At 38.3% G+C, this 57,671-nt stretch carries 62 protein-coding genes and 2 pseudogenes (1 of these 64 only partly in view); 12 read left to right on the top strand and 52 right to left on the bottom strand.

Translation table 11 applies throughout. The annotated features are described in order from the left end of the window. Window positions 1-195: 195 nt before the first annotated feature. The 16 genes from K9B36_RS11375 to K9B36_RS11300 form a co-directional block, all read right to left on the bottom strand. Window positions 196-1,407 (bottom strand): M14 family zinc carboxypeptidase, encoded by a 1,212-nt coding sequence (locus K9B36_RS11375; protein ID WP_223702181.1) that lies wholly within the window; start codon window positions 1,405-1,407, stop codon window positions 196-198. A 75-nt stretch (window positions 1,408-1,482) separates the two neighbouring features. Beyond that, window positions 1,483-2,541: a M14 family zinc carboxypeptidase gene (locus K9B36_RS11370; protein ID WP_223702180.1), complete on the bottom strand. Its 1,059-nt coding sequence runs from the start codon at window positions 2,539-2,541 to the stop codon at window positions 1,483-1,485. Between the two features lie 760 nt (window positions 2,542-3,301). Then, window positions 3,302-4,294: an L-glyceraldehyde 3-phosphate reductase gene (gene mgrA, locus K9B36_RS11365; protein ID WP_223702179.1), complete on the bottom strand. Its 993-nt coding sequence runs from the start codon at window positions 4,292-4,294 to the stop codon at window positions 3,302-3,304. A 112-nt stretch (window positions 4,295-4,406) separates the two neighbouring features. Next, complete coding sequence (locus K9B36_RS11360) at window positions 4,407-7,964, bottom strand: carbohydrate binding domain-containing protein (RefSeq protein WP_223702178.1); 3,558 nt, start codon at window positions 7,962-7,964, stop codon at window positions 4,407-4,409. 260 nt (window positions 7,965-8,224) lie between these two features. Next, a complete protein-coding gene (locus K9B36_RS11355; RefSeq protein ID WP_223702177.1) occupies window positions 8,225-8,521 on the bottom strand; it encodes a hypothetical protein in 297 nt (98 codons plus the stop codon). A gap of 426 nt (window positions 8,522-8,947) precedes the next feature. Next, on the bottom strand, window positions 8,948-9,580 hold the full coding sequence (locus K9B36_RS11350) for a type 1 glutamine amidotransferase family protein (RefSeq protein ID WP_223702176.1): 633 nt from the start codon (window positions 9,578-9,580) through the stop codon (window positions 8,948-8,950). Between the two features lie 74 nt (window positions 9,581-9,654). Then, window positions 9,655-10,617, bottom strand: a complete 963-nt coding sequence (locus K9B36_RS11345; protein WP_223702175.1) for a helix-turn-helix transcriptional regulator — start codon at window positions 10,615-10,617, stop codon at window positions 9,655-9,657. Window positions 10,618-10,709: 92 nt separating this feature from the next. After that, the gene (locus tag K9B36_RS11340) at window positions 10,710-11,186 is read right to left on the bottom strand and encodes a DUF4188 domain-containing protein (protein ID WP_223702174.1); all 477 of its coding nucleotides are present in this window, start codon (window positions 11,184-11,186) and stop codon (window positions 10,710-10,712) included. A gap of 5 nt (window positions 11,187-11,191) precedes the next feature. After that, on the bottom strand, window positions 11,192-11,743 hold the full coding sequence (locus K9B36_RS11335) for a PadR family transcriptional regulator (RefSeq protein ID WP_399201774.1): 552 nt from the start codon (window positions 11,741-11,743) through the stop codon (window positions 11,192-11,194). 329 nt (window positions 11,744-12,072) lie between these two features. Further along, a complete protein-coding gene (locus tag K9B36_RS11330; RefSeq protein ID WP_223702172.1) occupies window positions 12,073-12,714 on the bottom strand; it encodes a hypothetical protein in 642 nt (213 codons plus the stop codon). A 104-nt stretch (window positions 12,715-12,818) separates the two neighbouring features. Beyond that, the gene (gene lepB, locus K9B36_RS11325; RefSeq protein WP_223702171.1) at window positions 12,819-13,547 is read right to left on the bottom strand and encodes a signal peptidase I; all 729 of its coding nucleotides are present in this window, start codon (window positions 13,545-13,547) and stop codon (window positions 12,819-12,821) included. After that, window positions 13,538-14,086, bottom strand: a complete 549-nt coding sequence (locus tag K9B36_RS11320) for a sigma-70 family RNA polymerase sigma factor (RefSeq protein ID WP_223702170.1) — start codon at window positions 14,084-14,086, stop codon at window positions 13,538-13,540. The genes lepB and K9B36_RS11320 overlap by 10 nt, the downstream gene beginning before the upstream one ends. 378 nt (window positions 14,087-14,464) lie before the next feature. After that, window positions 14,465-14,701 carry a hypothetical protein gene (locus tag K9B36_RS11315; protein WP_223702169.1) on the bottom strand — a complete coding sequence of 79 codons (237 nt, stop codon included), beginning with the start codon at window positions 14,699-14,701 and terminating at the stop codon, window positions 14,465-14,467. Between the two features lie 69 nt (window positions 14,702-14,770). Further along, window positions 14,771-15,511: a DUF6946 family protein gene (locus K9B36_RS11310; protein WP_223702168.1), complete on the bottom strand. Its 741-nt coding sequence runs from the start codon at window positions 15,509-15,511 to the stop codon at window positions 14,771-14,773. Window positions 15,512-15,623: 112 nt separating this feature from the next. Further along, window positions 15,624-16,412 carry a YwqG family protein gene (locus tag K9B36_RS11305; RefSeq protein WP_223702167.1) on the bottom strand — a complete coding sequence of 263 codons (789 nt, stop codon included), beginning with the start codon at window positions 16,410-16,412 and terminating at the stop codon, window positions 15,624-15,626. A gap of 241 nt (window positions 16,413-16,653) precedes the next feature. Then, window positions 16,654-17,364: an aspartate/glutamate racemase family protein gene (locus K9B36_RS11300; protein ID WP_223702166.1), complete on the bottom strand. Its 711-nt coding sequence runs from the start codon at window positions 17,362-17,364 to the stop codon at window positions 16,654-16,656. A 109-nt stretch (window positions 17,365-17,473) separates the two neighbouring features. On the opposite strand from K9B36_RS11300, the gene pdxR reads away from it, so the two are divergent. Further along, entirely contained in the window at window positions 17,474-18,895 is a 1,422-nt protein-coding gene (gene pdxR / locus K9B36_RS11295; protein WP_223702236.1) for a MocR-like pyridoxine biosynthesis transcription factor PdxR, read from the top strand. Between the two features lie 204 nt (window positions 18,896-19,099). Here pdxR and K9B36_RS11290 read toward each other — a convergent pair whose 3' ends face one another. After that, on the bottom strand, window positions 19,100-19,612 hold the full coding sequence (locus K9B36_RS11290; RefSeq protein ID WP_223702165.1) for a GNAT family N-acetyltransferase: 513 nt from the start codon (window positions 19,610-19,612) through the stop codon (window positions 19,100-19,102). A gap of 25 nt (window positions 19,613-19,637) precedes the next feature. Then, window positions 19,638-20,090: a MarR family winged helix-turn-helix transcriptional regulator gene (locus K9B36_RS11285; RefSeq protein ID WP_223702164.1), complete on the bottom strand. Its 453-nt coding sequence runs from the start codon at window positions 20,088-20,090 to the stop codon at window positions 19,638-19,640. Window positions 20,091-20,152: 62 nt separating this feature from the next. Between K9B36_RS11285 and K9B36_RS17070 the strand changes: the two are divergent. Continuing rightward, window positions 20,153-20,312, top strand: a pseudogene (locus K9B36_RS17070) (GNAT family N-acetyltransferase); the annotation flags it as partial. Between the two features lie 22 nt (window positions 20,313-20,334). Beyond that, window positions 20,335-20,505 (top strand): hypothetical protein, encoded by a 171-nt coding sequence (locus K9B36_RS11275; RefSeq protein ID WP_223702238.1) that lies wholly within the window; start codon window positions 20,335-20,337, stop codon window positions 20,503-20,505. 31 nt (window positions 20,506-20,536) lie between these two features. Here the strand turns inward: K9B36_RS11275 and K9B36_RS11270 are convergent, their stop codons facing one another. The 4 genes from K9B36_RS11270 to K9B36_RS11255 form a co-directional block, all read right to left on the bottom strand. Then, window positions 20,537-20,776, bottom strand: coding sequence for a hypothetical protein (locus tag K9B36_RS11270; RefSeq protein WP_223702163.1), 240 nt, complete (start codon window positions 20,774-20,776; stop codon window positions 20,537-20,539). A gap of 5 nt (window positions 20,777-20,781) precedes the next feature. Continuing rightward, entirely contained in the window at window positions 20,782-21,438 is a 657-nt protein-coding gene (locus K9B36_RS11265) for a hypothetical protein (protein WP_223702162.1), read from the bottom strand. A 152-nt stretch (window positions 21,439-21,590) separates the two neighbouring features. Beyond that, a complete protein-coding gene (locus tag K9B36_RS11260) occupies window positions 21,591-22,688 on the bottom strand; it encodes a type I restriction endonuclease (RefSeq protein WP_223702161.1) in 1,098 nt (365 codons plus the stop codon). Window positions 22,689-23,014: 326 nt separating this feature from the next. Further along, window positions 23,015-23,494, bottom strand: a complete 480-nt coding sequence (locus tag K9B36_RS11255; RefSeq protein ID WP_223702160.1) for a hypothetical protein — start codon at window positions 23,492-23,494, stop codon at window positions 23,015-23,017. A 348-nt stretch (window positions 23,495-23,842) separates the two neighbouring features. On the opposite strand from K9B36_RS11255, the gene K9B36_RS11250 reads away from it, so the two are divergent. Continuing rightward, a complete protein-coding gene (locus tag K9B36_RS11250) occupies window positions 23,843-24,067 on the top strand; it encodes a DUF2188 domain-containing protein (RefSeq protein WP_223702159.1) in 225 nt (74 codons plus the stop codon). 444 nt (window positions 24,068-24,511) lie between these two features. Here the strand turns inward: K9B36_RS11250 and K9B36_RS11245 are convergent, their stop codons facing one another. From K9B36_RS11245 to K9B36_RS11180, 14 genes and pseudogenes are all read right to left on the bottom strand, one after another. Next, a complete protein-coding gene (locus K9B36_RS11245) occupies window positions 24,512-25,399 on the bottom strand; it encodes an AlbA family DNA-binding domain-containing protein (protein ID WP_223702235.1) in 888 nt (295 codons plus the stop codon). Window positions 25,400-25,524: 125 nt separating this feature from the next. After that, window positions 25,525-25,923 (bottom strand): hypothetical protein, encoded by a 399-nt coding sequence (locus K9B36_RS11240; protein ID WP_223702158.1) that lies wholly within the window; start codon window positions 25,921-25,923, stop codon window positions 25,525-25,527. A gap of 482 nt (window positions 25,924-26,405) precedes the next feature. After that, window positions 26,406-26,813 (bottom strand): DUF6508 domain-containing protein, encoded by a 408-nt coding sequence (locus K9B36_RS11235; protein ID WP_223702157.1) that lies wholly within the window; start codon window positions 26,811-26,813, stop codon window positions 26,406-26,408. Between the two features lie 244 nt (window positions 26,814-27,057). Beyond that, window positions 27,058-28,530: pseudogene (locus tag K9B36_RS11230) on the bottom strand (DNA/RNA helicase domain-containing protein); the annotation flags it as partial. A 42-nt stretch (window positions 28,531-28,572) separates the two neighbouring features. Then, on the bottom strand, window positions 28,573-29,430 hold the full coding sequence (locus tag K9B36_RS11225) for a hypothetical protein (RefSeq protein ID WP_223702156.1): 858 nt from the start codon (window positions 29,428-29,430) through the stop codon (window positions 28,573-28,575). A gap of 2 nt (window positions 29,431-29,432) precedes the next feature. Next, entirely contained in the window at window positions 29,433-30,494 is a 1,062-nt protein-coding gene (locus tag K9B36_RS11220; RefSeq protein ID WP_223702155.1) for an AAA family ATPase, read from the bottom strand. Further along, entirely contained in the window at window positions 30,472-31,632 is a 1,161-nt protein-coding gene (locus K9B36_RS11215) for a DUF262 domain-containing protein (protein ID WP_223702154.1), read from the bottom strand. The genes K9B36_RS11220 and K9B36_RS11215 overlap by 23 nt, the downstream gene beginning before the upstream one ends. Window positions 31,633-32,427: 795 nt before the next feature. Then, on the bottom strand, window positions 32,428-33,804 hold the full coding sequence (gene rlmD / locus K9B36_RS11210) for a 23S rRNA (uracil(1939)-C(5))-methyltransferase RlmD (protein ID WP_223702153.1): 1,377 nt from the start codon (window positions 33,802-33,804) through the stop codon (window positions 32,428-32,430). Between the two features lie 445 nt (window positions 33,805-34,249). Then, window positions 34,250-34,891, bottom strand: coding sequence for a 2OG-Fe(II) oxygenase (locus tag K9B36_RS11205; RefSeq protein WP_223702152.1), 642 nt, complete (start codon window positions 34,889-34,891; stop codon window positions 34,250-34,252). A 274-nt stretch (window positions 34,892-35,165) separates the two neighbouring features. Then, on the bottom strand, window positions 35,166-35,339 hold the full coding sequence (locus K9B36_RS11200) for a hypothetical protein (protein WP_223702151.1): 174 nt from the start codon (window positions 35,337-35,339) through the stop codon (window positions 35,166-35,168). Window positions 35,340-35,352: 13 nt separating this feature from the next. Further along, window positions 35,353-35,553 (bottom strand): hypothetical protein, encoded by a 201-nt coding sequence (locus K9B36_RS11195; RefSeq protein WP_223702150.1) that lies wholly within the window; start codon window positions 35,551-35,553, stop codon window positions 35,353-35,355. Between the two features lie 121 nt (window positions 35,554-35,674). Then, the gene (locus tag K9B36_RS11190; RefSeq protein WP_223702149.1) at window positions 35,675-36,538 is read right to left on the bottom strand and encodes a DUF2785 domain-containing protein; all 864 of its coding nucleotides are present in this window, start codon (window positions 36,536-36,538) and stop codon (window positions 35,675-35,677) included. Continuing rightward, window positions 36,528-37,085, bottom strand: a complete 558-nt coding sequence (locus K9B36_RS11185) for a GNAT family N-acetyltransferase (RefSeq protein WP_223702148.1) — start codon at window positions 37,083-37,085, stop codon at window positions 36,528-36,530. The genes K9B36_RS11190 and K9B36_RS11185 overlap by 11 nt, the downstream gene beginning before the upstream one ends. A gap of 52 nt (window positions 37,086-37,137) precedes the next feature. Next, window positions 37,138-37,584, bottom strand: coding sequence for a hypothetical protein (locus K9B36_RS11180; protein WP_223702147.1), 447 nt, complete (start codon window positions 37,582-37,584; stop codon window positions 37,138-37,140). A gap of 480 nt (window positions 37,585-38,064) precedes the next feature. Between K9B36_RS11180 and K9B36_RS11175 the strand changes: the two genes are divergently transcribed. The 3 genes from K9B36_RS11175 (at window position 38,065) to K9B36_RS11165 (ending at window position 39,169) form a co-directional block, all read left to right on the top strand. Beyond that, window positions 38,065-38,232, top strand: coding sequence for a hypothetical protein (locus K9B36_RS11175; RefSeq protein WP_223702146.1), 168 nt, complete (start codon window positions 38,065-38,067; stop codon window positions 38,230-38,232). A gap of 61 nt (window positions 38,233-38,293) precedes the next feature. Next, the gene (locus K9B36_RS11170) at window positions 38,294-38,548 is read left to right on the top strand and encodes a hypothetical protein (RefSeq protein WP_223702145.1); all 255 of its coding nucleotides are present in this window, start codon (window positions 38,294-38,296) and stop codon (window positions 38,546-38,548) included. 27 nt (window positions 38,549-38,575) lie between these two features. Next, a complete protein-coding gene (locus tag K9B36_RS11165; RefSeq protein ID WP_223702144.1) occupies window positions 38,576-39,169 on the top strand; it encodes a hypothetical protein in 594 nt (197 codons plus the stop codon). A 195-nt stretch (window positions 39,170-39,364) separates the two neighbouring features. On the opposite strand, the gene K9B36_RS11160 is transcribed toward K9B36_RS11165, so the two are convergent. The 8 genes from K9B36_RS11160 to K9B36_RS11125 form a co-directional block, all read right to left on the bottom strand. Beyond that, window positions 39,365-39,682, bottom strand: coding sequence for a hypothetical protein (locus K9B36_RS11160; RefSeq protein WP_223702143.1), 318 nt, complete (start codon window positions 39,680-39,682; stop codon window positions 39,365-39,367). A 125-nt stretch (window positions 39,683-39,807) separates the two neighbouring features. After that, complete coding sequence (locus K9B36_RS11155) at window positions 39,808-40,305, bottom strand: hypothetical protein (RefSeq protein ID WP_223702142.1); 498 nt, start codon at window positions 40,303-40,305, stop codon at window positions 39,808-39,810. Window positions 40,306-40,427: 122 nt separating this feature from the next. Further along, complete coding sequence (locus K9B36_RS11150; RefSeq protein WP_223702141.1) at window positions 40,428-41,054, bottom strand: lysozyme inhibitor LprI family protein; 627 nt, start codon at window positions 41,052-41,054, stop codon at window positions 40,428-40,430. Between the two features lie 861 nt (window positions 41,055-41,915). Continuing rightward, on the bottom strand, window positions 41,916-42,161 hold the full coding sequence (locus tag K9B36_RS11145; protein WP_223702140.1) for a cytoplasmic protein: 246 nt from the start codon (window positions 42,159-42,161) through the stop codon (window positions 41,916-41,918). A gap of 39 nt (window positions 42,162-42,200) precedes the next feature. Continuing rightward, the gene (locus K9B36_RS11140; RefSeq protein ID WP_223702139.1) at window positions 42,201-44,177 is read right to left on the bottom strand and encodes an FtsX-like permease family protein; all 1,977 of its coding nucleotides are present in this window, start codon (window positions 44,175-44,177) and stop codon (window positions 42,201-42,203) included. Continuing rightward, a complete protein-coding gene (locus K9B36_RS11135) occupies window positions 44,167-44,937 on the bottom strand; it encodes an ABC transporter ATP-binding protein (RefSeq protein WP_223702138.1) in 771 nt (256 codons plus the stop codon). The genes K9B36_RS11140 and K9B36_RS11135 overlap by 11 nt, the downstream gene beginning before the upstream one ends. Window positions 44,938-45,011: 74 nt before the next feature. Further along, window positions 45,012-46,025, bottom strand: coding sequence for a sensor histidine kinase (locus tag K9B36_RS11130; RefSeq protein WP_223702137.1), 1,014 nt, complete (start codon window positions 46,023-46,025; stop codon window positions 45,012-45,014). Further along, the gene (locus tag K9B36_RS11125) at window positions 46,018-46,716 is read right to left on the bottom strand and encodes a response regulator transcription factor (RefSeq protein ID WP_223702136.1); all 699 of its coding nucleotides are present in this window, start codon (window positions 46,714-46,716) and stop codon (window positions 46,018-46,020) included. Before K9B36_RS11125 ends, K9B36_RS11130 begins: the two co-directional genes overlap by 8 nt. Window positions 46,717-47,181: 465 nt before the next feature. On the opposite strand from K9B36_RS11125, the gene K9B36_RS11120 reads away from it, so the two are divergent. Beyond that, complete coding sequence (locus K9B36_RS11120) at window positions 47,182-47,694, top strand: GNAT family N-acetyltransferase (RefSeq protein WP_223702135.1); 513 nt, start codon at window positions 47,182-47,184, stop codon at window positions 47,692-47,694. A gap of 144 nt (window positions 47,695-47,838) precedes the next feature. Here the strand turns inward: K9B36_RS11120 and K9B36_RS11115 are convergent, their stop codons facing one another. Genes K9B36_RS11115 through K9B36_RS11100 form a run of 4 tightly spaced genes read right to left on the bottom strand, consistent with a single transcriptional unit; the run spans window position 47,839 to window position 50,575 of the window. Continuing rightward, window positions 47,839-48,405: a GNAT family N-acetyltransferase gene (locus tag K9B36_RS11115; RefSeq protein ID WP_223702134.1), complete on the bottom strand. Its 567-nt coding sequence runs from the start codon at window positions 48,403-48,405 to the stop codon at window positions 47,839-47,841. A 16-nt stretch (window positions 48,406-48,421) separates the two neighbouring features. Further along, window positions 48,422-48,805, bottom strand: coding sequence for a VOC family protein (locus K9B36_RS11110; protein WP_223702133.1), 384 nt, complete (start codon window positions 48,803-48,805; stop codon window positions 48,422-48,424). Beyond that, a complete protein-coding gene (locus tag K9B36_RS11105; protein WP_223702132.1) occupies window positions 48,802-50,022 on the bottom strand; it encodes an MFS transporter in 1,221 nt (406 codons plus the stop codon). Before K9B36_RS11105 ends, K9B36_RS11110 begins: the two co-directional genes overlap by 4 nt. A 22-nt stretch (window positions 50,023-50,044) precedes the next feature. After that, the gene (locus K9B36_RS11100; RefSeq protein WP_223702131.1) at window positions 50,045-50,575 is read right to left on the bottom strand and encodes a GNAT family N-acetyltransferase; all 531 of its coding nucleotides are present in this window, start codon (window positions 50,573-50,575) and stop codon (window positions 50,045-50,047) included. Between the two features lie 436 nt (window positions 50,576-51,011). On the opposite strand from K9B36_RS11100, the gene K9B36_RS11095 reads away from it, so the two are divergent. The 3 genes from K9B36_RS11095 to K9B36_RS11085 all read left to right on the top strand — a co-directional run bounded on the left by K9B36_RS11095 (window position 51,012) and on the right by K9B36_RS11085 (window position 53,757). After that, window positions 51,012-52,865, top strand: coding sequence for a M4 family metallopeptidase (locus K9B36_RS11095; protein WP_223702130.1), 1,854 nt, complete (start codon window positions 51,012-51,014; stop codon window positions 52,863-52,865). A 142-nt stretch (window positions 52,866-53,007) separates the two neighbouring features. Next, a complete protein-coding gene (locus K9B36_RS11090; RefSeq protein WP_223702129.1) occupies window positions 53,008-53,304 on the top strand; it encodes a hypothetical protein in 297 nt (98 codons plus the stop codon). A gap of 240 nt (window positions 53,305-53,544) precedes the next feature. Next, window positions 53,545-53,757 carry a zinc ribbon domain-containing protein gene (locus K9B36_RS11085; RefSeq protein ID WP_223702128.1) on the top strand — a complete coding sequence of 71 codons (213 nt, stop codon included), beginning with the start codon at window positions 53,545-53,547 and terminating at the stop codon, window positions 53,755-53,757. A gap of 58 nt (window positions 53,758-53,815) precedes the next feature. On the opposite strand, the gene K9B36_RS11080 is transcribed toward K9B36_RS11085, so the two are convergent. After that, a complete protein-coding gene (locus K9B36_RS11080) occupies window positions 53,816-54,469 on the bottom strand; it encodes a glycosyltransferase (protein WP_223702127.1) in 654 nt (217 codons plus the stop codon). 179 nt (window positions 54,470-54,648) lie between these two features. Next, a complete protein-coding gene (locus K9B36_RS11075; RefSeq protein WP_223702126.1) occupies window positions 54,649-55,611 on the bottom strand; it encodes a M20/M25/M40 family metallo-hydrolase in 963 nt (320 codons plus the stop codon). A gap of 302 nt (window positions 55,612-55,913) precedes the next feature. Here K9B36_RS11075 and K9B36_RS11070 point away from each other — a divergent pair, with 302 nt between their 5' ends. Beyond that, the gene (locus K9B36_RS11070) at window positions 55,914-56,771 is read left to right on the top strand and encodes an SDH family Clp fold serine proteinase (protein WP_223702125.1); all 858 of its coding nucleotides are present in this window, start codon (window positions 55,914-55,916) and stop codon (window positions 56,769-56,771) included. 382 nt (window positions 56,772-57,153) lie between these two features. On the opposite strand, the gene K9B36_RS11065 is transcribed toward K9B36_RS11070, so the two are convergent. Continuing rightward, window positions 57,154-57,318 (bottom strand): hypothetical protein, encoded by a 165-nt coding sequence (locus K9B36_RS11065; RefSeq protein ID WP_223702124.1) that lies wholly within the window; start codon window positions 57,316-57,318, stop codon window positions 57,154-57,156. Window positions 57,319-57,398: 80 nt separating this feature from the next. After that, window positions 57,399-57,671, bottom strand: partial view of a hypothetical protein gene (locus K9B36_RS11060; RefSeq protein ID WP_223702123.1) — the 3' portion only. It continues 189 nt past the right edge of the window; only the last 273 of its 462 coding nucleotides appear in the window; its start codon lies beyond the right edge, outside the window; it ends in the stop codon at window positions 57,399-57,401.

Raw genomic sequence — 57,671 nt, 5'->3', positions numbered from 1 at the left:
GGTGTTTGGAAGATTCGATTTTAGGATAAAAAAGTGGATGTGTGAATTGATAGTTTTGAAGAGGAATGGCAGATTATGCGGTTGGATATTGATATTTAACATCTGGTTTTAGAATCCTTCATTTTTTTGAAAAATTTATGAATATACCAAATGGTAAAAAATAGGGAAACGCGAGGACCCGCGTTTCCAGAAAATCTATAGTCCAGGAGTATATGATGTTCCAGGAATGTCATCATAGTCTGCTGGGTCTAACTCTTCAACAGAACCATCTGTTACTCCGTTGATGATTCCATATAAACCAGTTTCTACTGCTTTCACTAACTGCCCTTTTTTCTTTTGACCTAATGTATGTGATTGTCCTCTTACTTCAAAAAGGACGGTGCCACTCCCATTTAAACCGAAGCTACCTAAAGCTGTCCCAGGAAGGTCAAGACCTTGGCTATAAAGAGAAAGATTAGTAAAAGGTGAGTTATTCCCTAATGCCTTAAGTGCATTATATGCAGCGAGATTTAACTGCTTTGAAAAATCAAAATTATATTTATCTGCGTACTCAGCATACTTAGCGCCTCGTTCCGTATTTGGATCTGGTACAAAATCAGCTGATAATGACATTGTTACCAAGTCATCTGTGCCTTCCACATAGTACTGTCCTTGGTGATGAAGATCGACAAAAACGTCTACTTTTCCAAACTCAGCTAATAAAGACTTATACACATCTCGAACAGTTTGTGCTTCAGGAGTGATATACCAACCAGGTTCACTTGACTTACCTGGGACATCTTCAGCCTTAGGAACATAATTTAAGTCAGGATTAAAATCACGATTTACGTCAAAGCCAGGTTTATTATAATAATCTCTGTCTTGAATAATTCTATCTGTATAGTAGTTCCAAGAAGGACCTTGTGCATCAGCGAGTTGTGGAAATGCTGCAATTACCTCATCCCACGACATATCATTACCTCGACGATCTAGCTCTGCTGCATCAGGGTTCATTTTTGGTAATAATACTAAAGTGATTTCATTACGAATTTTTTCAGCTTCAACTGAGTTACTTGTTCCCACATATTGAAGAATATTGAGTAAGGCTTCCGTTCCTGTTTTCTCATTTCCATGTATTTCACTTTCGATTAAAACAACTTTATCACCGTTACCAACTCTTGCTTGGTAAATATCTCTGCCTCGATTAGACTGCCCTACGACCTCTAAGGCAACTTTGCCATGGCTATTACTTTCGATTTGTTCTAACTTTTTAACCATTTGTCCATAATCAGTAAAACCATTAACAGAATAAACCTGATTTTTATTTGTTGTATTGCCGTTTGAAGAATTCGTCGCCAATGCTGGTGAAACTAAACTCGCACATAAAGCTAACACACTAAGACCTGTAACAATTTTCTTACCTTTCACATTACTCACTCCTCGTATAATTTTAATATTATAGGAACTTAGAAGATACATAGCGCAAACTAAGATTAAAAGGAATTACTCGTCCTCTTCCAAAGCTAAGTTATATTGGAAAGGCAGTGTTTCCCAGAAACTTGTATCCGCATCATTAATTGAGCCATCGGCAATCGATTTTACGGTTGCATCTAATGCTACAATTGTCTGCTTAATTAAATATCCGTTGCTTTTTTGACCCAACACATAGGATTCATATTCATGGTCAGACATTCCACGCATTTCGAAAAGGAGGGTAGCAATATCATATCTAACAGCGATGCCGTTTCTTCCGATATTTTCACCAGTGCCACCTCGGTATTTACCAATATTGCCCCACCCCTTTGACTCGATGGCATTATAAACGACTGAACCTAGTTTTTTCGACTTTTCAACTACTTCAGGTTTAACGTTTGGGTTCAGTGGATATAAGATTGAACCCGATACTAGTTCACCCTCAACAGCACTACGAGTTCCTTGATGGTGTAAATCTATTAAATAGTCAATATTATATTTTGCTAGCACATTTTCATGTAAAACCCGTGCTTCCGGTTGCATGTCACTAGTTTCTTTTGCATGCTCCCGGTTTAAATCATATCTATCAGCATTGTAACGTGTAAGATGTCTACCACCATCGGCCACATAGTTCTCTAGTGAGAAGTTAACATCACCCATTGCTCCATCAGCATTTAACATAGGGAGGATTAAAATATTTACATTGTCTAGTACGCCTTTTGTTTTATTCGTACCAAGATGTTTAATAAACTCTAGTGAACCCTCTGTTGTTAACTGTTCGTTTCCATGTTGTTGCGTTAGAAAAAGAATGGTTGGATTTTCGGGATTTGAGATGTACTTTGCCAAATAAATATCTCTCCCTTTTTTCGTTTGTCCAATCACTTCAAGCTCTAGTGCATCTTGCTTTTGATCTTGTTGCTTAAGAAAATCTACCATACTCTCGTATGTATGTAGGATAGAGGTTTGAATAGACTCCTTCCCATTATAGTTTGGCCCATTCCCTACAGCCAAAGCTGGCATAGCCACAGTCGTTAATGCCCCAAAAGCTAGTAAACTTGATAATGATACAGATAACACTTTCTTGTTCATCTACTTCCTCCCTCTATTAATTAATTGAATTTTCTTTACACTTAATAGTATAGGAGCTATGGTAGCCAAAAGTTAATAGGAGTAATTTCTCATTATTTCGGTAAGCTAAATACCTGATATAATTGTCTAAAAATGTTGTCGAATGAAAGGAATAATAAAGGAGAGGGATTAAATTTTATCTAACAGAAGAAAAACTGCGAGGTAGAATATTTGATGAACTTTCCTCGTGTTAACAGGTTTATACAAAAAAATTCACTTATGACCTCTTGGTATTTGTTGATCTATGGTGATGGAAAAATTAGATTTCTGTCGAAAAGAATAGAAATTGTTAAGTAGCTTCATGTATTGCCCATGTGAACAATGGCTTATTATTTATAGATGAATTAATCCAATTTATTAACCTTCAATTCTCACAACCATACTTTGGATACCCTTAATACAGTGTTTTCGCTATCAATCATTTTAGTTATCTTAAAGTTCATTCTTATTGACTATGAAACAAGCTCTCCTATTGGGTACATTAGTCTATTTCTGGATAAAAACACCGGGACGGTCCTAGTGTTTGCTTCGTTTAGCCAAACCTAAGAAAGCATGAGGTCTCACGAGAACCATCCTCGGGTCTCCCTAAGTGCTCTTCAAACACGTCATTTCGGGGACGTTTCTTACAGGGGGCAATCAGGGTCGCTTTTAATATCTAGAATTTAACCTCAGTAAAAAACCTAGGATTCAACCATTATCGATTGAATCCTAGGTTTTTCTTTTACATTTTTAATATATTATCAATCAACTGTAGCTCGTCTGAACTAAAATCAAGGTTATCAAGGGCTGATACATTCTCTTCTAGTTGACTCACTTTAGAGGCACCGATTAAGCAGGAAGTGATCTTTTGCTCACGAAGCACCCACGCAATGGCCATTTGCGCAAGGGATTGATTTCTTTCTTGTGCTACTTCGTTTAATTTTTGCACCTTTTGAACGACCGCTTCTGTTATATCGTCACGATTTAAAAAGCTGTTTGCTTTAGTTGCACGAGAATCTGTAGGAACACCGTTTAAATATCGGTTTGTTAACAGTCCTTGTGCAAGAGGAACAAAGGCGATACTTCCAGTTCCTTCTTCCTGCAATAGTGATGTTAACCCGTCCTCAACCCAGCGATTGAACATAGAATATGCTGGCTGATGAATAAGCAACGGTGTGCCTAATTCTCTTAACATGTCAATTGCCTGTTTTGTTTCCTCTAAACCATAATTAGAAATCCCGACATAGAGCGCTTTACCTTGTCTGACGGTATGATCAAGCGCCATCATTGTTTCTTCGAGTGGTGTTTCTGGATCAGGTCTGTGATGGTAAAATATATCAACATAATCCAATCCCATTCTATTTAAACTTTGGTCAAGACTTGAAATCAAGTATTTTCTTGAACCCCAATCACCATATGGACCTTGCCACATTCCATAACCTGCTTTTGTAGAAATAATCATTTCATCCCTATAACCGTTAAAATCCTGACGCAGAATCTTCCCAAAGTTTTCTTCTGCCGAGCCTGGTGGAGGACCGTAATTATTAGCAAGATCAAAATGAGTTATCCCTAAATCAAATGCTTTTCTAATAAGAGAACGTCCATTTTCGTAAACATCTTCTCCACCAAAGTTGTGCCATAACCCTAGTGAAAGAGCCGGCAACTTAATACCAGACTTGCCACACCGATTGTAAACCATCGATTCATATCTTTGTTCATTTGGTTTATATCCCATTTTTGTTTCTCCTCAGTATGTTGAGATTTTTTCACTATGCAAGGGGTTTCTTAAGTGATGTATCTAGTAAAAACCACTTGTCCTTACTATTTAATTTAAAGCATAAAGAAAGCTATTGTTTATCCTTCACTTTCTTTTCTTTCTTTTTTTCTTTTTCCTTATCTTTGTCTTTATCTTTCTTGTCTACCACTTCTTCTACAGCTATCAGTTTGACATTATCGATCACGACTGTGTAAGGTACTTCTAGCTCTGCATCGGAAGGACTTTTCCCAAGCCCAAACAGCAATTTATACGTACCATCTGCAGACACCTCCATGATGGATTCGAAGGTTTCTAATTCTGTACCAACTTCAAATGTTTGAATTGGTGCACCTGAGCCTGTTAACTCCAGATTAATGGTTCGCTCCAATTCTGAACTCATTTCGAACTCCACTTTATACGTTCCACTTGGCACTTCAATCCCATCTTGGTAAAGCTGAATATGCCACCAATCCCAGCCAACCTGTTGAATAGCCACATTTACTGCTTCATCTACAACATTAAATTCTGCTAAACCCGCCCAAGACTCATGTTGACCTTGGTTATGCACATTCCAATTATGTGGGTTTTCTTCATTACCAAATTCAGTTGTTCTTTCAAATGAACCATCCACTACTAAATTTTTTCCTACTTCTCTCCACTTTTTCTCAGAAGGAGGAGTTGGTTCTTCCGGCTCTGTTTCCGGCTCCTGAGGCACACCATCTAAAGCTTCTCTGGCACCTTTCACTTCTAATTTTACATTATCGATAAAAATATCATGTGTGTTGTCGATAGGGACACCTGCTACTCGCCCTACTAAGAATTTTAAGCCAACAGAATCTGTTTCAGGCATCACAAATTCATAACTAAATGTTTGCATAGTACCTGTTAAGTCGATTACTTCTTCAAAATAACGATGGTAACTTGGTGCCCCATTATCTACGACTAACTCTAGTGGTCGATCGATCGTTGTTCTTGCATCAAATTCCAACACATATGTCTGTCCTTGCTCCAAGTTCATCTCTTCCTGAGAAAGGGAGATATCCCAAGGATTCTCACCCTCGTGTACAACTGTAATCTTGGCTTCTTCTGCTTCTTCTGTAAAGGTAGCTTGGGACGGACCATCATAAGCGCCTTGGTAATGCTGATTCCAGCTTTCAAGCCCTGAAGCGAAGTTACCATTTACTAATGGGAAGAGCTTTTCTCTTTCCCCTTTAACTTCTAATTGCACATTATCGATATAAACGTCATGACTACCTACTGCAACTGAGTTGGCAACCTTACCTAAGAGGTATTTCAAGTCCACCGTATCATCGGTACTCATTTCAAATTCAAAGCGATAAGTTTCCATTGTATTCGATAATTCGATAACGTTAGAGAAATATCTGTTATACGTTGCATTTTCCAGAACAACTTCTAACTTTCTATCCACCGTTGACCTGGCGTCAAATTCTAAAACATACGTATTATTTGATAGTAGCTCCATTCCATTTTGCATTAATAAAACATGCCATGGTTCAAAGCCTTCGTTTTCAATAGAGGCCTTCACTACCTCATCCACAACTTCGATCTTAGCTGTAGAAGTTCCTGGCTCGTGTTCCCCTTGAATGTGCATGTCCCAATTTGTAAACCCATTAGAGAAACTTCCGTTCTTAAGTGGAAACTTCTGATCAAAATTTAACGCATCATTATTGTTGCTTAAGCGTACCATACTAATATTATCAATCACGACACCATTTGTATTCCCACCGAAGTAGAATACTAGCTGCCCTTCAACGTCTGTTATATTAGGCATGGTAAATGTCATTTCTTTTTCTTCCATTGCTGTTGTGAGAGGAAACGTCTCTGTTAAAGAATAGTTAACAGTACCGTCTCTACTTACTAATGCAACCTGAACATCCCTTGCTTCCGCTGCTCTTCCTTCAAAAGTCACTTTATACTCATCATTCGCTAGAAGATTCATCCCTTTTTGTACAAGTGTAATCGCATCGGAACTAGTTCCACCATCCGTAATCGCTACTTCAAGCTCCCTAGATTCTGAATCAACTGATGCTTTTGCATCCGCACCCTCAACATTAAAGTTCCAGTAAGTCATTCTGTCCATACTTCCTAAATCAAACGTTCCGTTATACACATGGTTTCCATTGCTCAACGGGTTTTTGGGAGCATCGGCATTGTATGGATCTAATGCGTCAATTTCCTCGACCTTCACATTGCCTATCCAAACAGGATTTGTGTTTAGTCCCATGTTAAATTCTAAACGGGAGGCTCTATCTGTATCATGCTGCATTTGAAATGCTAGCTCATAGGATTGAACCTCATTTGTTAAAGAGAAATCACGGTTTGGTGAATATGCGGTATAACCTCGATCTGGTCCACCACCAAGCTTCACATTAAGATTGCGTTCAGCTGTCGATTTAGCATCAAAGCTAAGCCTATACCATCGACCTTTGCCTAGAGTGACATTTTGTATTAACTGCACGGAATATGACTGGTTACCGCCTTGAGCAATCTCTACCTTTGCGAATTGGTTTCCATCAAGCGTATCTACTGTAGCAGAAGCAAGACCATTAAAGTCTGGCATGTATACTAAATTCCAGTAATCCGCATTCCAATTATTTTCCAAATCACTACTACTAGAAATCGTCGTAAATCCTTGCTCGAAATTAGGATCATAAACGTAATTACCATCGATAGCCATTTTGGCATCTGCAGGAAGTTCTTCCGCTTCAAATACTGGTTCTACTGGTTCTCTATAGTTTCTTCCAGTTAACTCATACACTTTCACATAATCTACCAGCATCTCACCAGGTAGCTCGGTAGTCTCATCAGGACCTCCACCATACCAACCACCGATTGCTAAATTTAAAATAAGATAGAATTCTTGGTCAAAAGGTGCTGGATAAGCAAATGGTGCTGGGTTACCTGCACTTGTAGCGCTCCAATTGTTCAACGTTTGGAATAACTCTCCGTTCACATACCAGCGAATTTCACCTGGCTCCCATTCCACAGAGTAGACATTAAAATCTGTAACGTCTTGCCCTTCTGGAAAGTGATAATCTTTTGCAGTGTAAGTATTATTTGGCCATTGACTACCATAGTGGATTGCCCCACCAACTTTATTTGGAGTTCCACCTGAGTTTTCCATTATATCAATCTCACCTGAAGCGGCCCAGCCACCATAAACATCATCTTCTGGCATCATCCAAAATGCAGGCCAATATCCCTGTCCTTCTGGCAAGGCTATTTTCGCTTCAAATTTACCATACCTCTGGCTGAATTTTCCTTTAGTATGGATTTTTCCAGACGTATAGTTATACGTTCCATGTTCATCAAAAACCGTTTCCTCTCGCCCCTCAAGAATTAACTGTCCATTTTCTACACGTATATTGTCTTCCTGGTAGGATTGCAGCTCCTCATTTCCCCATCCGGAAATATACGTACCATTGTTATCGGTAAAACCGTTTCCAATATCGTAACTCCACTTATTTAGATCCAATTCATTACCTTCAAAATTATCTTCCCAAACGACGTTCCAATCACCGTCAGACGTATCACTTACACCTTCCTCACTATTGGCACTTGTAATAAGGCTAAAATTTGAGCTAAGTAATAAAAACACCAAGAACAGACTGAACGATTTTTTTAACATTCTAATCCCCCTAATTTTTAATTTATTGCGGCGTTCTGAAGTAAGGTAATGAATCACCTCCTTAAATTAATAGTTTTGTTTTACACCGAAACCCAATAAGGTTTAAAAATGCCAAATTAATATGGAACTGTAACAGTTCATCACATTTACGAAAGCGGTTTCATTATTAGGCGTGCCTGCTCGCATAAGTAGAGTAATAGAGAGAAATAGCTCTTGTGGCATCTCCATTGAATGTGTAAAACTCAAATTGCTCTTGTAAGTTAGTGAAACTGTAGTAGATGAAAAACCACAGGATCCTTTATTTGATGATTGTTGTGAGGTTGCTCTAGTAGATTGTGTAATGGTGGTTTTAAGAACTGACGAGGAACATGTAAATACGTTTCCGTTCCGAAGATAACATCCTGGTCGATTATCGGTTTAACCATTTTTTCACCATTTCGATGACACAGGAAAAAGCGTACATAAAAATCCCCTTGGTGCACTTCCTTCACAAGAGACGTATCATCAATGCTTCCTCTTAACCGATAAAAAGGGATATTTTCTTCTAAATTCACCACGTTTATTGTGTTTCCTAATTCCTTATAGCCCATCTTTTTCTTGTGTAAGCACTTCCATTGTATTAAACTAAACCGCTTTCGTAAACAGTAAAAAAATAAAAAAATTGTAGACCAACATCCTTATATTGGTCTACAAGACAATATGAAAATGCATTATTAAGATGGTATACAATGAATTACCTAAATAATTGCTATAGAAGCCATTGCGCCCTATAGCGATTGTTTTTATAATCAATTAACGATGAAAGTTAAGATCGTTAATTATACTTGATTATTATATTATAGGATGCTTTTTGGACTTTTTTAATTTTAGGCTTTACGGGGTAGCCTCAGGAAAATGCGGATTTACAACGATAAGGAAATTCCAAATTAAAAATCCCAACTTCTCTATAAATCTAAATAGAGAAATTGAGCTTTTCAGTTACTTCATTTATTTATTGAATTCATTAACTGGAAGAAGTATTCAGGTTTATGAGTCTTATTTAAGTTATACCATGAATGTAATGCATCTGGTGTAAATACATCTATTTTTTTCAGTACCTCCATTGCAAATTCCAGAGGAGCTACTCCTGATGCAGTAACTAAATTCGCATCAGATACCGCAGATCCCAACTCGTAGAACTTTTCTCCTTTATAGTTAGGACATACCAATTTAGTATATTCTAAGTTATTACTTGTATGCTTTCTAGTATCTAAGTATCCCATATTCGCGAGACCCTCAGTTGCACCACAAATTGCAGCAACAATAGTGCCCAGCTTTAAAGCTTGGCCAATTTTTTCCAAGATAGGTTGATGAATTTCTTCACTCCAAGTAGTCCCTCCTGGTAAGATTAAAAGATCTTTACTCTCAAGAGTACATTCATCAAGGGAAATATCTGGTTTTATGCTCAGTCCTCCCATCGTAGTAATCATTTCTTTATTAGCTCCTACTGTAATTACTTTTAAAGGTGCTACATCTTTTTTGAAATATCTTCCTGAGTTTAGTTCAGCAATTAAATATCCATATTCCCAGTCCGACATTGTATTAAATACATATAGAATCGCTTTTTTTGTTTGCATCCATTAACACTCCAATCACACTTGATAATGCAATTATAAAACAACTTCCCTGACAGCTAACGTCAGGGAAGTCATCATACTTCATGAAATTTAATTAATTCCGACAGAACTTCAACAAGTCTTTTTTTAAGACTTATCGGCTCAATAACTTTAATGGATTTATTGTAAGGCAAAAGTAAATAAGGTACATAAGTATGTATCACATCTTTTTCAAGAAGAAAAACCGCTTGATTTGAAGTCCGTTCTTTTAAATAATGTCCTAAAAACCAATGTTGGCAAATATCAGCCAATACACTTTTATCCCCATTAATAACCAAAGAAATAACCCCTTCCTTATCTTCTATAGTTGGAAGAAGGCTTTTTGTAAAAAAGTCACGTGCTGAAAAATTTTCTGGCCGGTTAAACTTATTTTCGGTTAGCATTAGACTTTCAATTCGATCTACTCTAAAACTACGAATATCATTCCTAAGATGACAAAATCCAATTACATACCACTTATTATTCCAATAGATAATTCTGTACGGATCGACCAATCTATAATTTAATTGCTTTTCGCCACTTTTATGATAACGAATTTTTACTGAGTACCCGTCAGCTACGGCCTGCTCCAACTCCTTCAAAAAAGGTTCCATAGAGAGTGAACTTAATCGACTTATTACTTCAAGACTGGTTAAATGTTGGTTTATCTTTGTTTCCTGCTCTTGATTTGAGTATTTACTTAGCTTTGAAATGGCCCTATTTAATGCTTCACCTCCATAATATCCGGCTTCTTCTGCAAAAACAGCAGCGTGAAATAGTGAAGTTTGCTCCTCAAAATCAAAAAAAAGAGGAGCCTCAATAAAATTGTTCATTAAAGTGTATCCACCGTTATGTCCTGGTTCTGAAATTATAGGTACGCCACTTGTTGAAATTGTATCAATATAACGATACACAGTCCTTATATTCATCTCTAACTTTTCTGAAATTTGTTTTGCAGTAATTTTTTCACCTGAACGAAGCATCCATAGAATTGCTAACATATTGTCAATTTTGGGCATATAATTCCACCTCTATATGAGATTTATTTTCTATTATATATTTCCGATTTTAGGTATAACTTATTAACATTTGCGGTGGCAACTAACCAAAACTATTGTACCTTCATCCGTTTACGAGCGGAATCGTGCTTTAAACTAACCGGAAGATGTTTCAACGTTTTACCTAATCCATAGTGTGGCATATTTGAATAGATAGATTCATAGGAGCCTTTCTTCACTTGAAAGGTTTCATGGTAGATTCCAACAGCGTCATTATTGCCTAGCTTTTCGTTAAAGTTTTTCCAAGCGGTTAAATGCTTCTCATTCCTCGCATAAGAGAGTAAGTCATCGCTTGAACGCCAATATTGGATCATTGTGGTCGTTCTTAGTCCATAATAGCTTTCCATCGATAAAAATCCCAACTCTTCTTTGTTCGTGTAAAGTTCCCTGATCATTCCGGGCATGGCGCTAAAAACGGGAAACCATTTATGTACGGCAAGCCAATTGTTAAATCTCATACCAATGATAAAAACGACAATACCCTCTGTGTTTTCCGTCGTATAACGTCCAGGGAAAATTTGCTTTGCCATTCTTTCTATTCCTCCTTTTTAACCTGCTTTAAAGTATGCTCACACCATTGAATGGCAGCCTCTGTTACTCTTTTGCCATAATCTAACGTGAATAACCAGTACATTGCATCCTTCTCTTCCTTATCGTGATGAAGAATTCCTTGTTCAATGGTTTCATACGTTTCGTAACGAGTTACAAGTCTTTGTTTATAATCTTGTAGCAGTGAAACAGTTTTTTCAGGGGATTGATTGGAGCCAAAAAATAATTTCAAAAGTACTTCATTTCGTTCTACAGGTACTTGATCAATAGGTTGTTCTATCCATTCTTTCAAAGTTGCCAATCCTTTAGGAGTGAGGTAATACTCGTTTTTATCCGCCCTCCCTGGGGTAGAGGAGACATTTACCTCTGCCAATCCATCTTGAGCAATTAGTTTAAGCGTAGGATAGATTTGCCCATAACTAATTTTCCAAAAATGATTTAAACTCCGATCCATGAACTGTTTAATAGCGTAACCAGAATTGCATTCAGTAGTTAATATCCCTAATATTGCGTATGTTGTATTGTTATAAGCTATCACTTTTTTCACACCTATCTAAAAGATATATATCATTTAGATATATGATAATAGGTACAATTAGAAATAGCAAGATAATATTCTGAATTAAGGGAAAATAATTTAGGAAAACATTATAAAAAAAGTATGTCCTTCTATGAATTGTTTGATTTGGCGATTAAACAATACCATAAAGAACATACTTTTTCTTTTTTTTACTATTTTCATTAGAAAAGACTCAACATAGCAATTTCGTTCTTCTCTGCTTCCTCTAGAGAAAAAATTTCAAAAAAGAAAAAAACAGCCATCCCTAAATGGAACGACTGTATGCCTTATTCTGTTCATTCACCAGATTAATTTAATAACCATTTTAATTCTCTCTCATTTTCCTGAGCTTTATAATTAAACATTTCCAATGTTGTCACCCAGAAATCTTCGGTGATACTGTCCCTCGACAATCTCACTCTATCCTCAGTAGTTCTGTATTCTGAACCTATGATTTCAAATCCTATCATATGTTGATTTAACACCTCAATCCACGCCTGATTAAGATTAGATATAGTTTCCACTTTCATCAAAAAGTCCTCATCCAAGGTCACACTTGCTTGGTCCGTTTCAGATATTTCCGCTATTTTTCTATTAAATACCGCTTCTATGTTAAACGAAGCATCAGAAGTTGAAAAACCATCCCGTTTGAACCTATTCAATTGCACTGCTAATTCGCTATAATCTTCATAGAAATTGATGATGGCATAGGTATTATTATAAATTCTCTCCACTTGCTCCTGTGACAGAACCTCTGTGCTAATTATCTCTTTATAAACCTTCTGATTATCCAGAAGGCTATGGGTAAGTGTGCTAAAATCATTCATTAATCTATTTGAATGGTATTCCTCATAGCCTTTATTACTTAAAGTCAAATTTATATAATGAACTGCAAAAATTAATGATATTGCTAATAGAACCGTAACAAAAATCTTCTTTCTTTTTAACAAATTCGCGCCTCCACCTTATAATTGATATATTTATATCTTACTTAATTGTTCTAAAGACAGTAGGACCGGTTACGCGTCCCACTAGGATAAAAACCACAACTTTCCTACTTATTCCTTACTCCCACCACTTTTCCGATGACTTGCTCCTTCGAAACCATCTCGTGGACACCTCGGAACCAGTCATCACTCATCCCAAATAAGTACTTTTCAGGAATAGGACTTTCTGGCATATTTGTTTCGAATACACCTAACATTGCTTCTTTATTGTATTGCGTACCTACTTTATCCATCGCAGTAAAGTACTCTTCTTTTTCCATCCCAAGACGTTGTGCCTTGCCATAGAAGGTATCGAGCCGTTTGTTATCAATGTAAACCTGGCCATTGACCACTTCAAGCGTTTCCCCCTCAAGGGCCACAATTCTTGTTAGGTATTTTCGGCCAGCCTCATTCTTGTAATACACAATATCTCCCCGTGAAAAATCCTTGTCCTTCGTGTCCACGACTATTAGTTCATCGTAAAAATCATGATTGCCTCTATCCATATTGTCAGACAGATAATGCTCAAGCTCCATCCCTTCCTCCAAAGTTTCCACAACCGGTATGTCTGCTGAGGTATTTGGATCAGTTATGGTATCCGTGTCAACCTTGAAAGCAAAAACAAGAAGGAACATAATACATGCTGCAATGACACTTGAAAAAACAACCTTATAGGAATGGCGGGTGGTGGAACTCGGTTTGTTTAAAGCCGCCAGAAAACGAGCCTTGTCTCCCTCATCCATTTGGATATCTGACAACACTGTATCCTCCAATACTTTCTTCAACTTCACTCCCATTCGTAGTCACCACCCTTCAACACTTCCTTCAAACTTTTTCTCGCCCGGTGAAGCCTCGTTTTCACTGTATTTTCATTAACATTCAACATGTAACTTATTTCCGAAATGTTTAATTCCTGATAATAAAATAGAATAATTACTTCCCTTAGCTTGATCGGCAGCTGCAGAACCGTTTGCCCAAGCTCGGTTCCTTTTTCCATCCATAGTGCCATGGTTTCAGGGGTATTCACTTCTACTAATTTCTCCCCTACATTGTCCCGGGAGAAAATTTTCCTGAAACTCCATCTTCTCAAGTGATCTCGACACTTATTAACAGTGATTCGGATCAGCCAGGTTTTATAAGAACACTCCCCCCGGAAAGTATCGAAGTTTTTATAACAAGAAATAAAAACGTCCTGCAAAATATCCTCCGTTTGACTGACATCCTTTAAATAAAGAAACGCTATCCGTTTCACTTCGGTCGCATATTGTTCAAACAACTGCTCCATCAGATCTTTTTTGTTTGCTGCAGAATGACTAACTTCATCAAACTCCCCCACTCCCATCTCCCCTCTCTGCCTTTCAAATCTATAGACGCAGCTAACGTCATCAGGTTCCCTAAAATCAGAAAAAGTGTTAACCCTCTTGGAATTAACACTTTTTTGTTCTTTGCCACGAAGTAGTAGAAAATCTCCCCCTCTATCAACCATACAGGGTATGAAGTCTCGCTTAATTGCATACAATAGCCAGTCGCCTTCCTGTTCCTGATAAACCACTTATCAATTCTTCCAGAAAGAAATTTTGATAAAATAACAATTTAAAAAGTTCATTTAAAATAGAAACGCTGAATCCATTGAGCTACCTAATTATCGAAATTGATTTAATCAAACGTTTGTTTAAATAATACTATGTTAATAAACTTGTTAGTTTGGTATTATCTAATATTTTTTAGAAGCCAAGTAATGGTTAATAGTCTTTAAATATGTTTTCCAATCCTTGTAACGTTCCTGTACCTTCTGTTCCAGTGTGGAATCCATTTGGTTTTCTTCATTATAAATTCCATTCTGTCGCATACTAGCAAGCCGATTAATATATTGGTCTATGGAAATCTCCTTCAATTTCTTTTCATCTTTCTTCAACAAGTGCTTCTGCTTCAGATATTCCTTAAATTCCATTACTCATCCCCCATTTAAATCAATTGATGTTCAGTACTCCGAAATTTTGTACAGGTGCACATCTCTATTTTATAAATCCGTCACAATCTTCCCCACATACAACGGTATTCCCTTCGGAACAAACTCCCCTCCGTTAACCGCTACTGGTCCCAACAGTTCATTTGGCTGAAGGTCAATCTGCTGCTCGAATAAGTCGGATAGGAATCTAATAAAATCATCTTTGTTTCTCGTAACATTCTTGGAGTTTGTTTCAACTGAGTGGAATTCATGAACTAGGAAAATGGCTTGGGTAGCTCCACACTCTTTTGCTTCAATGATGGTGCCTGCAATGGCGTGTAGAAGTTGATATCTGAGGTGTTCGCTTGTTTGTGTGCCAAGGATGGAGGACGTTAATTGTTCAATTCTGTTAGGAACATTGGACCGTGCACTGACACTCTTCAGGTAGTCACCAACCAATTTCCCATAAGACTCATCAGCCTTTGCTTCCACGGATATAAGAATTCTTTCCCTTCCTGTTTCTCCAATTAGCACGAGATCATGATTTCTCCCTTTTCCGTAATTGTCTAATCTAGTTTCTTTTTCAGGGTATGCTTTAGTAATCTTAATGTCTTTCGTAACTTCATTTTCCTCGAACAATGACTGTAACTCGTCAGGCACCTTTGCTACTCCATCTCGAAACCAGCATTTTGCAAGTTCCATAGCACTTCTTAAATCTTTCAGATGGCCATCTCCTTTTGCAGGAGCTGAGTAGGTCAGCCAGTCGCTTAATGAATGGATTTCTTCGTTTCTTTTTCCGTATATTTTGATCATCTGGTTCCCACCTATCATTTCATCAATTTATACACACCTGGGCGAACTCTCTCTAATATAAATATTTTTAGAAAACAGATAATATAAGCAGGGGGCGATTCACCCTCGCTTTCTAAAAACACTGCAGCGTAAACTTCACTCTATCAAATTGCTTCCTCAACAGATCCTCTTTTTCGATACAAAAATACAGCATGCCGCAGTCGCCCCACAACACACCCAAATCTTCTTCATCAGAATCGATTTGGAACAAGAGGACAGGGTCTTTTCCATTTTCAAAGAGCTCTTCAAACACGTCATTTTGAATATTCATCGGCTCTCCTAGTAGATAATGCGCCGCCTCCAACTTACCATTTCCGAACTCCGGCTGCATCAGCTCCTGACGGAAATTCCAAAAGTCTTCCCACTCTTCCTCATTCAGGCTCTCCAAGTTTGCTGGATCCTCCGAAATCGTAACCATTGCCTCAAAGGATAATGTAAAGGATGGAAATGAAGTGAAATCACTGCTCCTAAAATACTCTCTCCGATTCAACTTACTCATATCCCCATCAAAATACATCACCTTAAAGCAGCCTTCATCCTCCTCAAACCCCCAAGGTTGCTCCATCGCATCATAAAATAAGTACAAAATTCCGTTCTCAGGCAAAAGACCTGCTTGATCAAAAGGCTTTACGTCCACTAAATTTATCTGTAGCATAAAAATCAGCGGTCCCTGCTCATAACTGGGATACTCCCACCCCTCGGGCAAATCCGGAAAACCTCCCATTTTAGAAGAACCTAAAGGAATTGCTTTCTCATTCGACTTCGTTTTTGTCATTTTAATAGCCTTTTCAAAAGAGGCTATAATAGATAATTTATGCTGGTGAAGATCGTGTTTATGTAGTAGCTGGTCGATTGGTTGCATGCGGGTTCCTCCTAATAATCTTTCTGAAAATAAATCTAAAAGGTTACCAAAAAGATTCTACACATTTAGACAGAATACCTTTATTTCTCAATTGAAAACACATAGATTTTCTAAATTATTGGGATTAAACATAACCATAAAGAACATGCTTTTTCTTTTTTTATTATTTTCATTAGAAAGGGTTCTGCGTACCAATTTTGTTCTTCTCTGCTTCAGAAGCAGAGAACTTTCCCCTGCTCCCCTACTTCATCCCCACTTCATCTAAATTCAGCGCTAAGTCCACAACATTTTTGGCATGAATATGTGTAGTATCAAATAATGGAATTGGTGTATCCTCCTGACTTATAAGTAAAGGTATTTCCGTACATCCTAAAATTATCCCTTCAGCACCCTGCTGGACTAGTTGATTTATAATATCCAAATAAACACTCTTTGAGGATGCACTAAATTCCCCTCTACATAGCTCATCAAATATTATATTATGAACATCTTCTCTTTGTTTCACATTAGGAATTAACACATCTATATTCTGTTGTTCTAATAGTCTTCTATAGAAGGTTTGTTCCATTGTAAACTTGGTTCCAAGCAAGCCTATCTTCGTTATATTTTGCTTTTTTATTTCCTTAATAACAGACTCAACGATATGAATGACTGGAATCTTGCACGCTCGCTGGATCTCGTCAGCCACTAAATGCATAGTATTTGTACATATTACAATTAATTCTGCGCCTCCATGTTCTAAACATTTGGCAGCTTTTATCATTTTATCTGTTGCCTTATCCCATTCTCCCTTTCTTTGTAAAGCAGCAATGTCTTCGAAATCAAAGGAATAGATTAAACATTTTGCCGAATGTATTCCTCCTAACTTTTGTTGAACGTAACGATTAATATAGGAATAATAAACACTCGTTGACTCCCAACTTAATCCTCCAATTAATCCTATAGTTTTCACCAACATCTCCCCCTTATTTTTAATAAAAAGATAGCATGATATACTGGTCTTAAAAAGATCCAAAAATAATGAGTTTTGACAGTACCAGATTGTCGCAAAGGAGATTCGGATTATGTGGTTTCAGGTCGATAAGTCTAGTAGAAAAACGTTGACACAGCAAGTATATGAACAATTGATTAATTATATTTTAGATGGAAACATTAAGACGAACGAAAAATTGCCGTCTTCAAGAGAACTGGCAAATTCTCTAGGAGTCTCTCGAAATATAATTTTAGAAGTATATGATCAGCTAGTTTCAGAAGGATATTTAACAGTTATCCCTAGATCAGGTACATTTGTTGCACCTGGTTCTATGATAAATAAAATTAAATACCAAGATACATATAAAGAGAAGCTAGTTCACGAAGAACCCTCCAAGGATATCATTGACTTCAAAGCTGCTACTCCAGCAATGGACCACTTTCCCCGAAAAGTATGGGGAAGACTGGCAAAAGAAGTATGTTATGAAGCATCTGACTCTATTTTTGGCTATCAATCATCCGAAGGTCTTTTAGAACTAAGAGAAGAATTATCAAAGTACCTGCATATAAATAGAGGCGTTAAAAGTACTTCCGAGCAAATTGTCATTACTTCAGGTGCAACTCAGGCACTGTCATTAATTACAAAACTATTAACTTCTAATGGTGAATATATCGCCGTAGAAGATCCAGTCACGGACGAAATGAGAACCATCTTCTCTTATAATGGCGCTTCTATCTTTCCGGTACCTGTAGATGATAAAGGAATCAATCCAGAACATCTTTCACAGGAAAGTCCACCTGGTTTTATTTTTGTACTACCGTCACATCAATTTCCTTTAGGAGGAACGTTAACGGTTCAACGAAGAATTCAATTAATTGAATACGCAAGAAAGTTCAACTGCTATATTGTAGAAGATGATTACGATAGTGAATTTACTTATGAAGGTACACCAGTTCATTCTGTGCAAGGTCTTGATCCGGAAAGAGTAATTTATGTAGGTACATTCAGCAAGATATTATCACCAACATTAAGAATTGGGTATGTGGTCTTGCCTACCAGTTTAATAGAATCCTTTAAAAAACTAAAATGGTATACCGATCGCCATAACTCATCCCTTGAACAATTAATACTCACTAGATTTCTAAAAGATGGTTTCTTAGACCGACATGTTCGAAAAATGAAACGTATCTATAAACAACGAAGAGATACCCTTGTCAATAGTTTAGGTAGGCACTTTCCAGATTGTACTATTTTGGGACAAGCAGCAGGTATGCACTTAGTAGTGGAATTTCATTCAATTGAATTTACTAAGAAATTAATAAAGTCGGTAGAAGAGGAGAGTAATGTAAAAATCTACTCTGTTGATCAATACTCAATTTTAAAGGGTTCACATCTTAATAAAATTGTAATGGGATACGGAAGTTTATCTGCTGAAAAAATAGAGGAAGGTGTAAAGAACCTTAAAGATGCGGTTTCGGTGTATATGCAAACTGGGCGGAGATTAAATTGAGGGGAAACAGAATGGCTAAAACGTGGAGTATATTTATTTGTATATTTTTATAAAAAGTTAAAAAGGAAGCAGAGAACCGTTACATTGCTTCCCTGAATGTTAAAAAACAGGGAAACGCGAGGACCGTCCCCGTGTTTCTCCCCGTGTTTCTTCTTTAAAATGCTTTGGTGTATACATGACAAGCCGCCTTTCACAAAAAGTTTATTAGAGTGTTTTCGTCATAATCAAGTCCACTTGTTCATCATCACCCATAAAAAAGGAGTGAGAACCGGTTTGGATAAATCCCTTTTTCTGATAGAACGCAATGGCGTTTTCATTATCTTCCCAGACGCCTAGCCAGATTTTCTTTTTCTGCTGTTCCAGCGCAATTTCCATCGCTTTGTTCATCAGGTGTTTTCCAAGACCGTGTTTCTGGAATTTTCTCTTCACATAAATCCGCTCGACTTCAAGCGAGTCACCGTCCATTGTTTCTGACTGGGCCTCATCGGTATTGACCTTCAGATAGCCAGCCAGTTCCTGATTGAAATAAATAAAATAGAATTGCGAAGAGGGGTTGGCTATTTCTTGGGTGAGTTGGTCCAGGTTGTAGGCTCTTTCCAAGTAGGCATTCAAGTGCTCTGGTGAATTCTGTTCCTGGAAAGTTTCCCGAAAAGTTTTCGTGCTGATTGTTTGCAGATCTCGAATATCTTCTAAAGTACACTTCTTCATCATTATCATTTAGATAGGTCGCTCCTTCAGCTCGTTAATAATCCCGTTTATTGCCTTTTTTAACAAATTCCCAGTCCTTCTCGACATTTTTCCGAATTCGCTCCAAAAGCTCATAGGCAGTCGCCATTTCTTGATCAGAAAAACCCGCTAAGGCCACACGATCAGAATGTTCATTCTCTCTTATGATGAAAGGGTAGATCGTTCTTCCTTTTTCCGTTGGAAATAACTTTTTATTTTTTTTGTTGTGGGGATCTTCTTTCTTTTCAATAAAGCCATTCATTTCTAGTTTTTGAATTGCACGGGTTGCGGTAGAGCGATCCACCTTAATCATTTCGCTCACTTGTTGCTGAATGATTCCTGGGTTTTCACATATCCTCACCAAATACAAATACTGTCCTTTTGTCAGGTCCATTTCTTTGAATTCGATATTGCTGATGGAATCCAATGCGCGGGCTATCATGCCAACTTCTCGTAAAATATCTTTCATAAGCGTCTCCTTCATGAATTTATTGTTGCAAATGCACCGATAAAAGTATATATTCAATATAAATCATTTTTGTTGCAATTGCAACAATATCCGTAGAACAGGGAGCTGCACAAGTAAAATTACATGGGCAGACGCATGCTGAAGGTTTCTATCATAAACTTGGTTATCGGACTGTATGATGGTATCCCACATGTTCTCATGATAAAGGAAGTAACTAATTGAGGGTTGGTAATGGGGGAATAAAATGAAATATGTTTTCTATATTATTGGGATTTTACTGTTAACCCTGGGTCTTTCGTTCACGATTCAATCTAATCTAGGAACGTCACCATTTGACGCCGTATTGGTAGGGCTAGCTAGAAATGTTGGCCTTACTGTAGGAATCTTTAAGTTATCTGTTTTTATAAAAAGTTAAAAAGGAAGCAGAGAACCGTTACACAGCTTCCCTAAATGGTAAAAAATAGGGAAACACAAGAACCGTCCCCGTGTTTCTTTCTATACCTTGCTGGAACAGTGGAGCTCTTGTTTCCACCCACCTCCTGTGAAACCATATCTCCCATCGTTGTCCCAAAATCCTTCCATTTCTCTCCGTATTCCTTCGTAACCCATTCTCTAATTTCTGCTATGCTTCTTTCGTTTCCTAGTGCTTTAAATGCTTCTAATACTGCTTCTGTCTGAGTTTTCATTTTTATCACCCAATCAAACTGCTCATTTTTTTAAGCCATATTCTTCTATTTTCCATTAATGCAGGTCTTGGATGCAAAAAGTAAGGAGGTTGACGATAATTTATACCGGTTATATTTTGTAGTAAGGGATGCTTTAGTGCTTCTTCTGCAATTTTTCGTATACTTGAATTTGTTCCCCAGCCGGCAATAACTGGGCCATTGTTTTGATTTAAAAGGGCTTCTAATTCTTTCTTCCGTCTACAAAAAAGAATAGAATGCTCATACTTCTTTTTGCTTTGGAGTAGTTTAAAGGTTTTTAAAAATACGTTGATATTCCCTGAACAAATATCAGATAAGTTAATAATAGCCGTATGGTTCCATTGCTTTAGTTTCATCAATCTCATTAGTTGCCATTGGGTCTGGTCAGATTTCGCATCAACAAAAGGAATCGTTTCCTTTGTTGGAACAAGAACTGGAATATCATAAGATTGATCAGATGCACTACAGGCTCCTGGATTCACAAGTAAAAAAACTGCATCAATACTGCTATTAAGAGCAAAACCTTTTCTAAGCAATCTCGCTTGATTTCGGCACGTATAGTATTCTTTTTCGACTTCCATCTTATAAAAGCTAGCTTTCACCTCAAACTCTTTTAAGAGATTCTTGCTATTGAGCAATTCCATTTGGTAGCCTCCTTTAAAATTTAGAGTCCATACTACAACCAGGGAGCGAGGCAAAAGTAAAGATCTTCAATCTCCCTTTAAAACCTTGAAAAAGGCATAGCAAAGAAGCTACACCTAAAGATGTTTTTAAAATCCACCATGTCATTTTCCATCTATTTATTAGCCACAAAATCAAACGTCCTAGCCACAGCCAGCAATTCCTCTTTGTAGGTTAGAATGTCGTTAACATGGTCAATTTTATAGGTTGTTCTACCTGCATCATTCAACTGGATATATTTTTGGTTACTGTTAAAGCCTAGTCTACATATCCATCTTCTAATGCTGTCATCTAGTAGAACGTTTAAGTAACTCTTGTTGTCTCTGTAAAAAATCCTTGAAGGATCGATAGCTTCTTTTAAAATTAATTTCACAATGACATATCCTTCAATTTCTTCTTCTGTTGTAACAATTTCTTCTTCTTGTGTTGTATTCTCTGTAGGGGATAGTTTTTCTTTCTCAATCTCAATAGATGCTTTTATGTCTGGAGTTGCTTCAGTGGAGGAGTTTAACGCTTTTTGTAGCTTTTCATTTACTTTTTCATTCACATATTGATTTAAAGATTTTTTAACCAAATCCCTAAAGTTTTCAACCACCTTCTTGGTCTTAACACCGGAGTATATTTCATTTATGACAACTTTCACAAATTCCTCAGAGGGTTCTTCCCATTGTTGGGATAAGTATTGTTTAATTTCACCTGTATACTTTAACTCCGAAGCTGTAGTTAAAACATTCACAACATCAAAGTCTTGTTTTCTAAACTTTGCTAATTCTAGTATTTCAATATCTTTTAAATCTAACATGTTAATAGTGAAGAATGGCTTCTGATCCATTTTGTTTTGCTCTTCTAAATCGGTAAAGAAATTATATTCTATTCCATTAGTTAAAATGGCGAATTTTGCTTTTGTAGTACCAAAGTATCGAAAGAGTTGGGAATCATGCTTCGTTAAAATCTCGTTTACACTTTTAGCTTCAATAAGGATAACCGGGTCATTTTCACTCATAATGGCGTAATCAATTTTTTCACCCTTTTTAATACCTACATCCGCTACAAATTCAGGAACTAATTCTTCAGGATTAAAAATATCATAACCGAGCATCTGTAGCATTGGCATAATCAAAGAGGTTTTCGTTGCTTCCTCCGTATGAATACTATCCTTAACTCTTTGGATCCTATTAGCTAAATTTTTAATTTGCTGCTTAAACTCTTCCATAAAAAACACTACACCCCTTATAAATATGAATTTCATTCTAATTAGAGTATACCAAATATATTATAATTTGTCAGATTATTCATAAAATAACCAAATCTAGATTCACTTGATTAATATAGAAGAACTAAAAAGAAAATAAAATAACTATATTTATAAAAAAACGGGAACAAGCAACAGTCTTAGTTAAGATTGTTGTTTTTGCTCCCTAAGGTCAGATGACGATGTAAAATTTTTCGATAATCTTACAATTGCACCACGCTAGAGAGACTGTCCCTCTGTCTCGTTTTCTACTTCTCTCCTGCTACTTAGGTCGAACCGGAAATTTATTAAGTTTCTCTAAAACTATTAAAAACATTTATCGTACCCAATTTCATTGCTGCATATATTTGAAAAATCGCGCGTTCATTTTCATTAGGCACCTTAATCATTTGCACAGAATAGTTTTTATACATATACTCTCTAGCATCTCTTATTGATATTAGGTGAGGATATTCATCCTTTAATGTAGTTAGTTTGTAAGAGATGGTTGCTTGTTCTCTGGTTACTGCACGTAAATCCACACCTATTCGCGTAGCTAAATTTCTAGAACGGCCAACATAAAGCATTTGATTATTAGTATGGTTAGTAATAAGAAAAACACCTTCTATTGGTAAGTTGTCTTCTCCCAAAACTTTCTTAATAGTACCCTCTGTTAAGCTTTTTATTTCATACTTTGGCGCACTAATCAATTTATCTAGTCTTTTGGGTAAGCCTTCATATATATTTTCAAAAGAGATTACCACATTATCCAACTCGTATTTTTTCATATAGCACCTCCATTTAAAGTCATCCTATATCACTTTGATATGTTATGTTTTCCGTTGCTTCTTTCTCATTTTCATAATTAATGGTATAGCATTTAATTTTTTTGTACCAAAAAGACGATCCGGGCATATGTTTTCTGAATATTCTATAAACTAATATTTGAACCTTTCCCAGGGTGTCCGTGAATGTCACAAAACAATCAGTAAAGAGAAATTCTGAAACACTGGTGTAAATTTTTCAAAATATGATATTCTCTAACATAAAACATCCTTTCTTCTCCAATATTTCGACAAATGGGAGGAAAAACCTTGTCCATTGCTGAATTATGATAAAAGGAGGTGTATATTATTATGGGGAAAAACCAACATGTAACTCCACATCCAAATGGCGGATGGCAGGTCAGAGGTTCTGGAAATTCTAAAGCTACTTCACGTCATGATACACAAAAGGACGCAATAGACGCTGCAAGAAATATTGCTAAAAACCAAGAATCAGAGCTAATAATTCATAGATCTAATGGCAGAATAAGAGATAAAGATAGTTATGGTAACGACCCTTATCCTCCAAAGGGCTAAGGAATGTCAGGACAACCCCTACATAAAGGGTGTTGGCTTTTTACAAATAAAAGAAAAACTATAATTAATCAAAATCACATCCTGTGGACTTCATAATCACCATTTAGTGCTCTTTTCCCCAGTACAGTGTCCCGCACAAGAAGCGGGACACTGTCCCTCTGTCTCTAAGGAACCTAAACGGATAGAAGGTAGAATCCCTGAATTAAAGTGTAGTGCCAAAGCGGTTTATATAGTAAAGAAGACTGAGGAAATGGAAAGGGAGTAAATGGGGGAAATCAGTTTGAACCCTTACAGGATAAGGGATTGGAGAAATATTGGACAAAAACAAAAAGACTGGACCATTATTGGTTCCAGGCCGAATTTGTATTGATTTTACGATTGAATCGGGAATGAAGATAAAAAGGATTACCCGTTTTCTTTACAACTCCTTTTCAGTTAATAGGACTAAAATTTATTTAACTTTTTTACTTTCCATAAAAATTTCCCTTTAGCAAAAACAACACACTCCTGCGCCTTACCAACATATTCATTTCCTAATGTATCAAGTAAATATAATTTAAAATTCAAATCCAAGTCACAGTGACCGTATTCATCCATTTCTAACCGAAGACAATCACTCGATTCAAAGCCAAATCTAAAATCCATTGTTATTTCAGCCTTTGGGGGAATTTCCAACCGATAGTCCGCACCTGGTATATAACTTGCATGTCCAAAGAGACGATGTTGAGTACGTAACTTATGTGAGTCCCACACTTCTAAAAATCCTTTATAAATAGTAATTGGGAAATCAGTACAGTTTCTAAAAGAACATTCTAGGGACGCACAACTACTCTCTGCATCAACAGCTCGTAAATAACCATCAAGAATATGAATTTCAAATTGCCCTTGCTTATAGAAATAATCGAAATCAGATCTCGTAGCAAAATCATTTTTACTTCCTCGTCGAATATAACAAAAGCCTTTATGTAATTTATTATAATCTTTTTTAAGCAAGTACGGTTGGCATTTTGGTTCTCTAATTTCAAGTATAGCTAACAAATGATTTTTATATGTAAGGTAATGTATCTGACAGTCTAACTGAGGCTCAATGTTTTCGAAAATTAACTCTTGGTAGGTAGCTGCATCAATTGGCTGTATAATATTAAAAAGCTCTTTTTCTTGTTGAGCTGATTCTTTCACACCAAATATAATGTAGCGAGATCCAATAATTTTAGCATTAGCCATAGCAATTACATCTTTTAATAAACTATCGTAATTTGTTCTTACATATAACCCTTTTTTAAAATCTAAATGTTCACTCTCAGTTTGATCAAGTAATTTTTCGAGTAACATTTTATCCACATTCTACCTCCTCTATTGTTTTTATTTACCACATTAAATAGAATACTTGACCAAAAGGGTCATACCCCTTTCAAGCATATTTAGAGGATTTCATTTTCCATAACACTTTTCCAATCTTATCTGAATCTTACAAGTCGTAAATATGACCTGTAGTGCTTTTCCATGAAGTCCAAAAACTCTTTTCTATTGAAATCAAAAGTATCGCTTTCATAAAACGTAAAGTGTACTGCATCGAAATTTTGACTATCAACTTTAAAGTCAAACCCATTTTTACCTCTTGACCTTTTGTTTGTAACACCCGTTATTAGAACATCCTCTTCAGATAAATCACCATGGTTATGATCCATGCAAATGTTAATGTTCGTTTTTCGAATATCAATTTGTATCCAACGCTTTTTAACTGAACTTACATACACATTTCTTCGATTAGGATTCTTACTACTCGGTTTAATTACTACTCTATCAAACTTATCCAAACACCCTAAAAAGTCGTGCAATATTTTTACTGTCGGCATTGCGTAAGTCCTCCTTACCTAAAAAATTTTAGCCGAGTCATGGGAAATGTATTTTTCCTACATTACTAATTTCACTAAAAATATCAATATAATCTAAGTTTTTCCCACAAAGAACTAAATTCTTTTTTTCAATTACCAAATAACTGGTTCTAAAATCACAAACTTCTCCTATTCTTTTCTCCTTACTATGTATCACCAAAATAAATTCTTCTCAAAATCCCCCTCTCCAACCCGGATTCTTCCGTTGCAGAATAAAATGAAGTTTTCTTACAGCACCACAATTTTTAGTGTTTTTTGATTCAAGTATCGCAGTTTTTACGCATTTTTAGCACAAAAATTCACGAGTTAAAAAAAATTTTCCGAATAAATGGATTCGAAAAAGACCAGAAACCGAGACAAGACAAGGATTTTTACAGAAGAAGGCCTAGAAATCGGAAAAGTTTATTTTCACGAAAACCGGGTCGGAGTATCAAACTCCTTTACTAACTCCTGTTTAATCTTTCAAGCCACTTCAATATGCAGCCGCTCTTAAAAAGATCTAATAAAGCGCCATCACAAAATCGCTCGGCTCTTACAGCACCCATAATAAGTGCAAGCACACACTTTGCATTCAAATTTGAAACATCAGTATTATTCATAGATTCCGTACCCCATTCAAGGCCGTTATCTTTGAGAATATCTCCATAACGGGTAAGTTCCATATCTTTATTACTTTCTTCGAAGGTGTAAACGTCGTCGATGAAGTTATTCACCATTTCGGAATAACGTACAGAAGGCATCTGAATCGGATGCTCCGATTTTTCACAGTTTTCTTTATCTATAATCCATTCACCAATACTATCTGCCTGGATGATAGGAACGTATTTTGTCAATATATCAAATTTACTCAACCTCGTCCTCCTCGGTATCGACATTTCCAGAAGCCACAGGTACGGTTCCCCTGACTTTGATTTGGTAATTCACTTGTAGATATTACCAGACGATCCAATATAATTCTAATAATAATTAGCTGTTCATTTTGAATTCGATATTATAAACGAAGGACCCAATACGAATTCAAAATGGGACAAGGGGACAGTACAGTGTCCCAAACATATCAGAAACGGGGCACTGTACCTGTCCCTCTGCCCCTCTTTATTCCTTCACCCTATAACTACTTTCACCTTCCGCAACCATCGACTCATCAAGGAAAAATTCATTTTCTCTATAAACAGCATTACTCTCCGCAAACCGCTCTCTCAAATACTCACCCAGCCCAGCATCCGTACAATACACATAACAACCCTTCTGCCCTCTAGTCATCAAAGTCCTATATGTATTCCTGATTATTTCATCTGCTACCTTTGCTGCATTAATTGGGTCTTCCTTTAACAATTTTTTCAATCCTTTTAAAGAGGAATCAGTCTTTGCCCTTTTGGTATGGTCAGTAATCACCTTTCCGTTCTCTACCCGCATGTCATCTCCAATGATAACTCCTACATATTCAAACTCTAATCCCTGACATGTGTGAATACAGCCTGCTTCATTTACTGACTCGGAATCGATTGCCCAAGTAGCGGAGTTGTCTAAGTTCCAACTCATTTTGAAGTCGTGCTTTTCCAGTACAATGTCATAATGATTGGTATTGCTTTTCCCTTCCTTATCCCAGTTCCAGCAGTAACCAGCTACAATTCGTGATTTATTGTTTTGATTTTTGCTAACTATTTCTCTACGCATTTCATTGGGGTCATCGAATACTCTAAAATCATACTGGCTACCAATGTAATCGGAGTTTGCAGTTTCACGGATCTGCAGAACATCATCCAGCCATGCAAGGTAACCGTCGGACCCATCACAGCGGAATTGGGATTCAAGGTTCATGATGGTCAGGGGTGCGTTATGTTCTTTTGCAAATCTTCCTATTTCTCTTAAACTGCCTGCATCCTTTAATGTTACTCTCTGTCTTTCATCAATGAAGAAGATGGAGAACTTGGATGCTTCTATGATCTCTTTCGTCTGGTTCTCTCCTAGGTTCTGAAACATCCCGGACTTCAAGTTAAATCGATGGGCTTCATCCACAACTAGGACATCAAATTCATCTTTCGGTGCGTTTACATAGCTCCCAGAACCTTTAAAAAGATTATCAATATGCCCTTTTCTGAAATCACTTTTAAGTTTAGTAGAGTATATATTCCGAGGAGCAGCATTCTTTGTTACGTACTGACAGACCATGCTTTGGTTCGTCAGGTAGACTAGTAGATTAATTGCCAGTACTGATTTCCCTGTCCCAGGCCCACCTTTTACCACCATTACTTGCTTTGTGTTCGTCCGTAAGGCTTCCTTTGCAAGATAGACCGCTTCCTCATACACTACCTTCTGATCATCTATCATAATAAACTCTTCATTTCCCTTTAGCATTTTGTTAAGAGAATCCTGCAGTGACTTGGATGGACGGATACGACCGTTCTCAATTTTATAGAGATTTTCCTTATTATCACCAAACTGTATGTACCGTTTAATAAAATCCCGTAACTTCTGCGCCTGACCCTTTACAAAAACAGGGGCCTGCTCAATATAATACTCGTAAACCGGGTCGGTAAGAGAATCTGTTAGACAACTATCTAAATATTCCATCCCTTGCCATATTTAGAGTCATTTACTTTTACAGTATTAACCTTTATTACTAATAGTGTGATCCCTTTCAAATCTTAATACAATAAATAAATCTCCTTCTCTATATCCGAAACACCGAAACCTTTGGCTTGTCCTAAATTTATAAATCTGCTTATTCGTGTAGGGAGAGTTCAAAAACCAATTATCTTTTTTGGATGGCTGATATTTCTTGTATTCTAATCCATCAGATTTTAATATTGCATCCCAACTCATTTCGCTAAACATCTTAAAGGAAGAAATAAACGCTCTCTCCTCATCTTCTTCGAGAATATTAAAATCGTAGCCTTCTTCTAAGTATTCAAATGATAGATTAGTACCATTAAATCTATGATTACAATAAACTCTAGCATCTATCAAATATTTTTCGTATAGTAAATCACAAAGACTCAAGTGCTCTTGAATATTTATTATATCGATTAAAACTCCATTTTTTTTAATTTCCAAAAGGTTATCTACAAAGCTAGCATTTTCAAATGATAAAACCACCTTAGCTCTTTCGCATGCTTCTGCAAGGGAATAACCATTGGTTTCACTTGTAAACTGGCAAGTATATCGATCAGTATCCTTATGTCTTTGATCCTCATGCCAGAATGAGGGGTCAGACATTAGGCTGTTTAATAATTGTTTAAATCGACGAATCTTGTTATTACTTCTTGATCTTTTGTCTCTAAAAGCGTCATGTAGGCTCATATCATTTGTAACCTTAAATGTATATAACTCATGGTGTTTTGAGAACGAGGCATTAGAAGATTCCATTAATTTTTGTATTTTTAATAATCCACCTAACGAGTCATAAAAATCCTCTAATTTTTCAAAACTACCATCCAGAGAAAGTTCATTAATTAAAATTTCCATAATTACAACCCCAATAATTCATCTAAGTCGTCATCAAACTGATCAAATAGTCCTTCTTGATGATTAATGACATTTCCATTATTATCAAATCCAATATTAACTGAATTTGAGACCATTTCATTCTTATCTATAGAAAAAAAGTATACTGAAACATTTTCTTTAGCTATATTTTTTTTATTAATTGATTTTCGTACCCCATTAAAGATATGATCACTATGAGTTTCAATTACGAATCTAATTCCATTTTGAGAAGTAAAAGTTAAGAATTCTGTTAATTTAGACTGAGCACGTGGGTGCAAATGTATTTCTGGGTTTTCAATAATAATTAGGTCACCTTTTTTAGAGGTTAAAGCACTGACAAGTATTGAAACTATATAACTTAGCCCCGAACCAATGTTTTTAGGTCTAACATACCGATTATTTACAGATAAGAATTTTGCTTTGACCTGATCTGTATCTTTTATATCTTCTGTAATTAACTCACTATTCACAATGTATTTCAGCCAATAATTCAATTGTAGAGCAAGGGTAGAACCAACATTCTTATCCTTAATTAAGTACTCTTCAACTGGATTTTGTTTATTTAATTCATAATAATCTATTGCATATTCTCCTAAGATGCCAAAGTCATTATATTTTTCGAAGTTTTTACCATATAAATCTTGGGAGCCTATTCTTTTTGAAGATAGATAATGAATGTTTTTATTCTTTTGGTGTAAGTACTTAGTCAGTTCATTCTCATTTGGGTTTACTTCACACTTAACAACGCCATCATCTTCAACAAAATTAAGTGTTATACCTTCAGATTGAGACCTTAGATTTATAGAAAAAGACTTTGAATTCTTAATAAAATTCCTTGCATCTGAAAATTCCCCTAAAGATACTAAACTGCCATTTAAAGGCGAACGTCCATCGTCAGTTATATTTTGAATCACTAGTAATAATGCTTGTATTACTGTGGATTTCCCTGCAGAATTCATTCCTACGAGTAACGTAAAATTATTTAAATCAAGAGAAGTTTCATCGAAACTCTTAAGACCATTAATCGTTAGATTTGTAATCATGTAAAAACCTCTCCTTCATATCATCAAACATGCTAAACACCTCAGGAATAACAATTCCACGACCTCTATCATCGGTAAGTAACTTATTTAATTCTCTTGTACTTAATAATTCATTACACATTCCCTTTAGATACTCCTTATATTCATGGCAATATTTTTGATCAAAATGTGCAAATAAATAACCAAATGCTTCAAATAAAATCATGTTTATTGGATTTTTTTTATCACTATTGGATAGCCTTCTAAAGGATGAACCTTCTCCAAATACAATATAGTTATTTTCCATAGAGATCTTGAAAATAGTTATTAAATATTCAATTTCTTCATCCTTGCACTTATTCAGATACTCCATTGATTTCCCAAGGAACTCATCAATATCATACTTATATTCAATTGTTGATCCATTAGGGTCGACAAGATGACCTTTCTTCCATAAATAAAATGAAATGAATCTTAAGACCAAATAACGGTCTTTCATTCTTGTAGAATTTATAGAATTACTGGTTACGGCAGTAAATATATCTAGTTGAACCAGATTTCTAAGTAAAATGGTTGATTTACCTTGATACAACGCATTTCTCATTTCTTGATTATTTAAAGGAGTTCCACCCCTATTAACCCTATCAAATATGTCAAATTTTATTCTATCCGGCGTAGGAGGCTTAATCACTTGAGCAATTATTTGAAAATCCTCTAAATTTGCCTTCATTTTGTCTTCAAGTTCCTGAAAAAATAAACCGTTTAGAGATTTAAGTACTTTGAGGTTTTTTAATTTAAATTCATTTTGCAAGAAGGAAAAAAAAGTGGTTAAGCGTTGACGTCCATCGATAACTACTAGTTCTCCATCTTTTGTTTCATTCAAATAAAATATTGGAAGTGGTATCCCCATTAAAACAGATTCTATTAATTCTGATTGCTGATCCTTTTTCCAAACAACCTCTCTTTGAAAATCAGGGTCTAATATCAATTGATCCCTTAAATATTTACGATTCAATTCAAAGATAGAGTACTGGCTTCTTTCAACTTTTATATTTGCTTCAGGATAAATATTATGTTCATTTTCCGAGATAGAAACATCTATTAGTTGGCCGTCCTCTGAATCAAGGTTTTCTAACTCTTCAAGAATCTTATCTTCCATATCATCCCCACCTTCTAATATTTATTTAAATTTAATTATATGTATTATTTCCATTTGTATGGTGATCTAAAATAAACTTCATAATTAATATTAACACTAGTTGTTATATCAAAAGTATAAAATGGTATAAGAATTCTTAATTGATGGAAGTAAAACCTTTCCCTCTGACCAATATGTATATACTATATTGGAAAACGTATCTGTCCCCGTATCCATCTTAACTCTTCTCTTCCTTTTAAAACTCCCACACTAAACTCCTTTAACTAATATTTTATACCTTATTATACCATTTTCGATTATACATTAAGATAGAATATTCAAAACGATTTAATGCCTCTAAAGATTTCTTTTGAGATGAAACCAGTTCCAGTAGGTAAAAACTTTACTCCATATCAACCAAAATTTAATTCTGATTGATAAAGCTTAGCGGAGGATTGTTTAAAAAATAACTTGATGTCCAGTTAAACAAAATACTCGTAAAATAATACTTAAGAGCAAGCCAGACTTACTAGGCGCTGATTCTCTCATCCCCCACGACAAAAAGAGACAGATTGAGAGCCTGTCTCTTTTGTTAAGATTAATTTTTATATAGTTTTTTAAAAGAATCGAAAGGACCGTACCGATGTTTCAATACATTTTACAATGTAGGATTTGCCTCACCATATTTCCCTACTCATTTTCAACAACTCTAGCCACTTCATGTTCGCACTTTTGGCACTTTCCTTTTAAGAGAATTCCAAATTGATGATTATCAATTGTAAAATAGACTTTATATAGTGAATAAAACAGAACCGGTTATTTGAGCTCTACCCTAGCCACCGCCTCACAATGCACCGTATGCGGAAACATATCCACCGGCTGCACCTCAACCGTCCTATATCCCCCATCCTCCAACACTCTCAAATCCCTCGCAAGTGTCGCCGGATTACAGGATACATACACAACCTTCTTCGGTTTCATCTTAATAATCGTCTGCAATAAAGCTTCATCGCAGCCTTTTCTCGGCGGGTCGACCACTAACACGTCTGCCGTAATTCCTTCCTTATACCACTTCGGAATCACTACTTCTGCTTCTCCCACACCAAACTCTGCGTTGTCAATTCCGTTCAACAGAGCATTGCGCTTGGCATCTTCAATTGCTTCCGGTACAATCTCTACTCCGTAAACCTTCTTTGCCTTCTGAGCTAAGAACAAAGAAATCGTCCCAATCCCGCAATATGCATCGATCACGGTTTCTTCTCCAGTCAAATCAGCATACTCCAACGCTTTGTCATAAAGCACCTTTGTCTGCTCAGGGTTTACTTGATAGAAGGAACGAGCCGAAATGGCGAATTTGATGTCGCCGATATAGTCGTAGATGTATTCCTCGCCCCAGAGCACACGAGTCTCATCTCCAAAAATTACGTTCGTTTTCTTCGTATTCACGTTCTGCACTACTGACTTCACTTCCGGCAACGCTGCTGTGATCTCTTCCACGATTGCCTTCCTATTCTGAATGTCCGGTGTTCTCGTAATCAGCACGACCATCACTTCACCCGTAACAAGTCCATACCTTGCCATCACATGCCGCAACACACCTTTATGTGTTTTCTCATTATAAGCACGCACGCCATGCTTTTCACAGATTCCTCGAACGGTCTGTACCACACGGTCGTTGGTTTCCTGTTGGATGAGGCAGTCTTTCATTTCAATAATTTCGTGGCTGCGCTGCTGGTAGAAGCCTGCGATCAGTCCGCCTTCTCTTTCTCCAATCGGAACCTGTGCTTTGTTGCGGTAGCGCCATGGATTGTGGTCCATGCCAAGAACCGGGTGAACCGGGATATCTTTTAGATGGCCGATTCGTTCTAACACATCTGCCACTTGTTTTCTTTTAGCAACAAGCTGGCCTTCATAGCTCAGATGCTGGAGCTGACAGCCGCCACATTGTTTGTAGATAGGACAAGGAGCATTGACTCGATAAGGGCTTTCTTTATAGGTCTCTTCTATGCGACCGAATGCGTAGCCTTTTTTCACTTTGGTTATTTTTATTTTTATCTTTTCCTGTGGCAGGGCATTGGACACAAAGATGGGATAGCCGTTGATTTTTGCTACCCCTGCGCCATCATGTGTCAAATCTTCCACTGTCACATCGTAATAGTCATTTTTCTGTACTGGTGGTTGTAATACCGTCATGAGTTTTCTTTCCTCCACGTTAAAATCGCTCTAACGATTGTACCATATGGCGGGGGGCGTTGCCAGTTGAGGTTGCTGCTTGCAAAAAGGTGAGGACGGTTAAGACTGCTGAAATTGCAATTAAAAAAGAAACTTCCGATAAACACTCGAAGTTCCCGTCAGTAATAACTATTCTTTTCAGCTGTAAAACCAAATCTAAAGACTATTCTACCTTAAGCATAGACTAGAGGATTAATATCACTTTCCTACAAAACCTTTTTCAAAAGTTGATTCCTTTTATTTTTTTCAATCCCATGCGCCCCAACGATTCTCATTTTTTTCAATCAAACGTTTGTTTGAAAAATTCTATTGTACTAAAATGCACTGGGACAGTGGGGACTGGTCCCTTGTCCCATTTCCTCGGTAAAAGAACCTGACATTTCTTCCCTAGTGCATAGTCGTATTCCTATCTAAACTGCTTCCTGCGCATCCACTGTGTTGCAGCCCACTTATCTCCAACGATAACTGGTGCACCCCCGTGGAGAGTTAAATCATTCAGAGCTTGGTCATCATAGAAATACTCAAAATACACGGCCATGCCTTTTTGAGGGGATATGGAAAGTTTGAGCTCTGGAAAAAACGTTTCCCCGCCTTGCTCCACATCATTCAAATACATAACAAGTGTACTGATTCTGGGGTTGCTTGCTGCTTTGCTTGTGGAACTGAAAAAGTCAAAATGGGCTTTATATTCTTGCCCTGGTTTATAATTAAGAATTTGAAGTCCGTCTCCATGTTCAATTGGTATATTCATAATATGAGAGATTCTTTTTTCAATCCTCGTAACCACATCGCTTTCGCCTTCTTCAAAGAACATGCTGCTGCTCGTTCTGAGGTCATCTTCTTCCCGCATTGATCCAATTTTCGACCGTTGTATTCTATCCTTGGACAAACTGATTAATGCATCACATTCCTCATCACTTAAAACATTCCCTAAAACAACGATAAGCGGTTCTTCCATTCTGACAATAATGTTAACCTCTCGATCCTCGGTGGTGATTTTGTTCCCAACATGGTTAAAAATCGTTTGTTCTTTCGTGTGTATCATCATTTTTCCTCAACCCTCTTATTTATAATTTTCCAAAAATTAAAGAGACAAAATATGATAGAGAGCTTAATAAATGTAATTCTGCTTTGTACACCACCCAGAGGAAAATTAACACTAAAATCAATATACAATCTACAACAAAATTATGCAAACTGGGACAGAGGGACAGGTACATCGTCCCACCAATTATTTACAATATAAAAATGCGACCTTATCAAAATAGGAAGGTCGCACACTTGTTAACTCGCTATGACTTCATGAAGATACATCCGAAACCTTAGTCAGCATTCCGCACAAACAGGTAGACAATGAACCCGAGCGGCCCTAGGAGAAAGACAACTAATGCCCATAAGCAGCCGATGTTGGTTCCGCGTTTCTCCTTGGCATCACCGTATACCCAAATCAGTGCGATTAACCCGATAACCCACCATAATAGCGCGAAGATCTCCATCTAATCATCTCCTTTATGTTTTGTCTCGAACAATTAAATACGCAATAAAACCGATGGGCCCTGCTGCCAAAACGACAAGTGCCCAGAGGCAGCCGATATTGGTTCCCTGCTTATCCTTTGCGTCAGAGAATACCCATAGAGTGGCTAGAATACACAAACCCCATATTAAAAGGATAAATATACCGATAATTATACCAATTCCTGAGACATCCATTTCCCTCACTCCAATATAGGAAGACTACTATGTTCTACGAGTATATGTCAGGAGAGGTTTCATTTTTCCATTTTGTTTAGCTGTGCCGCCAGAAATACAACCTTTCTAGTCGATGTGCTACCTATCTATAAACTTGCAGATGCTTATCCTTCATGATTTCAATCAAACACCTTCTAAGATTAGATGCAGTATCACCATAAGCCAATCGGAAGTACAACGACCGAAGAAAACTGACCACATTTCTGCGTTTGTTAAAATAACCTATCGAGAAACCATCCCCCTTATGTAGTTCATCGAGCCTACCGGAAAGTTGATGCGCTAGCTTTTTCAAAACAGACTCTGACATGCCTTTTTCCAAAAGAGCCTCCACCGCAAAAACCAATCGTTCATCCTCGTCGTCTATGTAAATCGCTTCTTTATATAAGCAACACTGTATGGCAGCTAAGCAACTGTCTGCCAAATCCATACTGAAGGAGGGATGCTTGATTGCTGCGGTCAGAAGGTCTGCCCCATGTGCAATGCTATGCGCCCACCCTTTTCCATCAACGAACCCTCTTGTGTCCACCTCTTTTTGCAAGTAAAGAATACTGCTGCTTAAAGCCTGTTCCACTAGCTCCTCAGGCAAGGTCCCTGCAACTCTATCTTTATTAAGCTGCAGTGCGATTACCAGCGCAGAAAAGGAACGAGTAAATACTGAATCCGTCTCCGTCTCACCAATCTTGTAAAAAAGATGTTCCTCATCTAAACAAGCTGCAAGAATATGCTGTTCCTGCAAGGAGGTAAGCATGTTTTGAGTGATCAGTTTTCCAAACGCAATATAGATAAGTTCATCCCGCAGCTCTGAATCTGTTGAACCAATGTTACTCAGCATGGTTCTTATCACCATATCCAGCTTGCCTTCCGGAATGCTATTTTCATTAATAAATAGAGTCAATGTATGTTTCAAATTCAACGCCGCTGCTTCCATTTCTACCTTACTCCCCATACATCTCTTCCCATTCCTCACGCAGCACCCCAAGCTTCACCGAATCATAGCGCTCGCCATTATAGAATCTCGCTTTTCTAATGCGCGCCTCTTCCTGCATGCCAAGCTTTAAACCGACCTGAATCATCCGCTTGTTCCCGGACCATGTGGTATAGCCGAGACGCGGAAGGTTTGGAAAGCTTCTAAAAAGGTGGGTAGTCCAAAGCTTGATGCTTTCCGTCCCATACCCGCCGTTCCAATACTTCGGAAGATAGATGATGATGCCAAGCTCCATCCAGTTAGACGGCTCATGCTCCCAGTAGTAGGTAACACTTCCGATGATTTCCCCACCCACCACAATAAGCCGTTGAGAATCAAGTCCTTTTTCAATATCCCCGCTCATCCTTTCTACATAGGTTTCATACTCCACCCGCTTTAAAGGAAAATACGGTGCATCCCATTTCTTAAACTCCGGCTCTTCCTCACCATAAATAAGATTCCAAAGAACCGGTAAATCCTCTTGTTCAACAGGCTTAAGTTGTACTTTGTTTCCATTAATAACTTCCAAACTTGCCAGCTCCTTTTGTACTTTTACTAAATTACTAGTTTACTAGGGATTTTTATTCCTCCCCACTTTCCAAAATATACGCTCTCATCCGATTGGTTGTCTTTGCGGATGTTTCATACACTTCGTCGCCAATCATGTACATAAAATAGCTCTTTTCATCCGCTTCACCGAGCCATAAATGAATTCCGTGCGCCGGTAAAGAACCTTCTTCCGTTGCTTTGTATTCTACCATAACGTCATAATCCGGATTTTCCAGAGGCGAGTCCCCGACATTTCTGGCAGTCGTGATAGCTTCCTTAAAAAACGCCACGGTTTCTTTATCATCAAACGAGTGCAGGAGAATCAGGTTCATATCGCCCGCACCCTCCGACTTTGCTACATTTACCTCTGCCAACGTTTCGTCCAACAAAACCATCGTTTCAAATGGAGAAGTTTGACAGCCTGCTAGAAGCAATAAGGTGGCCAATACAGTCATCAATATTTTACTAGTTTTTTTCATACGGAATCATCCTATCTACTCGAACTTTTACTTACATAGGTAAAACGTATGAGACGCTCTGAAAGTTTCATTTTTTGTATCCTATATTCAGATTGATTGTTGCTCTTATGTAGTAGAACACGATACCTCCATTGCTGGCGTGCTCTTGTCCTTTTTAATTTGGCTATGTTAAAGATGAGTGTAGATAATAGTTCTTCACCAGCGATGATTGGAGCAAAAGGCGGAGACTCCAACGGGAGATAGCGGTAGACTGGAGACCCCGCAGGCGCAGCCGAGGAGGCTCCAGCACCGCCCCGTGGACGCGTAGCCTTTTGCGGAAATCAACAGCGGCGTTTAAAGAGCCTTTAACTTAAAAAGCTACTCTTTAAGTGTAAAACTAATAACGATAAATTCCTTATTTTGGTGTATTCTTATAAGTAAGAGTAGATGGTAAAAGAACATTGATAGCTTTTTAGCCATAATAAAGGAGTGTTACATAAAATGAATGACCTGTTTGTAGTCTCAATCGTAGCAATTCTATTTTTAACTTATAAACTTATTATGGTACTTAAAAACAAGGAAGTGCCAAAAGGAAACAGGAGAATCGCATGGTCTTTATATGGGGTTTGTGTAGTTGGCTTAGTAATGGTTAACGTCTTCTTTACTTAAAACCATATCTACAATCGCTTTATTAGGAAAAATAAACTTACATAGGAAACGGGGAGAAAAGATGAGAGTATTCGCTTGGATTTTAATCACGTTTTATTTGATTATTACTGTATTCTGGATAGCAAATTCACCGTACTTATTTTCCACGTGGGGTGTATCTGTATGGTTAGTTTCGATTGTGTTTGGCTTAATCACATATAAACAAGTTAATGAAAATAACTTTCTAAGGAAACTAGTGTTGTATTCAACTTCCTTTATGGTGTTTTTGCTTATAGTAACTGGATTGATCCATTTAGTAGTATCTAGTATGCCTTAAGCATTCCTAAAATCCGTGAGGTGTTACATGATGTTTTCCAACGAACAATTACAAGCCTTAATAGAAGGTAAAATCACCGGGGACACGTTTCCTTATAATACATATAACAATCAAGAAATTGAAGCCCATATAAGACGGTTATTTCATCGCTTAAACCGGATTCCCAATTTAATTTGTGAGGCAGAGTGGAATCATTTTGGCAGTGGCTATGCTTCCTTTGTGGAATTTTTTTGCTATCGAAAGGAAGATGTTACTGTCGTTACCGAGAAATACGGAATGCAAGAGACTAAGACAAACGGAATTATCATAGATATTAGCCGCTTAGCAGCTGTAGCAATCATGGGGGAAGATGAACGACATAAAACCATTCGCATGGAAACAAACGAAGAAGTGGGTGGAGCGTATGGGACGTTACTAGATGGTACCCACCGATTAGCTATAAATAAGAACTTTCATAGAATAGCAGAAAAATTAAAACAGGCATTAGAAGAATTTGATTATGAACTTTTAGAAGATGAAAAGTTAAATCAACCTTTACCATTTCAAACTAAAATCCCAACAGTGTATCGCAGACCAAATCAGTACTTAGTGCTGGATGCTATTTTTTATTGGGAAGATTAGAATAGTAATGTATTTGTCCTTTGCCCGTCCTCTTCCCACGTAACGACAACACCAGTTATATGTAAAACCCCTCTTCTAATTACTGCAAATAATACTACTTAAAAGTATTCTCTCCGATAGCACTGTCACAGAAGCTACAGCTTTTTCCACTAAGGCCTCCGTTTGTTTAAAAACGTATGATTCAGAAATACGTTTTTATACCAATAACCAATAAGAAGAGACACCCAGGAGGAAGATTGTAATTATAAGTGTTATTGTGAAATCTTCTTTTTCTTTGTTAAATAACATTTCAATAAGTTCAACACTGTTAGATAACCCAGCAGTAAAAAACATACCAAAAATAAATATACTCGGGTCAACAGTTGAGTTACCCGAACTCACTAACCCTCCAATAGATACGATTAAAAGTCGAAGAACAAAGTACATTGCAAAAGCATCTAAAATCAATTTTAAAGCTAATAAGAAATTATTACTTTTTCTGTATCTTTTTTTTATCCTGCTTACCAATTCCATTTAACTCCTCCCCCTATTCATAAAGAAATGGAGTGGCTTGTTAAACTCTTCTTCCCGTTAGCATAAGACGCGACTATGTTAGTTGAACAAACGGAGAGCTTAATTGAATAATAATAGCAATTAACTCATTGCATCAGAGTCACTTGATTTCCTTGCTCGTCATATGCAATAAGATCATCTTCAGCTATAGGTTCATCGCTAAAAATAATCCAAAACGATAAATCTTGATAACTTATTTTCTTAGCAGGTTCCCCTCTAACTTCTACTTTCTCTACAACAGGGTTATTACTATTAAAATAGGATAAGTGAGACGGCATATGCTGATTCTTTTCAATTATTACTATTCCACCATCCTTATCAACACTACCTCCACGACCAATATTTTCTATTGAATCTGAAGATAAATCATAAATTGTGTGGAATATACTATTATCTGCCGTATAAAATCCAATGATAAAATTATCTTTAATTTCGTAATGAATAATTTCCTCATAATAATTTATCCCAGAATTATCTAATGCATTTATTAACTCTTCCTCATATGTAAATTTTTCATTTGAATTCGAACAACTTACCATTATCATTAAAAGTGCAATTAAAAAACCTAATTTGATTGTTTTCATAGTAACCTCCATTGGATTGTGGGTTCGGCAACAAATAGTAGTTATCCGCCTCTGACAGTTTCAAAGACTAATTGTGCACCTTCTATAGAAGGAATGGTTGATGTAGTTGTTTAAGTAAGTAATCACTTCATATAATTATCAACCAGCTCATAGCATCTTTCTTCAGTAAGATTTGCAAGCACAGCTACATATTCCAGGTGTTCTTGGGTGCCTCCTTTATATTCCAGTGATGCTTCCAATGCAGTATCATCTCGATATTGTAACCATTCCCGCTGTTCTTCTCTTAATTGTTCCATCTCTTCTGGCGAAAGTTGTTCCTGTAAAACTCCATAAATCTCGTTCAGCAATCTATCCCAAATCTCCCATCTATCATTTTCCACCTTTTTCAGAGCGTAGGTTGATGTATCTGTCGCTTCCAATTCTTCCGTTTCTTTTTTAGCATCATTTAATTTTTCGAGATATTCTTCCTTTAGACTATCTTCAGTATTATTAGTAGCCGAGTCTTCTTCTTTTGCAGATGTATCCTCTTTTTCATTAGCTTCAGTTTCTGCATCAGTGCTCTCAGTATTGGAAGCAGTTTCTGCTGCATCTTCTTTAGCAGATTCCTCATTTGCGCTTTGAGTTGAACTATTGTTTTGAGTCTGGTTGTCCATGTTTGCACCTGACTCATCAGAAGAGTTCCCACAAGCAGCCATGATAACTAATGCCGCTATTAACATTAGTGTTAAAAGATTTCTACTATTTTTCATTTCTTAGATCCTCCTAATTGAAAACATTCACATTTTTCTCTAGACGCTTTAGCCTTCATCATGCTTAATACCAATTATTTCAAAGTATGTCTTTCATCTCAACCCTTTTTTCTCAAAAAAGACACTTTCCTTGTTTCGGAAAAGTGCCCATTTCGGAATCGCGAATATTTTATGGAAACCTCTAAAAGTGAACAAATGTACAATCTCTGTGATCACACTTTTCAATACATACTGACTATGAAACAATCATTTCTTCCTTAAAATAAATACTTCTCTAATAAAAGCCCCTATAGCTGCTGATAGAAAAATGATAGCAATTAAGTTTATAACTCTTATAAATGTATGCGGGGTGTATATGACTAGAATGCTATGCATAATAACAATGAAGCCAAACATAACAGACATCAGAATAAGATAGTTCGGCGTTACTTTTCTTTGTTTAGTTATTGTGCTCACCCCTTTGGAAGGAAATTTTATTGCTTATGGTTTTGCCTTAGTTGGTGGTGGCGGTACATAATTTGTCGGTATGTGTCGAATGGCATTTATATTGCCTCAAATGGCTTATAAAATGAAAAAGTGGCTTATAAATTCAAAAGTTGGACAATAAAATGAAAAGTTGGATTATAAATCACAAAGTTGGATCAAATAATTTTTAGAGGCAGGAAAGTCTGACCAAAATCAGACTTTCTCGGACTTTAGAGTATTTTTTTACCACCCCGTTATAGCCACATGTATGGTATCCAACCCTAAATTACCTGAAGAACTTGGAGATTTAACATATCGGTCACAAAACGCACAGCTTTCTCCCACTAATTAGCCCGGTTCGCTAAAAATTGTAGATACATTCCCCCTCCAAGCACCCTAAAACCACACCTTATGCATCCCTTCTAAAAACTCTTCCGTAACAGAATAACCCGAACTCTCCCCAATCACCGAATCTATTCCGCAATAAGGGCAAAGGGCCGTTCTCCCATCATCGCACCATTCATGAATCTCTGATGGGCTGAAGATCTTTAAGCAATAAAAACAGCCACAAACCTTATCCTTCTCCAGTTCCTTACGGTGAAGGCTGCTGAAACGGTGTGCCTGATCGAAGTCTTTTTTCAATTCGTTCTCTCCTTTGGGAGGGAATCCCCTCCACTTGAATTATTCTTCTTTTATCACATGCTGCAGCATTTTTCTTTTAGCATAAAAATAGTAGCATGTTTGTATTAACAGATAGATGCCGGAAATGGTGAAGAAATGGAGGAAAAAAACTGGGTTCTCCATGATTCCTCCTACATCCTTGGCAAAGACAACAATGTAATGGAACGCTATTGCCGAACCGAGCAGTGGGGCGAAGAAGAACAACACCTTCAACTCGCTTGCGATCAGACGCCTGATTTCCTTTTTGGTGATTCCGATTCTAGACAGCTTCTGAAACTTCACTTTATCCTGATCCTTATTGGAAAAGATGTTCAGGTAGAGCAGAATGAAGGAGCCGAAGAAAAATAGGACGCTTATAAAGGTGGAGACGAAAAACATGATTCCACCGGAACTTCTTTGGTGATTGTAATCGGCTATTCTAGAAGCAGGTCCAAAGAGCTCCTCTTCTGTGTTATTCAAGAAATACTCTGTGTTAATAGGAGCAGTTGATGCATTGTATAGCATCAATCTACGCTCCAACTCCTCCACTGCAGCAGCTGACCCTTTCCAGTCTTCAACATTTATTAGATGAATCTTTAACTCATCGCCTGAGAGCTCATTCCTTATTTTCTCATAATCCTCATCGCTGACAACAAGAAAATCAGTGTGTACATAACTGAGAAAGTTGATGCGATTCACCACAATGGTGTCTTTCAGAGTTAAACTCAGCTGCTGTTCGTTGAGCGATATTCCCTTTTCGAAATCAGGGATTCCGCCGGAAAATTCTGGAGGTTGATTAAGAAAGTATAGGTATTCACCCTCGTCCACTGTATGGTCCTGCCCAACAATTCTGTTGAAATCCGACAATGGCATAAAAGTGAAACGGTGGAAAACATCCTCCCAATACCGATCTTGCCTGTGATGGTCAAACAACTGCAAGGTTAGGTGTTCTTTAATGCTACTATCCTTCTCCTCGAAAAGGGTGAATAGCTCCTGCTCTGAAAGAACATTTTTCGTTTCGCTCTCTACAAACGCGGCATCATATGGATTGCTATTCAGCACCTGTTTTTCGGTAGATTGATAGATAAACAGCAGCAAAGTGCTATAGAAGATAGTGACCATTCCCATAACCGTCACAAGCATCAAGATCGCGGTAAGCTGTTTAAATTTATTTTCCATGCTCGTCAGGAACAAAAGCTTTCGGTAATAAAAGGGTTTATTTTTCATGGCCATTCTGATGAAAAAGCTCATCGATTGGGAGAGTGCGAGATACAGCCCACATATTAGTGTGAGGGTACATATCCAGAGCGCAAATCCATCGCCACCCGGATTTGATTCGTTCAAATAGGTAAAATAAAGCAGCAAGGCCGAGCCAATGACAAGGACCACTCCGACTCCTCCAAGCATCGGACTTCTCAGCTTGATGGTATCGGCTGTCCGGTCACTTTTCAGGCTGTCACTGAGTGTTCGGAAAAGTGTCAGGTACAGCGTGATTCCGACAGATACGAGAAATACGAGCAGGAATGTACCAACAGAATAGATGAACATCTCAGCTGAAAGGTGAAACGGCACCTGCCCCATGCCGGCACTGTTCATCAACAGCAAAAAGAATAAGCGCGAAAAGACGGTACCTGCCAGAATACCGGTGGCAATGGAGGCTGCTGCCATAACTCCATTCTCGATTAGCAAGAGTTTTACGATATCCCTGTTCGACATGCCTAATGTCATCAAAAGGCCAAACTCTTTTCGCCTTCTTCTCATAAAAATTTTGTGAGCATAGTTGATGAAAAAGATGGTAAAAACTATGAGGGCAACCCCTGGAATGGCAAGTGCATCCTGGATCGATTCCAGCTCCTTAACCTCCACGATTCTTTTATTAAAATAGACCGTTGCATACATAAAGAAGAACAAGACAGCGAAGCTATTGCAAAGATAGTAGAAAAGATATTTCCCCTTATTCCCATGCGCCATCTTCCAAACAAGCTGATTAAAGGTCATGGCTTCTGCCTCCAAGGACGGCAAGGTTATCCATGATTTGATCAAGAAACTCTTTTCTATCTCCTTTTCTCACTATATAGGAATCAATATGACCATCTTTTATAAAGACCACCTTGCGACAGTAGCTCGCCGCAAACACATCATGTGTCACCACCAGTACGGTCGTTTGAAGCTCCTCTACTATTTTTTCAAAGCATTCCATGATGACCGAGGATGATTTTGAATCGAGATTACCTGTTGGTTCATCAGCAAAAATAATGCTCGGATCATTCACAAGCGCACGACTCACCGCCGTTCGTTGCTGCTGCCCGCCGGATATTTTGAATGGATATTTGCTTAGAATGTTATTGATTCCAAACAAATCAGCAAGCTCTTTTACTTTTTCCTCCATCTCAAAAGCGTCCCTTTTTTCCAACACCATCGGCACAAGGATATTCTCCCTCACCGTTAAGCTGTCAAGCAGATTAAAATCCTGAAAAACAAACCCCAGCTGCCTTCTGCGGAAAATTGCCAATTCCTCTCCGCTCATACCGCTGATTTCTAAGCCCCTAATCCTGACCTGCCCTGAAGTAGGTTTGTCAATGCCGCTTAACAGATGGAGCAACGTCGTCTTCCCACTTCCCGATGGCCCCATGATCGCAAGGAACTCTCCTTTTTCCACTGAAAGGTCCACTCCATCAATCGCCTTTGTTGCGCCTTCCCCACCTGTTTCTCCATATATCTTTACTAGCTTGCTTGCTTTTAAAATTGGTTCTGTCATCTTCATGCCCCCTCTTCTCTCTCTAATCCTACAAGGTTGCATTTCTCGTATCCATTCTTGCTACTAAAAATACCTTACAGTTTTGTAAGGTAGCGGATGGTGACGCTGGTTCCTGTGGAAACTTCCGATTCTATCGTAATGGTGTGATGCAGCTTATCAGCAATTTTTCTGCACAAGTAAAGGCCGATACCGGACGAGTTTCGGAACCTTCTCCCATTTTCCCCGGTAAAAAATGGCTCAAAAACCCGCTCCAAATCATAGGTGGGTATACCTGCCCCTTCATCGATAATGGAAAGCAGCGTTTCCCGTCCATCCCTTCTAACGGTGAGCCGCAGCTTCTTGCTGCCCTCTTTCATGCCGGAATATTTTATCGCATTGGAAAGAATCTGATCGAGCATTACTTCATTCCACTTTGAATCCGTAATAATGCGGACCACTTCCTCCTCACACTCGATCGCAGGAAAAAGAGAATGATAGATAAACTCGCTTTTTCTCGTATTAATTAATTTTCTTAGTGAAGCTAGGAGGTCAACTGAACCCGCCTCGAGGTCATTCTCAAAGCTGTCCATTCGAATCATTGTCAGTCCCTGTTCAATGCTTGTATGTAATCGTTTGTTCTCCAGTTGGATTTTCTCCAGTACCTCCAGATCTTCCAGTGTTTCTTTTTCCTTTTGAATAATCAGGTCCATCACCGACACCGGGGTCTTGAGATGGTGCATCCAGTGGGAGAGAAAATAAAGCCGCTCTTTATTCTGTCCCCTCAGTTCCGCGATTTCTCTCGAATGCTCACCTTGCATCTTGCGGATCACTTTGTGGAAAGCTTTCTGTTCTTCTGTATCTGGCTTGTATTCCGAATGCTGATCATCGAGCACCTTCTCGAGTGATTTATTCGCTGGAAAATAGCGGAACCAATCGATGACAAGGTATACCGCTAATAAAAATGCCCCGAGCGAGAGAGGATATAAAACTTCTGTATTCGCCGGTTCACTCAGATGAAAGAACGTAACCACTGCCAGCATATTTAGCAGGTAAAAGAGAATAAGCAGCGCGCGATCCTTTAGATACCTTTTGAAAATAGGCTTAGTCATCCGCTTCACCGCCGAGAGCAAGCATATACCCAACTCCCCTTTTACTATTAATCGCATTTGGCAATCCAAGGGCAGAGAGCTTCTGCTTGATTCGCGTCATATTAACAGTCAAGGTATTGTCATCCACAAACGTCAGCGCATCCCATACTTCTTCAATAAGAACCTCTCTTGGAATATAGGCGTTATACTGTTCCATGAGTTTTTTTAGCAGCTTATATTCATTTTTACTCAGTTCCATTCTATCATCCTGATAAGTGAGAACAAGGGTATGTGTATCAAGGGATAGTGCCCCTGCAGACACTTTATTGATATCCTGTACCGCATACTCCCCATAGGCTCTCCGAATTGCGGCCTTCACCTTAGACTGCAAGATCTCAAACGTAAATGGTTTGGTAATATAGTCATCCGCTCCCAGCTCAATCGCCATAATTTGATCCATTTCGGAGCTTCTGGCGGAAATAATGATGATCGGCACCTTTGACTGCTGGCGAATGCTTTTGCATAAAAAATAGCCGTCATAATAAGGCAGATTAATATCTAAAAGGACAAGGTCCGGTTGAATTTTTGAAAATTCTTCTGGGACATTTTGAAAATCCGTTGGCAGGTGAACTTCATACCCATACCGTTCCAAGTGGGCGCAAATGAGCTCACTTAACTGTGTGTCATCTTCCACAAGCATCAATCTGTGCATAGGCTAAACTCCTTTTTGCGGTCAAGCTTGAAAGTATACTAGTTTACTAGACGTATCTACAGACCTATTTTAACAAAGAATGTTTGGGAAGTGTCCTTTTGCTTTAGTTGAACGGAAGAGAATTCCTATATATTAAGGATATTCACTTCACCCTCTAATACAGCATTTCCTTAAATACAGTGGATATCATGATAACATCCTGCTGCCTTAATTGACGATTGAGCGGTTTAAAGGCATCAATAAATATGTTTAAATGAGCGAACTGCTTCACTGAAGAGGAAAGTTGTGAGGGTTATTGGTATCAAAGAATCTTGAAATTAAGGGAAGGACATTTATTAGATTCCTTTTATTTTCACCTCTTTTGAACGAATTTGTGTTAAGTTATCTTCCATTATTGTTGTAAATTTCAATTTCTTCTTTTATTTTAAAAGAGTTAATAAAATCATTTTATATGAGGTGAATGAAATGAATGGAGAAATAAGTATTGAAATAATGGATACGCTTAGCGGTAGTGAGTTAAGCCAGCTCACTGAATTGCTACTCGAAGTGGTTAATGAGGGGGCATCTATTGGGTTTTTACCACCTTTATCCGAAGAGGACGCTAGAGCTTATTTCGAATCTGTAATAAAGCAGACTAGTTTTTTAGTAGTAGCCAAGTTTGATAATGTAATTGTTGGTAGCGTCCAGTTACATTTAGCACCTCAGCCTAACGCTCGTCATAGATGTGAAATCGCAAAATTAATGACAAATTCAAGTGTTCGACGGAAAGGAATCGCTCGCTTGCTCATGAATAAGGCAGAGGAACTAGCAAGAGAAAGCAATCGTTCACTCGTAGTTTTAGACACTAGAGAAGGTGATCCATCCAATCTTCTATATAGCTCACTAAACTACATCGAAGCTGGTCGAATTCCTAACTATGCGAAGTCTGCAAATGGGAAATTAGACACAACGGTTTATTACTATAAATGTCTAATTTAGGGGTGAATTAATCTTCCCCCCTAAACGGAATCATGCCCATGAACGGCTCATATAACTTTAGGCCGCTTCACCCAAGTTTCAAATACTCCAATTAAAAAACGCCAGCATACCCGTTCCACCGATGACAAGTGCATGCTTCTTCATCTACCGCACCTTCGCATATACACAAGTGTCTCGAAGCTCTCCGTCCACACCGCGGTCATCATTCTGTAAGATTCCTTCGAGTGTATAGCCGTTTCGCTCTGCCACTGCACGACTCTTCCCATTTTTCGAATCACAGCGTATTTCCACACGGTTCGCCTGCAATTTCTCGAATGCAAAACGTCCAATCCCATCCACCGCTTCTGTTATATAGCCTTTTCCACTGTGCCTTGTGTCGATCCAGTAGCCGATCTCAAATTTCGGGACATCCCAATCTATTCGATGCAAACCGGACGAAGCAACAAATTCGCCTGTTTCTTTCAAAAAAACTAGTAATCTCAGATCCTCTCTTTTTAAGAACTGGACATAGCTTTCCCTGATATTTGCCTCCACATCTTCCACAGTCTGGTCTTTGTTGGCAAATGGCATCCAAGGCTTTAACTCAGCCAAGGAATGCGTGATCGCCTGGTGAACAGCTGCTCCATCTCCAGGCATCGGCATTCTGATTACTAGGCGGTCTGTTGTAAATTCGGATGGAAAATCTTTTAAAATCGGTTTACGGCTTGTCATTCCGCTCGCTCCTTCCTTAACTTTGTTCTACATTAAACTCAATGAGGTTATGGTCGGGATCACTACAAAAAATTTGGGCAAATCCACTTTTACTGTTGGGTTTTTCCAAAACCTCTATTTTATTCTCTTTTAAAAATTGCAGTGTCTGGTCATAGCTTTTCACCCGGATAGCAAAGTGCCCGTCCCTGCTGTCGAGCTTGCTGCTCTCCCGCAGTGTTTCCGCTTTGCTGTTTTGAATAAGATGAAGCTGCGCACTTCCAATCTGGTACCATGCTCCCGGAAAGCCAAAGTCAGGTCGCTTTATCTCGGCGAACCCAAGGATCTTCCCGTAGAAATGCTTCGATGCCTCAATGTCTGTTACGGATAAACTGATATGATGAAAATCTTCTATTTTAATCATAAAACCACTCCTTTACTTTCTTCAAAATACTCCTTTTTAGATGGGCGTAGAACTGTTACTAGTAAGGCTGCGGCTAGAAATACTCCACTGATGGAAAACACTATACACGCAACTTGTAAGGAAAACCAATCTGCTGCTACCCCTAAAATTAAGGTTAACATAATCTGAACCATTGCCTGCAGCATATCAGCAATACTTCCGAACCTCCCCATTATCTCCACCGGTACATTTTGCTGAAAAAAGGTGGCATAGCCTGCATTCGCAAATGCCATAAAAAATCCTAAGAACACAAAAGCCAATGTGGCAGTCAGAAAATCAAAGGAGGCGTAAAACATAAGATAACCAACGGAAGTGAAAAACATTCCTGCACCAATATAGTACCGAAGCTGCACCTTTTGGGAAATCATGGCCGCTACCGCTGCTCCTGCAAGTGCACCGAGTCCTGTTAAACTTACAATCCATCCATAATCCTGATCCGACAGCATCAAATGCTGCTTAATAAAAGTAACCTCTTGTGAATCTAGTGCAAAGCCAGTCAGCATCGCTCCTTGAAATAAGAGATAAACAATCACAAAATAGGAGGCACCCCTAGCAAATCTTTTCACCGTTCTCCAGTCTCCAACGAGCATGTTCCATGTTACAGGGTCCCGCTTCTCTTTTACCTCGGTGTCCACATCCGGCAGCAGGTAGATGAACCATGCACAAACAAGGAATGTGACTGCATTAATGTAAATGCATAAGTCTGTCCCGAAAAGCATGATAAGCACGCCGGCAATCGCCGGGCCCAATAAGAAAGCGCCGGAACCAGCCATGCTCATAAGTGAGTTAAAGCGTTTTCTATTTTCAGCAGGAATCAATTTCGTTATGTACACCGAAGAGCTTGGTCCAAAAAAAGCACCCGCTATATTAATCAGCAGTAAAATAAAGTAGATAAACCAAAGCGATTCAATAAGGGGAATGAGAAACACGAGCAGACCGCGTATAACATCGACTCCGATCATCAGCTTTCTTTTATTCACCCGGTCAATGACACTTCCTGCCCAGGTGTTTGTAATTAAGATCGCAATCGGTCGGATTACATATAGCCCAGCAACAGCCGCAGCCGAACCTGTAAGATTGAGTATAGAAAGATTAATCGCAATAAGATAAATCCAACTTCCTAAATAGGACACTCCGATCCCAGCGAGGAGTAGAATGGAATATTTCCAGCTTTTCATTTATTCACCAACTCTTAAACTGCTATTTTTTGTAATCCTCTTTTAACAGCCCATAGTATACCAGGTCTACGTATTTTCCAAACCTTACTGCATGCTGCTTCCACGTTCCTTCATAGCTCATGCCCACCTTTTCCATGATGCGCCAAGAGCCTGGATTATCGGCATATGCCCCTGCGAAAATTTTATTGAGCTTTAAATCGGTAAACCCATGCTCTATTACTGCCGTTGCCGCTTCTGTGCCATACCCTTGGCCCCAGTATGGACGGCCGATCCAATAGCCCAATTCTCCCCGCTCATAGGCAGGTGTCAGTTTATTGGAAATAAGACCAATCAGACTTTCCTTTTCTTTATCTATGATGGCAAATGTCACAATGTCCTTTGCCCCACCCATCCGCTCGATAAAATCCTTTGCACCGCCTATTGGATAAGGATGCGGTACCGTCAACGTTGTCTTCGCAAGCTCATAGTCGCTTGCCAACTCCTCAATCCGCTCCGCATCCTCGAGTTGCATCGGACGGAGAGTCAGCCTTGTCGTTTCTAGTGTTTTTGTCATCTAGCATCCCTCCTTGAAAAAAATTGATTGCTTTATTTTAGCATTTATCCAATTGTTTTTTGAATATTTTTTATTTATTTTGATAGATTTCTAGAAAAAATTGTATTTTTTAGTGCTATTCACCTATGGGACATGTACTTGAATAAAAATCTATCCTTCTATCTATTTAATTTAAGGCTATCTTTTTCCTTTATCAGAGACAGGTTTTATAAAAAATAGTGTTATATTCCCACCTACTTTATTACGTTAATGCAACATAAGTCATAGCGAAACTTGTCATTTTACATGCAATCCCTTGATTAGGAAGGAAGGCGAGTTGAAAAATAGTCTGAATAGTCTGTTTACATATTCACTTCCCTATTCTACGATGAGATTGTCGAAATATCGGAACCCGATAATTTCGCAACACAAAATAGTTAGAGGGGAAGGGTTGCAATTGAAGAAAATTTTTATTTTGGCAGCAGTAGTTTTTCTGATTTTCTCCGGTCTTTTTTCAGGGGGACCATCTGAGGCAGCGAACTCATTGCAGGAGTTCAAAAGTAAGGGAAAAGTAAGAGTGGTCGACAATAAAGGCAAGCAAGGGCCACCATCCTTTGTTGCAGGAATCTTATCCGAGAAACATGCTAATGGGAATGCACAAAGTGCGAAAAAGTTCTTAGGCAAGCATAAAGATTTCTTCAAAATGAACAATCCTGAAAAAGATCTAAAAGAAGTAAAAACCACAAAAGACGCTCTAGGGATGACACATGTCCGTCTTCAACAAACGAAGAACGGCGTCCCGGTTGACCGCAACGAACTTAATGTCCATTTTAATGACGAAAACGTAGTAACAACTGTTAACGGCAACTATGATGTGAAATTAGACTCCCTCGATATTGACACTACACCAGCGATTCAGGCAAAAGAAGCGGTGAGTGAAGCAAAACTTGCAGTAAATGCGCCAGCGGATGTTCCTTTTGAAACCTCCGAATTGGTTATCTATCCGCTCGATGAAAACTACCACCTCGCATACCGTATCAACCTTGAATTTTTTGAAGGAGAGCCAGGCAACTGGTATGTATATGTGGATGCAAAAAATGGAAAGGTATTGGATCAATACAATGCCGTCACAGGCCTTGGCTTTTTTGAAGATGTGATGGGAGAGGAGATTGCTCAAGGGACAGCTGCCCTGAAATCGGAAAAAGGACCGAATCCAAAGGCGATTGAAAATGCCAGCAAACTGAAGCCGTCAAGAGGATCTGGTCTAGGAACAAACGGAATTACGAAGCTGCTCAACCTTTCTCATGGAAACGTTCCGGATAGCGGGACAGGTGCACAGTTCTATCTTGCCGATTACAGATCCACTCAGATGGATGGGATCTTAACGTACAATATGAAAAATACCTCCAACCAAATTTGGTTATATTCAAATAAAAGCGCTTCTTGGAAGGATGTAGAATATAGCGGCGACAGCAGTTCATGGGAGACGGTTGGACAGGGTCCGGCAGTTGATGCACACTCCAACTCCCGTATCGTATACGACTACTTCCTGAACAACCATGGACGCAACTCGCTTGATGGCAACGGCATGGCAATCCGCTCCAGAGTTCACTTCTGGACGGCGTACAACAACGCTTTCTGGAGCAATGGCATCGCAATGATGACCTATGGTGACGGAGATGGCCAGCAGTTCATCCCACTTGCATCCCTTGATGTTACCGCCCACGAAATGACCCATGGCATCACCCACTATAATGGTGGCTTGCGTTACCGTTTTGAAACAGGAGCTATCAATGAAGCGTACTCTGATACATTTGCAGCACTTGTAGACGACAGCAACTGGGAAATCGGAGAGGACATCATCGGGGAAGCGTGGCTGGAAAATGGCAGAACAGCATTGCGCAGCAGTGAAGACCCTGGAAAGTTCCCTGTAGGTGCCGTATACTTCCCTTACAGCATTGATGGGGAAGGACGCTACCCAGCACATATGGATGAGTACTACTACCTCCCTTCCAACATGGATAACGGCGGCGTACACATTAACTGTACAATTCTTCAACACTCCGCTTTCCTTGTAGCCGAAGAATATGGCATGGGTCGTGACGTAGTAGCGGATACTTGGTATCGTGCCTATGACTATCTGCATTATGATGCAAGCTTCGCAGAGTTCCGTGAAGCAATTCTGCAATCTGCAATCGATCTTTATGGTGAAGGCAGTGAGGAATTTAATGCATTCCTTGGTGCATTTGATGATGTAGGTTTATATGAAGGCTGGAGTGTGGAGGATAATCCAAGAGCGCCAAGGTTTTAAACTCTAACACAACGAATAAAAAAGCCGTTTCCTGCGACGATCGCGGTGAAGCGGTTTTTTCTTTTTCTCCTTCCCTACCTTCTACACTTAATAAAGCCCACCCACATACAATATGCAGAATAATTAAGGAGGTATGTAATGTATGTATGACAATTATGCAGGTTCTCACTATGAACAAGATCAACGAATTCTCCCTCTTGCGCTTCTCGGAGCAGCCGGGGCTGCAACAGGCGGGTTTGGGTTTGGGTATGGCAGGCCAGGATTTGGCTACCCTGGATATGGCTATGGTTTCGGAAGACCTGGCTTTGGCTATGGCTACGGATATGGACGTCCCGGATTTGGCTACGGGAGACCTGGTTTCGGTTATGGACGCCCTGGATTTGGTTACGGGGGACCTGGTTTCGGCTACGGACGCCCTGGATTTGGCTACGGCTACTAAAACTTCTCATGCAGTGGAGGGAACGGCTTTTGGCTGTTCCCTTTTTGTACATAAGAGCAATTTCAAATTTGTAAGATCGGTCTCCACCTCGCACATCTTCCCCAATGCAAGCACACGGTTTCAGGCACGCTTATGGGATTTGCATTTTTTCAAGGACCTACAATGCGATTGTGAAACCTTCCCCCTCTGCATACGTATTACCATGTAGAGTACATTCTTAATAACCAGGGGGAATGTTTAATGGAGAACAAAGGCAAAGGCTGTATAAAATGCGGTTCTAACAGTGTCGGCACAAAAGAGATTGCTACAACGGGTACAGGGCTGTCCAAAATGTTTGATATTCAGCACAATCGCTTTATTGTTGTGTTTTGCAAAAACTGTGGTTACTCGGAATTCTATAACAAAGAAACCTCCACTGCCTCAAATGTTATTGACTTCTTTTTTGGGGGATAAATTGCACAGAAAAACCGAGTATAAAAGGTTCATTTTTATACTCGGTTATATTTATGCTTTAAAACTTATCGGGGAATTGCTTCACAATGCCTTCTGTAAGCGCGTCAGCCAGTACTATAATATGGTCTTCTCCTTGATCAAAAGCGATAATACTTGCATCCCAATCCTTTTTAATTCTTGCCATCACATCATCTGTGACCATTTTCAAATGCGTATACAATAAGTCTTGTAATGCAGCATTCGTCCAATTCGGATTAGCACTGCTGAGGAACTGAACAATATCATCAGCGTTTTTATACCATTCTGTATTGTACTTCTCAACATTAGCCTGGTCTCCACTTTTTGCTGCGGCCACTAACTTTCCTGCAATAAGAATGTGATCTCTCAGCAATTCAGTCAGCTTGTTACCTGCACTGTCCCCATAATAAGGCTTTATTGCATTTCCGATATCCTCCTGATTCTTCAATAACCTTTCCAGTACCTTTTCTTGATCTTCCATTCCTGCTATGGCACTTACAATATAATTCCTTGTCCATATCGTATGGTCAATCCAGAGCTTCCTTAATTCGCCCTTAAGCTGTACTTCCGCTTGACTAAAACACTCATTTTCTCTGCACTCGGTTCCATTTGCCTGTGCTTCCACGGTTACAAAGAACAAAGAAAAGGACATCAACAGAATGGTTAACTTTAAACAAAGTTTCCTCAAATTCATCTTCTCCTTTTAAAAAATTGCATGGATGTTCCATTATTGTTAGTTTTTTTAGGAATTTTACTCTTACAAACAACAAAACTCCAAGTTGCTTTTTGGCTATTCGGTGTCTTCTTTTTTGCATAAAAAATACTCCCCTTTAGGCATCAGACTACCTAAAGGGGAGCATAAATGACTCCGACTTAATTTGTTTTGGATGTGCTTGTTTTGTTGGTGAATTTCAACAAGTCAATCAGGACAGTAGAATAGGTTGATAGTCTTTCTTCCAATCTGCCAGGGAAGGCCTGTTGAATGAATTTCAACGTGTCATTACTGGTATGCCATATTCCGCCATACTCTTCAGTCTGCTCATATCCATCCTGGTCCCCGATCTCCCAGTTTGTTGATTCGAAATAAGCATAGGGAATTCCCGCATTATGGAATGGAGCATGATCACTCCAATCACCAGTTGTTCCAGCAGGGTAATCAGGATTTAATCCTTCGTTAATGCGAAGGTCCAATTTTTTCTTTTCAGCAATCGCCAGGGCTTGCTCACGCAAGAATCCTTCCTCACCCAGACTCCCATGAACATACATATAATCTCCTGCAGCTAAGCTATCCAGATTGATCATTCCGATTGTATTCTGAATATCTTCTTGACTCATTTGACTGACAAAATAGTTGGATCCTTGCAGTCCGACTTCCTCCGCTCCAAATGCCACAAACACAATGCTATATGGTGTAGGTATCTTTTTCAAGACTTCAGCAGCTTCAAGCATGACAGCAACACCAGAAGCATTATCATCTGAACCTTTTCCAACTGCTACAGAGTCGTAGTGCGCTCCTACAACTAATACTTTTTGACTTTTACCCGGTTTAAATGCCACCACATTGGCGGAATCGTGCGAGGTTCCTCTGCGTACATAGGAGAAATCCTGAACATTCGTTTCATAACCCATTTCATCGAATTGAGCTTTTATATACTCCTTTGCCTCGGCTTCTTCACTCGAAGCAGCTACACGGGCACCGATTGTTTCAGACAGATACTGAACATGCTCATAGGATAGTGACCCTTTTTTATGTACCAAAGAAGCTCCATTGGCAGCGGAAACCGCTGACACTGCCACCATCCATATTAATGTTGTTACTAACATGACCTTCTTCATTATTAATGCCCCCTGTTTATAATTATTAATATATATGTATAATTATAAACTCAAAGATTAGTATATTCAACATTTAGCTAAACTATATACACAAAATAGGTAGTATTATCTATTTTGACTATTTCTGAAGCTGTGGTTAAAATTACCAGTACCGCTAATACATATTTTCTTTATCCCTAGTTTTATATCTCCACTTTTTGGACGATATTAATACGGACGGGCAGGTTCTAGGCTCTGTTTTTTCAGCATATACAGATAATAACTCGTGCCTATGGACAAGCCTATAAAGTGGAGGGAGAAAGATGAGATTACAAGATATTAAATCGTTGGAAAGCTTGAGGAACTCTAGTATTATCCTTTTGGTAAGCGGTATGCAGGAAGATGTTTTAGAACCTTTGGCCAGACACCTGGAGGCCATAGAGGAACCAGGGCGATTATCCCTTTTTCTAAGAACCGGCGGTGGCGATACAACCACGGCTTTTAATATAGTAAATATGATTAAACAGTACTTCAAAGAGTTTGAGATTATCATCCCGACAGTTGCCCATAGTGCTGGGACATTGCTGAGCTTGGGGGCAAGCAAGCTTGTTATGACCAAGCAGGCAAGCTTAAGCCCTTTTGATCCGTCTGTACGCAATGATCGTATTAACAACGGGATGAATATTAGCTGGCGGGATATGAATTATTTTATGACTAGTGCAAGTATGAGTAATAGCGAAGTTGAAACGAAGCCGTTACATGCACTGATTGAAAGTCAAGTTCACCCTCTGCTGATCGGGCATGCCGAAAGAACTGTCGCTCAGATAAGAACTTATGCCCCAATTCTTATTGGAAATGAAAGCAGCCGTCCACCAGAAGAGATCATCCATCAGTTCCTTGAATCTAACACCCATCATAACTATCGATTCTATCGCGATGAGGTGGAAAGAATCGGTCTTTCCGTTGTTCATCCAACAAAGGTCGAAGAAAAGCTGATCCTCTCCATTTTTGATGACATAGCTAAAGAACTGGATTTGAACAATCATGATCATAAGCGTGGGAAAGTAAAGGCACTGATCGAATCAACCGAATACGGCAAAACACTATTCATTCATACAGAGGACTATGAGGGCTGGGTTGATGAAAGCGAGCGGTTTAGGAAGGCTAAAAAGTTATCGTGATAATTTTTGAATACAAATAGAAGCGCTTGGATAATTTAATCCAGGCGTTTTGATTTTTTTGGGGGGAGAATGTAAGTGAGTATTAAAACTGTGCTGAAGCATCAAATTTTGCGAAAACAGCCTTTTTTTAATAGGAAATTGGCTTTTTTATTAGAGCAGGTGGCAAAATAGCGCTTTTTCCCCTCTCACAAACGGTATAAATAAGGGATATAGTAATCATTCATGCTACTTTTCCCCATCTATCTAACAACTTTACCTATTTTCATCTAACAACCTTCACATCTCATTAATAATCCGGACTTTCATGAGGTTCCTTAAACCATATGCTAAGCAACAAAACGAAAACCGCCCACCATCAAAATCCAAATCAGTATCCCGTTACTTATCTATCTTTATTTTGAACATGTCTAAACCAATCAATCACAGCTCCAATAAATGTTCCTAAAGCAATACCAAGAGCCAGCTGATCAAATGCTGCCCCAAGTGCAACTCCTATCGCAATACCCACACCTAAGAATGCGACTTTCCCACTATCTTTTTTATTCACAGAACGCACTTCCTTTTTCTTATGTCATCTTTATTCAGTGTGAATAAACGAATGGCTCCCCCTATTTAACAGTGGAAGCACTAGTATAAGTCTATTCTCTCTTTCACGTTTTCCTTTTCACTTGTATCCCACCACTCTACAATCATATAAATCTCACTTATATCACCAAGTGTAATTTGGACACCTTCTTCATTTAAATATGCTCCACCTTCTATTGTTCCTATTGATTTTTCTGCAATATTTATGCTATCACCCGAGACCGACCCACTGTGAACTAGTGTATCTTGATTAGAGATGGCTGCATAAGTCCTGAATTGAAAAAAATCCGATTTATATTCATTTTGATTTTTCAT

The sequence above is a fragment of the Sutcliffiella deserti genome, from assembly GCF_020037475.1.
In the GTDB taxonomy this organism is placed as follows: Bacteria; Bacillota; Bacilli; order Bacillales; family Bacillaceae_I; genus Sutcliffiella_A; species Sutcliffiella_A deserti.
This window is presented reverse-complemented; position numbering and strand designations above follow the sequence as displayed.

What these genes read in the sequence shown, in the direction of transcription:
- K9B36_RS11120 (WP_223702135.1), top strand. Translation starts at nt 47,182, where the DNA reads ATGAATGGAGAAATAAGTATTGAAATAATGGATACGCTTAGCGGTAGT.
- K9B36_RS11240 (WP_223702158.1), bottom strand. Translation starts at nt 25,923, where the DNA reads ATGCCGACAGTAAAAATATTGCACGACTTTTTAGGGTGTTTGGATAAG.
- K9B36_RS11090 (WP_223702129.1), top strand. Translation starts at nt 53,008, where the DNA reads ATGTATGACAATTATGCAGGTTCTCACTATGAACAAGATCAACGAATT.
- K9B36_RS11080 (WP_223702127.1), bottom strand. Translation starts at nt 54,469, where the DNA reads ATGAATTTGAGGAAACTTTGTTTAAAGTTAACCATTCTGTTGATGTCC.
- K9B36_RS11130 (WP_223702137.1), bottom strand. Translation starts at nt 46,025, where the DNA reads ATGACTAAGCCTATTTTCAAAAGGTATCTAAAGGATCGCGCGCTGCTT.
- K9B36_RS11075 (WP_223702126.1), bottom strand. Translation starts at nt 55,611, where the DNA reads ATGAAGAAGGTCATGTTAGTAACAACATTAATATGGATGGTGGCAGTG.
- K9B36_RS11345 (WP_223702175.1), bottom strand. Translation starts at nt 10,617, where the DNA reads ATGCCCAAAATTGACAATATGTTAGCAATTCTATGGATGCTTCGTTCA.
- K9B36_RS11360 (WP_223702178.1), bottom strand. Translation starts at nt 7,964, where the DNA reads ATGTTAAAAAAATCGTTCAGTCTGTTCTTGGTGTTTTTATTACTTAGC.
- K9B36_RS11100 (WP_223702131.1), bottom strand. Translation starts at nt 50,575, where the DNA reads ATGACAAAAACACTAGAAACGACAAGGCTGACTCTCCGTCCGATGCAA.
- K9B36_RS11110 (WP_223702133.1), bottom strand. Translation starts at nt 48,805, where the DNA reads ATGATTAAAATAGAAGATTTTCATCATATCAGTTTATCCGTAACAGAC.
- K9B36_RS11245 (WP_223702235.1), bottom strand. Translation starts at nt 25,399, where the DNA reads ATGTTACTCGAAAAATTACTTGATCAAACTGAGAGTGAACATTTAGAT.
- K9B36_RS11135 (WP_223702138.1), bottom strand. Translation starts at nt 44,937, where the DNA reads ATGACAGAACCAATTTTAAAAGCAAGCAAGCTAGTAAAGATATATGGA.
- K9B36_RS11150 (WP_223702141.1), bottom strand. Translation starts at nt 41,054, where the DNA reads ATGAAAAATAGTAGAAATCTTTTAACACTAATGTTAATAGCGGCATTA.
- K9B36_RS11225 (WP_223702156.1), bottom strand. Translation starts at nt 29,430, where the DNA reads ATGGAAATTTTAATTAATGAACTTTCTCTGGATGGTAGTTTTGAAAAA.
- K9B36_RS11165 (WP_223702144.1), top strand. Translation starts at nt 38,576, where the DNA reads ATGATGTTTTCCAACGAACAATTACAAGCCTTAATAGAAGGTAAAATC.
- K9B36_RS11200 (WP_223702151.1), bottom strand. Translation starts at nt 35,339, where the DNA reads ATGGAGATCTTCGCGCTATTATGGTGGGTTATCGGGTTAATCGCACTG.
- K9B36_RS11350 (WP_223702176.1), bottom strand. Translation starts at nt 9,580, where the DNA reads ATGCAAACAAAAAAAGCGATTCTATATGTATTTAATACAATGTCGGAC.
- rlmD (WP_223702153.1), bottom strand. Translation starts at nt 33,804, where the DNA reads ATGACGGTATTACAACCACCAGTACAGAAAAATGACTATTACGATGTG.
- K9B36_RS11270 (WP_223702163.1), bottom strand. Translation starts at nt 20,776, where the DNA reads ATGAAAACTCAGACAGAAGCAGTATTAGAAGCATTTAAAGCACTAGGA.
- K9B36_RS11265 (WP_223702162.1), bottom strand. Translation starts at nt 21,438, where the DNA reads ATGGAATTGCTCAATAGCAAGAATCTCTTAAAAGAGTTTGAGGTGAAA.
- K9B36_RS11340 (WP_223702174.1), bottom strand. Translation starts at nt 11,186, where the DNA reads ATGGCAAAGCAAATTTTCCCTGGACGTTATACGACGGAAAACACAGAG.
- K9B36_RS11260 (WP_223702161.1), bottom strand. Translation starts at nt 22,688, where the DNA reads ATGGAAGAGTTTAAGCAGCAAATTAAAAATTTAGCTAATAGGATCCAA.
- K9B36_RS11370 (WP_223702180.1), bottom strand. Translation starts at nt 2,541, where the DNA reads ATGAACAAGAAAGTGTTATCTGTATCATTATCAAGTTTACTAGCTTTT.
- K9B36_RS11195 (WP_223702150.1), bottom strand. Translation starts at nt 35,553, where the DNA reads ATGGATGTCTCAGGAATTGGTATAATTATCGGTATATTTATCCTTTTA.
- K9B36_RS11215 (WP_223702154.1), bottom strand. Translation starts at nt 31,632, where the DNA reads ATGGAAGATAAGATTCTTGAAGAGTTAGAAAACCTTGATTCAGAGGAC.
- K9B36_RS11140 (WP_223702139.1), bottom strand. Translation starts at nt 44,177, where the DNA reads ATGACCTTTAATCAGCTTGTTTGGAAGATGGCGCATGGGAATAAGGGG.
- K9B36_RS11275 (WP_223702238.1), top strand. Translation starts at nt 20,335, where the DNA reads ATGAAATATGTTTTCTATATTATTGGGATTTTACTGTTAACCCTGGGT.
- K9B36_RS11105 (WP_223702132.1), bottom strand. Translation starts at nt 50,022, where the DNA reads ATGAAAAGCTGGAAATATTCCATTCTACTCCTCGCTGGGATCGGAGTG.
- K9B36_RS11285 (WP_223702164.1), bottom strand. Translation starts at nt 20,090, where the DNA reads ATGAAAGATATTTTACGAGAAGTTGGCATGATAGCCCGCGCATTGGAT.
- K9B36_RS11155 (WP_223702142.1), bottom strand. Translation starts at nt 40,305, where the DNA reads ATGAAAACAATCAAATTAGGTTTTTTAATTGCACTTTTAATGATAATG.
- K9B36_RS11315 (WP_223702169.1), bottom strand. Translation starts at nt 14,701, where the DNA reads ATGGAATTTAAGGAATATCTGAAGCAGAAGCACTTGTTGAAGAAAGAT.
- mgrA (WP_223702179.1), bottom strand. Translation starts at nt 4,294, where the DNA reads ATGGGATATAAACCAAATGAACAAAGATATGAATCGATGGTTTACAAT.
- K9B36_RS11220 (WP_223702155.1), bottom strand. Translation starts at nt 30,494, where the DNA reads ATGATTACAAATCTAACGATTAATGGTCTTAAGAGTTTCGATGAAACT.
- K9B36_RS11160 (WP_223702143.1), bottom strand. Translation starts at nt 39,682, where the DNA reads ATGGAATTGGTAAGCAGGATAAAAAAAAGATACAGAAAAAGTAATAAT.
- K9B36_RS11310 (WP_223702168.1), bottom strand. Translation starts at nt 15,511, where the DNA reads ATGATCAAAATATACGGAAAAAGAAACGAAGAAATCCATTCATTAAGC.
- lepB (WP_223702171.1), bottom strand. Translation starts at nt 13,547, where the DNA reads ATGGGAGTGAAGTTGAAGAAAGTATTGGAGGATACAGTGTTGTCAGAT.
- K9B36_RS11115 (WP_223702134.1), bottom strand. Translation starts at nt 48,405, where the DNA reads ATGACAAGCCGTAAACCGATTTTAAAAGATTTTCCATCCGAATTTACA.
- K9B36_RS11175 (WP_223702146.1), top strand. Translation starts at nt 38,065, where the DNA reads ATGAATGACCTGTTTGTAGTCTCAATCGTAGCAATTCTATTTTTAACT.
- K9B36_RS11070 (WP_223702125.1), top strand. Translation starts at nt 55,914, where the DNA reads ATGAGATTACAAGATATTAAATCGTTGGAAAGCTTGAGGAACTCTAGT.
- K9B36_RS11170 (WP_223702145.1), top strand. Translation starts at nt 38,294, where the DNA reads ATGAGAGTATTCGCTTGGATTTTAATCACGTTTTATTTGATTATTACT.
- K9B36_RS11290 (WP_223702165.1), bottom strand. Translation starts at nt 19,612, where the DNA reads ATGATAATGATGAAGAAGTGTACTTTAGAAGATATTCGAGATCTGCAA.
- K9B36_RS11255 (WP_223702160.1), bottom strand. Translation starts at nt 23,494, where the DNA reads ATGAAAAAATACGAGTTGGATAATGTGGTAATCTCTTTTGAAAATATA.
- K9B36_RS11190 (WP_223702149.1), bottom strand. Translation starts at nt 36,538, where the DNA reads ATGGGGAGTAAGGTAGAAATGGAAGCAGCGGCGTTGAATTTGAAACAT.
- K9B36_RS11180 (WP_223702147.1), bottom strand. Translation starts at nt 37,584, where the DNA reads ATGAAAAAAACTAGTAAAATATTGATGACTGTATTGGCCACCTTATTG.
- K9B36_RS11250 (WP_223702159.1), top strand. Translation starts at nt 23,843, where the DNA reads ATGGGGAAAAACCAACATGTAACTCCACATCCAAATGGCGGATGGCAG.
- K9B36_RS11085 (WP_223702128.1), top strand. Translation starts at nt 53,545, where the DNA reads ATGGAGAACAAAGGCAAAGGCTGTATAAAATGCGGTTCTAACAGTGTC.
- K9B36_RS11205 (WP_223702152.1), bottom strand. Translation starts at nt 34,891, where the DNA reads ATGATGATACACACGAAAGAACAAACGATTTTTAACCATGTTGGGAAC.
- K9B36_RS11305 (WP_223702167.1), bottom strand. Translation starts at nt 16,412, where the DNA reads ATGCAACCAATCGACCAGCTACTACATAAACACGATCTTCACCAGCAT.
- K9B36_RS11125 (WP_223702136.1), bottom strand. Translation starts at nt 46,716, where the DNA reads ATGCACAGATTGATGCTTGTGGAAGATGACACACAGTTAAGTGAGCTC.